Annotated in this window: 56 protein-coding genes (1 of these 56 only partly in view); 17 read left to right on the top strand and 39 right to left on the bottom strand. The window is 63.3% G+C overall.

Annotated elements, in window-relative coordinates; translation table 11 throughout:
• The first annotated feature begins 293 nt into the window (after positions 1–293).
• Complete coding sequence (locus tag C6A77_RS11550) at positions 294–1511, top strand: argininosuccinate synthase (RefSeq protein WP_062573059.1); 1218 nt, start codon at positions 294–296, stop codon at positions 1509–1511.
• Positions 1512–1589: 78 nt separating this feature from the next.
• Here the strand turns inward: C6A77_RS11550 and C6A77_RS11555 are convergent, their stop codons facing one another.
• On the bottom strand, positions 1590–2063 hold the full coding sequence (locus C6A77_RS11555) for a hypothetical protein (RefSeq protein WP_114169586.1): 474 nt from the start codon (positions 2061–2063) through the stop codon (positions 1590–1592).
• A 370-nt stretch (positions 2064–2433) separates the two neighbouring features.
• On the opposite strand from C6A77_RS11555, the gene C6A77_RS11560 reads away from it, so the two are divergent.
• A complete protein-coding gene (locus C6A77_RS11560; RefSeq protein WP_114169587.1) occupies positions 2434–3057 on the top strand; it encodes a response regulator transcription factor in 624 nt (207 codons plus the stop codon).
• 56 nt (positions 3058–3113) lie between these two features.
• On the opposite strand, the gene C6A77_RS25720 is transcribed toward C6A77_RS11560, so the two are convergent.
• The 7 genes from C6A77_RS25720 to metG form a co-directional block, all read right to left on the bottom strand.
• On the bottom strand, positions 3114–3290 hold the full coding sequence (locus C6A77_RS25720; protein WP_164497668.1) for a hypothetical protein: 177 nt from the start codon (positions 3288–3290) through the stop codon (positions 3114–3116).
• 104 nt (positions 3291–3394) lie between these two features.
• Entirely contained in the window at positions 3395–4033 is a 639-nt protein-coding gene (gene nth / locus C6A77_RS11565; RefSeq protein WP_114169588.1) for an endonuclease III, read from the bottom strand.
• Positions 4034–4037: 4 nt separating this feature from the next.
• Complete coding sequence (locus C6A77_RS11570) at positions 4038–4562, bottom strand: NADH:quinone oxidoreductase (RefSeq protein WP_114169589.1); 525 nt, start codon at positions 4560–4562, stop codon at positions 4038–4040.
• Positions 4555–5157 (bottom strand): RnfABCDGE type electron transport complex subunit G, encoded by a 603-nt coding sequence (locus C6A77_RS11575; protein WP_114169590.1) that lies wholly within the window; start codon positions 5155–5157, stop codon positions 4555–4557. Before C6A77_RS11575 ends, C6A77_RS11570 begins: the two co-directional genes overlap by 8 nt.
• The gene (locus C6A77_RS11580; RefSeq protein WP_114169591.1) at positions 5154–6128 is read right to left on the bottom strand and encodes an RnfABCDGE type electron transport complex subunit D; all 975 of its coding nucleotides are present in this window, start codon (positions 6126–6128) and stop codon (positions 5154–5156) included. Before C6A77_RS11580 ends, C6A77_RS11575 begins: the two co-directional genes overlap by 4 nt.
• Positions 6125–6673, bottom strand: coding sequence for an Rnf-Nqr domain containing protein (locus C6A77_RS11585; protein ID WP_114169592.1), 549 nt, complete (start codon positions 6671–6673; stop codon positions 6125–6127). Before C6A77_RS11585 ends, C6A77_RS11580 begins: the two co-directional genes overlap by 4 nt.
• 84 nt (positions 6674–6757) lie before the next feature.
• Entirely contained in the window at positions 6758–8797 is a 2040-nt protein-coding gene (gene metG / locus C6A77_RS11590) for a methionine--tRNA ligase (protein WP_114169593.1), read from the bottom strand.
• Between the two features lie 158 nt (positions 8798–8955).
• Between metG and apbC the strand changes: the two genes are divergently transcribed.
• Positions 8956–10050 (top strand): iron-sulfur cluster carrier protein ApbC, encoded by a 1095-nt coding sequence (gene apbC, locus C6A77_RS11595; protein WP_114169594.1) that lies wholly within the window; start codon positions 8956–8958, stop codon positions 10048–10050.
• Positions 10051–10236: 186 nt separating this feature from the next.
• Here apbC and C6A77_RS11605 read toward each other — a convergent pair whose 3' ends face one another.
• Entirely contained in the window at positions 10237–10446 is a 210-nt protein-coding gene (locus C6A77_RS11605) for a cold-shock protein (protein ID WP_003254922.1), read from the bottom strand.
• Between the two features lie 328 nt (positions 10447–10774).
• Between C6A77_RS11605 and dcd the strand changes: the two genes are divergently transcribed.
• Together dcd and C6A77_RS11615 are read left to right on the top strand one after the other, a co-directional pair.
• A complete protein-coding gene (gene dcd, locus C6A77_RS11610) occupies positions 10775–11341 on the top strand; it encodes a dCTP deaminase (protein ID WP_003254920.1) in 567 nt (188 codons plus the stop codon).
• A gap of 93 nt (positions 11342–11434) precedes the next feature.
• Complete coding sequence (locus C6A77_RS11615; RefSeq protein ID WP_114169595.1) at positions 11435–11662, top strand: hypothetical protein; 228 nt, start codon at positions 11435–11437, stop codon at positions 11660–11662.
• A gap of 6 nt (positions 11663–11668) precedes the next feature.
• Here C6A77_RS11615 and pdeM read toward each other — a convergent pair whose 3' ends face one another.
• The 7 genes from pdeM to C6A77_RS11650 form a co-directional block, all read right to left on the bottom strand.
• Positions 11669–12322 carry a ligase-associated DNA damage response endonuclease PdeM gene (gene pdeM / locus C6A77_RS11620; protein WP_114169596.1) on the bottom strand — a complete coding sequence of 218 codons (654 nt, stop codon included), beginning with the start codon at positions 12320–12322 and terminating at the stop codon, positions 11669–11671.
• On the bottom strand, positions 12319–14772 hold the full coding sequence (locus C6A77_RS11625) for a ligase-associated DNA damage response DEXH box helicase (RefSeq protein WP_114169597.1): 2454 nt from the start codon (positions 14770–14772) through the stop codon (positions 12319–12321). Before C6A77_RS11625 ends, pdeM begins: the two co-directional genes overlap by 4 nt.
• A 67-nt stretch (positions 14773–14839) precedes the next feature.
• On the bottom strand, positions 14840–15955 hold the full coding sequence (locus tag C6A77_RS11630) for a succinylglutamate desuccinylase/aspartoacylase family protein (RefSeq protein WP_114169598.1): 1116 nt from the start codon (positions 15953–15955) through the stop codon (positions 14840–14842).
• Between the two features lie 223 nt (positions 15956–16178).
• Positions 16179–17837, bottom strand: coding sequence for an ATP-dependent DNA ligase (locus tag C6A77_RS11635; protein WP_114169599.1), 1659 nt, complete (start codon positions 17835–17837; stop codon positions 16179–16181).
• The gene (locus C6A77_RS11640) at positions 17834–18850 is read right to left on the bottom strand and encodes a ligase-associated DNA damage response exonuclease (protein ID WP_114169600.1); all 1017 of its coding nucleotides are present in this window, start codon (positions 18848–18850) and stop codon (positions 17834–17836) included. The genes C6A77_RS11635 and C6A77_RS11640 overlap by 4 nt, the downstream gene beginning before the upstream one ends.
• 272 nt (positions 18851–19122) lie before the next feature.
• Positions 19123–21564: a penicillin acylase family protein gene (locus C6A77_RS11645; protein ID WP_114169601.1), complete on the bottom strand. Its 2442-nt coding sequence runs from the start codon at positions 21562–21564 to the stop codon at positions 19123–19125.
• An 84-nt stretch (positions 21565–21648) separates the two neighbouring features.
• Complete coding sequence (locus tag C6A77_RS11650) at positions 21649–23022, bottom strand: PLP-dependent aminotransferase family protein (RefSeq protein WP_114169602.1); 1374 nt, start codon at positions 23020–23022, stop codon at positions 21649–21651.
• 155 nt (positions 23023–23177) lie between these two features.
• Here C6A77_RS11650 and C6A77_RS11655 point away from each other — a divergent pair, with 155 nt between their 5' ends.
• Entirely contained in the window at positions 23178–24374 is a 1197-nt protein-coding gene (locus C6A77_RS11655; protein WP_114169603.1) for an MFS transporter, read from the top strand.
• Positions 24375–24434: 60 nt separating this feature from the next.
• On the opposite strand, the gene C6A77_RS11660 is transcribed toward C6A77_RS11655, so the two are convergent.
• The 12 genes from C6A77_RS11660 to C6A77_RS11705 form a co-directional block, all read right to left on the bottom strand.
• Entirely contained in the window at positions 24435–24644 is a 210-nt protein-coding gene (locus C6A77_RS11660; RefSeq protein ID WP_114169604.1) for an SEC-C metal-binding domain-containing protein, read from the bottom strand.
• 6 nt (positions 24645–24650) lie between these two features.
• Positions 24651–25136 (bottom strand): LEA type 2 family protein, encoded by a 486-nt coding sequence (locus C6A77_RS11665; protein WP_114169605.1) that lies wholly within the window; start codon positions 25134–25136, stop codon positions 24651–24653.
• A gap of 1 nt (position 25137) precedes the next feature.
• A complete protein-coding gene (locus C6A77_RS11670; RefSeq protein ID WP_114169606.1) occupies positions 25138–25614 on the bottom strand; it encodes a YchJ family protein in 477 nt (158 codons plus the stop codon).
• A gap of 405 nt (positions 25615–26019) precedes the next feature.
• Positions 26020–26562, bottom strand: coding sequence for a hypothetical protein (locus C6A77_RS11675; RefSeq protein WP_114169607.1), 543 nt, complete (start codon positions 26560–26562; stop codon positions 26020–26022).
• 246 nt (positions 26563–26808) lie between these two features.
• A complete protein-coding gene (locus tag C6A77_RS11680) occupies positions 26809–27810 on the bottom strand; it encodes a hypothetical protein (RefSeq protein ID WP_114169608.1) in 1002 nt (333 codons plus the stop codon).
• 51 nt (positions 27811–27861) lie between these two features.
• Entirely contained in the window at positions 27862–28263 is a 402-nt protein-coding gene (locus C6A77_RS11685; RefSeq protein WP_114169609.1) for a hypothetical protein, read from the bottom strand.
• Between the two features lie 297 nt (positions 28264–28560).
• Positions 28561–28890, bottom strand: a complete 330-nt coding sequence (locus tag C6A77_RS25305; protein WP_133295876.1) for a hypothetical protein — start codon at positions 28888–28890, stop codon at positions 28561–28563.
• Positions 28891–29059: 169 nt separating this feature from the next.
• The gene (locus C6A77_RS11690; RefSeq protein WP_114169610.1) at positions 29060–29587 is read right to left on the bottom strand and encodes a hypothetical protein; all 528 of its coding nucleotides are present in this window, start codon (positions 29585–29587) and stop codon (positions 29060–29062) included.
• A gap of 57 nt (positions 29588–29644) precedes the next feature.
• Positions 29645–30136, bottom strand: a complete 492-nt coding sequence (locus C6A77_RS11695) for a BRO family protein (protein WP_114169611.1) — start codon at positions 30134–30136, stop codon at positions 29645–29647.
• An 11-nt stretch (positions 30137–30147) separates the two neighbouring features.
• On the bottom strand, positions 30148–30684 hold the full coding sequence (locus tag C6A77_RS25310) for a hypothetical protein (RefSeq protein WP_133295877.1): 537 nt from the start codon (positions 30682–30684) through the stop codon (positions 30148–30150).
• Positions 30671–31975, bottom strand: coding sequence for a site-specific integrase (locus tag C6A77_RS11700; protein ID WP_114169612.1), 1305 nt, complete (start codon positions 31973–31975; stop codon positions 30671–30673). Before C6A77_RS11700 ends, C6A77_RS25310 begins: the two co-directional genes overlap by 14 nt.
• 227 nt (positions 31976–32202) lie before the next feature.
• Positions 32203–32697 carry a DUF6231 family protein gene (locus C6A77_RS11705; RefSeq protein ID WP_114169613.1) on the bottom strand — a complete coding sequence of 165 codons (495 nt, stop codon included), beginning with the start codon at positions 32695–32697 and terminating at the stop codon, positions 32203–32205.
• Between the two features lie 159 nt (positions 32698–32856).
• On the opposite strand from C6A77_RS11705, the gene C6A77_RS11710 reads away from it, so the two are divergent.
• The 3 genes from C6A77_RS11710 (at position 32857) to C6A77_RS11720 (ending at position 34785) form a co-directional block, all read left to right on the top strand.
• Positions 32857–33549, top strand: a complete 693-nt coding sequence (locus tag C6A77_RS11710) for an OmpA family protein (protein ID WP_114169614.1) — start codon at positions 32857–32859, stop codon at positions 33547–33549.
• Between the two features lie 209 nt (positions 33550–33758).
• Positions 33759–34034 carry a DUF1145 domain-containing protein gene (locus tag C6A77_RS11715; RefSeq protein WP_114169615.1) on the top strand — a complete coding sequence of 92 codons (276 nt, stop codon included), beginning with the start codon at positions 33759–33761 and terminating at the stop codon, positions 34032–34034.
• Entirely contained in the window at positions 34027–34785 is a 759-nt protein-coding gene (locus tag C6A77_RS11720; RefSeq protein ID WP_114169616.1) for a collagen-like protein, read from the top strand. The genes C6A77_RS11715 and C6A77_RS11720 overlap by 8 nt, the downstream gene beginning before the upstream one ends.
• Positions 34786–35070: 285 nt before the next feature.
• Here C6A77_RS11720 and C6A77_RS11725 read toward each other — a convergent pair whose 3' ends face one another.
• On the bottom strand, positions 35071–35535 hold the full coding sequence (locus tag C6A77_RS11725) for a CopD family protein (protein WP_114169617.1): 465 nt from the start codon (positions 35533–35535) through the stop codon (positions 35071–35073).
• Positions 35536–35633: 98 nt separating this feature from the next.
• Here C6A77_RS11725 and dinG point away from each other — a divergent pair, with 98 nt between their 5' ends.
• The 5 genes from dinG (at position 35634) to pdxH (ending at position 43147) form a co-directional block, all read left to right on the top strand.
• Complete coding sequence (gene dinG / locus C6A77_RS11730) at positions 35634–37778, top strand: ATP-dependent DNA helicase DinG (RefSeq protein WP_114169618.1); 2145 nt, start codon at positions 35634–35636, stop codon at positions 37776–37778.
• A 79-nt stretch (positions 37779–37857) separates the two neighbouring features.
• Positions 37858–40092, top strand: coding sequence for a beta-galactosidase (locus tag C6A77_RS11735; RefSeq protein WP_114169619.1), 2235 nt, complete (start codon positions 37858–37860; stop codon positions 40090–40092).
• A gap of 166 nt (positions 40093–40258) precedes the next feature.
• Complete coding sequence (locus tag C6A77_RS11740) at positions 40259–41404, top strand: serine hydrolase domain-containing protein (RefSeq protein WP_114169620.1); 1146 nt, start codon at positions 40259–40261, stop codon at positions 41402–41404.
• Between the two features lie 99 nt (positions 41405–41503).
• Positions 41504–42481 carry an OmpA family protein gene (locus C6A77_RS11745; protein ID WP_114169621.1) on the top strand — a complete coding sequence of 326 codons (978 nt, stop codon included), beginning with the start codon at positions 41504–41506 and terminating at the stop codon, positions 42479–42481.
• An 18-nt stretch (positions 42482–42499) separates the two neighbouring features.
• Positions 42500–43147, top strand: coding sequence for a pyridoxamine 5'-phosphate oxidase (gene pdxH / locus C6A77_RS11750; protein WP_114169622.1), 648 nt, complete (start codon positions 42500–42502; stop codon positions 43145–43147).
• A 128-nt stretch (positions 43148–43275) separates the two neighbouring features.
• On the opposite strand, the gene C6A77_RS11755 is transcribed toward pdxH, so the two are convergent.
• Entirely contained in the window at positions 43276–43509 is a 234-nt protein-coding gene (locus C6A77_RS11755; RefSeq protein ID WP_114169623.1) for a hypothetical protein, read from the bottom strand.
• 147 nt (positions 43510–43656) lie between these two features.
• On the opposite strand from C6A77_RS11755, the gene C6A77_RS11760 reads away from it, so the two are divergent.
• Positions 43657–44121, top strand: coding sequence for a glycine zipper 2TM domain-containing protein (locus C6A77_RS11760; protein WP_009684613.1), 465 nt, complete (start codon positions 43657–43659; stop codon positions 44119–44121).
• Between the two features lie 69 nt (positions 44122–44190).
• On the opposite strand, the gene nhaA is transcribed toward C6A77_RS11760, so the two are convergent.
• The 8 genes from nhaA to C6A77_RS11800 all read right to left on the bottom strand — a co-directional run bounded on the left by nhaA (position 44191) and on the right by C6A77_RS11800 (position 53236).
• On the bottom strand, positions 44191–45366 hold the full coding sequence (gene nhaA / locus C6A77_RS11765) for a Na+/H+ antiporter NhaA (protein ID WP_114169624.1): 1176 nt from the start codon (positions 45364–45366) through the stop codon (positions 44191–44193).
• A 300-nt stretch (positions 45367–45666) separates the two neighbouring features.
• Positions 45667–47274 (bottom strand): NAD(P)/FAD-dependent oxidoreductase, encoded by a 1608-nt coding sequence (locus C6A77_RS11770; RefSeq protein WP_114169625.1) that lies wholly within the window; start codon positions 47272–47274, stop codon positions 45667–45669.
• Between the two features lie 103 nt (positions 47275–47377).
• Positions 47378–48052, bottom strand: a complete 675-nt coding sequence (locus tag C6A77_RS11775; RefSeq protein WP_114169626.1) for a hypothetical protein — start codon at positions 48050–48052, stop codon at positions 47378–47380.
• Between the two features lie 239 nt (positions 48053–48291).
• Positions 48292–48993: an ATP-binding cassette domain-containing protein gene (locus tag C6A77_RS11780; protein WP_013973921.1), complete on the bottom strand. Its 702-nt coding sequence runs from the start codon at positions 48991–48993 to the stop codon at positions 48292–48294.
• On the bottom strand, positions 48994–49761 hold the full coding sequence (gene livG / locus C6A77_RS11785) for a high-affinity branched-chain amino acid ABC transporter ATP-binding protein LivG (RefSeq protein ID WP_114169627.1): 768 nt from the start codon (positions 49759–49761) through the stop codon (positions 48994–48996).
• The gene (locus C6A77_RS11790) at positions 49758–51014 is read right to left on the bottom strand and encodes a high-affinity branched-chain amino acid ABC transporter permease LivM (RefSeq protein ID WP_114169628.1); all 1257 of its coding nucleotides are present in this window, start codon (positions 51012–51014) and stop codon (positions 49758–49760) included. Before C6A77_RS11790 ends, livG begins: the two co-directional genes overlap by 4 nt.
• On the bottom strand, positions 51011–51934 hold the full coding sequence (gene livH / locus C6A77_RS11795) for a high-affinity branched-chain amino acid ABC transporter permease LivH (protein ID WP_025340356.1): 924 nt from the start codon (positions 51932–51934) through the stop codon (positions 51011–51013). The genes C6A77_RS11790 and livH overlap by 4 nt, the downstream gene beginning before the upstream one ends.
• Positions 51935–52120: 186 nt before the next feature.
• A complete protein-coding gene (locus tag C6A77_RS11800) occupies positions 52121–53236 on the bottom strand; it encodes a branched-chain amino acid ABC transporter substrate-binding protein (protein WP_114169629.1) in 1116 nt (371 codons plus the stop codon).
• Between the two features lie 358 nt (positions 53237–53594).
• On the opposite strand from C6A77_RS11800, the gene C6A77_RS11810 reads away from it, so the two are divergent.
• Together C6A77_RS11810 and C6A77_RS11815 are read left to right on the top strand one after the other, a co-directional pair.
• A complete protein-coding gene (locus C6A77_RS11810; RefSeq protein WP_114169631.1) occupies positions 53595–53906 on the top strand; it encodes a DUF2288 domain-containing protein in 312 nt (103 codons plus the stop codon).
• A gap of 310 nt (positions 53907–54216) precedes the next feature.
• The gene (locus C6A77_RS11815) at positions 54217–55104 is read left to right on the top strand and encodes an NAD(P)-dependent oxidoreductase (protein ID WP_114169632.1); all 888 of its coding nucleotides are present in this window, start codon (positions 54217–54219) and stop codon (positions 55102–55104) included.
• Here C6A77_RS11815 and C6A77_RS11820 read toward each other — a convergent pair.
• Positions 55004–55140 carry the final stretch of an EAL domain-containing protein gene (locus C6A77_RS11820; RefSeq protein WP_114169633.1) on the bottom strand. 2128 nt of this gene lie beyond the right edge of the window, so only the last 137 of its 2265 coding nucleotides appear in the window; its start codon lies beyond the right edge, outside the window; its stop codon occupies positions 55004–55006. The genes C6A77_RS11815 and C6A77_RS11820 overlap by 101 nt on opposite strands.

Consider the following 55140-nt stretch of genomic DNA (forward strand, 5'->3'; position numbering starts at 1 on the left):
GCCTCGCCCGCTCCCTCCCGCCCCCCCGCCCCCCCCCCCCCCCTTCCCCGCCCCCGCCCCCCCCCCCCCCGCGCGGGCGGCGCTCGATCTTACAGGCGCTGAACTGCTGAAGGCATGCACCTTGTGGCCCTGATGCAACTTCAAGGCATGCACCCCACATCATCTAACCAACCGCCCGTCGCCTTGGCGAAAGTTCCTGTCGCTTTGTCGTCAGAAGCTGTCGCCCCACTGTAATTTTATCCGCAACGCCGTTAGAATCGACGCCTTTCCGTACAACCCCGTGGAGTGATGGCATGGCGGACGTAAAAAAGGTCGTACTGGCGTATTCCGGCGGCCTTGATACTTCGGTGATTCTCAAGTGGCTGCAGGATACCTACAACTGCGAAGTGGTGACCTTCACCGCTGACCTGGGTCAGGGCGAAGAGGTCGAGCCGGCCCGTGCCAAGGCCCAGGCGATGGGCGTCAAAGAGATCTACATCGACGACCTGCGCGAAGAGTTCGTGCGCGATTTCGTGTTCCCGATGTTCCGCGCCAACACCGTCTACGAAGGTGAGTACCTGCTGGGTACTTCCATCGCTCGTCCGCTGATTGCCAAGCGCCTGATCGAAATCGCCAACGAAACCGGTGCAGACGCCATTTCCCATGGCGCCACCGGCAAAGGCAACGACCAGGTGCGTTTCGAACTGGGCGCCTACGCCCTGAAGCCAGGCGTCAAGGTCATTGCGCCGTGGCGTGAGTGGGACCTGCTGTCCCGCGAGAAGCTGATGGACTACGCCGAGAAGCATGGCATCCCGATCGAGCGCCACGGCAAAAAGAAATCGCCGTACTCGATGGACGCCAACCTGCTGCACATCTCCTACGAAGGCGGTGTCCTGGAAGATACCTGGACCGAGCACGAGGAAGACATGTGGCGCTGGAGCGTCTCGCCCGAGAACGCCCCGGACCAGGCTACCTACCTCGAGCTGACCTACCGCAATGGTGACATCGTTGCCATCGACGGCGTCGAGAAGACCCCGGCCACCGTGCTCGCCGAGCTGAACCGTATCGGTGGTGCCAACGGCATCGGCCGCCTGGACATCGTCGAGAACCGTTACGTCGGCATGAAGTCGCGTGGCTGCTACGAGACCCCTGGCGGCACCATCATGCTCAAGGCCCACCGTGCCATCGAGTCGATCACCCTGGACCGCGAAGTCGCTCACCTGAAGGATGAGCTGATGCCGAAGTACGCCAGCCTGATCTACACCGGCTACTGGTGGAGCCCGGAGCGTCTGATGCTGCAGCAGATGATCGACGCTTCGCAGGTCAACGTGAACGGCGTCGTGCGCCTGAAACTGTACAAGGGTAACGTCACCGTGGTTGGCCGCAAGTCGGACGACTCGCTGTTCGATGCCAACATCGCCACCTTCGAGGAAGATGGTGGTGCCTACAACCAGGCAGACGCTGCCGGCTTCATCAAGCTCAATGCCCTGCGTATGCGCATTGCTGCCAACAAGGGCCGCTCGCTGCTCTGATTGCAGGCCAGGGCCATGCAAACCCCGGCTCAGGCCGGGGTTTTTTTTACCTGTTGAAAACGTGGGCGTTCAACTGCATCAGTTCGTGACATCTTCCTCCAGCGGGCTCAGCGACAGCTGTGCGCATTGGCGTTTATCCAGGTTGCAAAAGCGCCATGTTCTCGGCGTCTGCGGCGGTTGTGCAAGTGCGAGCAGAAGTTGTCGTTCCATCAGGCGATAGGCATCGGGCCCGGAGAACATGATCGTTACAGGCTCGGCATGTAGGGTCTCGCTGGATCCATGGGGCATGGCCGGTGTCGTCAAGGTACTTGGTAGGGAAGGGGTGTCGTCTACTGCTTCCTTCAAAAATGGGCTGTAGAACGACTTGTAATTGAAGTTCAGTGTCAGGAAGAACAGTGCTGTCAGAAAGAACGGAAAACCCACCAGGAACCAGGTATAGAGTTTCTGACTGGATTCGCTGAGAAATGGCAAGGTCGCAAGTGCCGAGGCTTCGATAATCCCCGCGAAGATCGCAACGATCGTCAGTGGGGCCACAGGTTGTGTTTGGCTCATGAGGGCTTTCTCCTGCGTTTTCGCCTATTTTCCCCTACCGTGGCACTCAACTTAAGACTGGAATTTTTCCCGGGCTAGGAATTATCGTGATCGGGCGTGGTTGCGATGTTTTTTCGACCTTGTCGAATTGAAGTATTCTTTGGCAGTTGACTGATTTTCAACTCGTGCGAGCTGCGCAGTAAGTGTTAACTTTTTTGCCGTTAAATAGGAAGTTTGTTGTTACAAGTGCAGTAGTTGTTTGTAGGAAATTTCCGTAAGTGTCGTAGGTTTATTCTGTTCATGTATTTCGTGGCCAAAACGTCGCGCCAGCACACGTTCTGTCGGTTATCTTGGCGTGCCAAAGCCAAAACAATGAATGAATGGATATCGCATGAATAAAGTGCTTATCGTGGATGATCATCCGGTCATACGCCTGGCCGTACGCATGCTGATGGAGCGGCATGGGTATGACGTCGTGGCGGAAACCGATAATGGGGTGGCTGCGCTGCAGCTGACCCGGCAACACCTGCCGGATATCGTGGTACTCGATATCGGTATTCCGAAACTGGATGGCCTGGAGGTGATCGCTCGCATGACCACCTTCAGCCCGGCCAGTAAGGTGCTGGTGCTGACATCGCAGGCGCCTGGCAACTTCTCGATGCGCTGCATGCAGGCGGGGGCGGCGGGGTATGTGTGCAAGCAGCAAGAGCTCACCGAACTGCTCAGTGCCATCAAGGCCGTGCTGTCGGGCTACAGCTACTTCCCCAACCAGGCCCTGCATGCATCACGCGGCCGGTCAGGCGGGAGCGAGACGGAAATGGTCAACCGCCTCTCTGCGCGCGAGATGACAGTGTTGCAGCAGCTGGCGCGAGGGCGCTCGAACAAGGAGATTGCCGACAGCATGTTCCTCAGCAACAAGACCGTCAGTACCTACAAGTCGCGCCTGTTGCTCAAGCTCAATGCCCGGTCGCTGGTCGACCTGATCGAGCTGGCGCAACGCCAAGGGCTGAACTGAACGCCAGGCCGTAAAGCCTCCGACCAGGAGGCTTTGCCGGGGCTGCGATTTTCGGGCTACAGGTCGTAGTCGAAGTCGGCCAGCTGCTTCTGCAGGCGCCTTTCTTCCAGCATGTTGTCGATGGTGCGGCGTTTGCTCAGGTTGGTCTTTGCGGTTTCTACCTGGGGTTCCGCTTCCTCTTCTACGGCAACAAAATCATCTTCGATCGACAGGTCGTCTTTATCGCTACTCATGAGTCGCTCCAAGCCAAGGGGCCATTGGCCGTCCTTATAACCAGAAAGCAGACGCTGGTAAAAAAGATTTTTTCAATCGCAGCGGGCGGTTTTTGTCTATCGGCTCAATCGTCGCAGGTCTTGTGCTTGTACTCGCACAAGTCTTCGATCCGGCAGCTGCCGCAGCGGGGCTTGCGTGCCTGGCACACATAGCGCCCGTGCAGGATCAGCCAGTGGTGGGCGTCGAGCAGGTAATCTTTTGGTACGAACTTGACCAGCTTTTTCTCCACTTCCAGCACCGTCTTGCCTGGCGCAATGCCGGTGCGGTTGCTTACCCGGAAAATGTGCGTATCCACGGCCATGGTCGGCTGGCGGAACGCCGTGTTCAGCACCACGTTGGCGGTCTTGCGGCCCACGCCGGGCAAGGCCTCCAGGGCTTCGCGGGTTTGCGGGACCTGGCTGCCATGTTGTTCGATCAGCAACCGGCAGGTCTCGATGACGTTCTTGGCCTTGCTGTTGTACAGGCCGATAGTCTTGATGTACTCGCTCAGCCCTTCGACGCCCAAGGCATAAATCGCCTCGGGGGTGTTTGCGACCGGGAACAGGCGGGCGGTGGCCTTGTTGACGCCGACATCGGTGGATTGCGCAGACAATGTAACGGCGACCAGCAGTTCGAACGGGGTGGTGTAGGCCAGCTCGGTCTTTGGCTCGGGGTTGTCTTCGTGCAGCCTGCGAAAGATCTCCAGGCGTTTGGCGGCATTCATGAAATCAGCGCTTTCCTTGACGACGTGGTTGGGCGGGGCCCGGACGCAGGCGATTGTACAAGGCCAACAGCAGTCCGAGCAGTAGCAATGCGCCGGGCGCCAGGCTGGCCAGATGCAGGCCGGCGCTTTCAGCCAGCCATTGGCGGCTGGCACCGAGCAGCAGGCAGCTGGCAAGCAGCGCGCAAAGGTGCCCGACGAGCCGGCGCCAACGCCCGTGCTCGGGCAGCAACTGGTCAGTGATCAGGCATGGCAGGCACAGCAATAGCGGGTAGTGACCCAGGGCGAGTGCCAGTGGCAGCCACCAGGCACGCAGGGCCAGCTGCAGGCAACTGGCCAGGGCTGCCAGCAGCAGCAGGCTGGCCAGCACGTAGCTGCAACCGGCCAGCCGCTGGCGAAGGGGGGCCATCAACAATTGGTGAAGGCTACCCATCAAAACCGCGCACACGCCGATGGTGGCACCTTCGCTCAGTGTCCGAGTGGCGCCCAGCAAAGACACGAGGTTTGCGCCCAGCAGATACAACCTATTCATGCGCGGCGTCCTCCAGCAGCACGTTGCGCTGCTCGTCGAAGTAGCTCAGCGCTTCCTGTAGGGCGGCAATCACCGCTCGCGAGGTCACGGTCGCCCCGGCCAACTGGTCAAAATCGCCGTGGTCACGCTTCAGTGCCCAGTGATCGCCCAGTTGGCGGTTGGCAAATTGCTCCAGCCAGTTAACCTTCCTGTCACCCAGGCGTGCGCCCAGGCCGGGGCTTTCCCGTTGCTCGACCACCTGGCTACCGATCAGCCGGCCGTCTGCGGCAATCGCCACGCTCAACACGATCGGCCCGGTATAGCCCTGGGTCTGGGTGAGCAGGATGACGGCGGTCGGCCTGCCCGCCAGCGTGGCCCGATAAGCCGCCAGAATGCGGCTGTTTGGCCGCTGTGCGGCAGGCTTGGGCAGCGGGCTGTCGAGTGGCTGGTTGTCGTAAGTGCCTTCAGGCAGCATCGCCAGTCGCTGGCGGCTTTGCAGTTGCCTTTCGGCATCGTTGATGGCGGTGCTGGTCCAGTGTCGCCAGCCCAGCGTGGCAGACAGCCCGAGTGCCGCGATCAGCAGCACCAGGCCCGCATCGCGCACCAGGCGCCTCATCTGGCCACCTGCTGGCGCTGCACGGCCAGGCGTTCGAGGCTCGGCGTCATCAGGTTCATCAGCAGGATGGCGAACGCCGTGCCGTCCGGGTAGCTGCCCCAGGTGCGGATCAGGTAGATCAGCAGGCCAGCCCCCAGGCCGAAACCCAGCTTCGCCCATTGCTGCCTCGGGCCGGATACCGGTTCGGTGGCAATGAAAAACGCGGCCATCATGGTCGAGCCGGAAAACAGGTGCAGCAAGGGCGAACCGTTGGAATCCGAACCCGAACCGTTCCAGGCCAACAGGCTGCACAGCAACAGCCCTGCCAGCAAACCCGCCGGTGCATGCCAGCTGATCACCTTGCGCTGCAACAGGAACAGGCCACCGAGCAGGAATGCCAGGTTGCTCCATTCGCTGCCTCGCCCGCCGACAGTGCCGAAGCCGGGGTGGCTGGCGAACAGTTCATCGATGGTCAGGCTGCGGTTGTGGCGCAGGCCGTCGAGCAGTGTCGGGCTGGCCCAGGCATCGATTTGCTCACCGCCGGCGAACACCTGTTGCAGGCTGTCGAGCAGGCCGGGTGTATGCCCCGGCCAATGGTTCATCTGCAACGGGAAGCTCAGCAGCACGAAGGCGTAGCCGACCATGGCCGGGTTGAACAGGTTGCGCCCTACGCCGCCAAAGGCCTGCTTGCCGATACCGATGGCGACGCAGGCGGCGACCACCGGCAACCACCAAGGGGCCTGGGTGGGCAGGGCGGCAGCCAGCAGCACGGCGGTCACCAGCGCGCTGCCGTCGTTCAGCGCCATGCTCACCGGCTGTGCTCGCAAGTGAAGCAACAGTGCTTCGCACAGCAGGGCAGCGCAGGTGCACAGCAACAGGTTCAGCAGCAAACCCCAGCCGTGCAGCCAGAACAGCGTCAGCAGGCCCGGCACGCAGGCCAGCAACACCAGGCCCATGCTGGTGCGTAGCCGCGGATCGGGCTTGCTGCTCATTGGCTGAACAGCCCGTTGAAGCCGGAAAACGCCATGGCCATCACCCCGGCACCGAGCAGTTCGATCGGCAGGCCGTGCAGCGCGGCGGGGATGTCAGCATGGGTACTGCGCTGGCGCAGGTCGGCGAACAGGACCAGCGCCAGCCAGAAGCCGCAGCCGGCCAACAGGGCTTGCAGCAGCGTGGTAAGCCAGGTGCTGTCGTCGCTTGCCTGTTGCAAGGCCAGCCCCAGTACGGTCGCGTTGCCCAACAGCAGCGCTGGCAACTCCGCCTCGGGCCAGGTCGGGCGCCACTGGGTCAGCAGCCAGGGCAGGCCCCGGGCGAGCAGGGCCAGCCACGGCAGCAACAGGAACAGTTTCAGGTCTTCAAGCTGCAACGGGGCAAGCACCCCGCGCATCAGCAGCGCGGTGCCGAGCACGCCCAAGGCGATGCACAGGGCGCAGGCGAAGCCGTGCACATGCAGCTGCAGCCGGGAGGGTGGCTGCCGTCGCAGGCACAGGTGGTTGACCAGCGCGGCGCTGATCAGAACCAGAAGGTAATCGCTCATGAAATGACGATAGCCGGGAATCGGGGCGATTGTCCGGTAAAGGGGGTGCACGCCGGGGCCGCCAAGCAGCCCCGGCAGGTCCGGTTACTTGATGCGCTGGCCAGGCTTGGCGCCGCTGTCCGGGCTCAGCAGGTAGATTTCCTCGCCGCCAGGGCCGGCTGCCATGACCATGCCTTCGGACACGCCAAAGCGCATCTTGCGAGGCTTGAGGTTGGCCACCATCATGGTCAGGCGGCCTTCCAGCTGGGACGGGTCGGGGTAGGCCGACTTGATGCCGGAGAACACGTTGCGGCGCTCGTCACCGATGTCCAGGGTCAGTTGCAGCAGCTTGTCGGCACCCGGCACGGCTTCGGCCTTGACGATCAGCGCCACGCGCAGGTCGACGGCAGCGAAGGTGTCGAACTCGATTTCCGCCGACAGCGGGTCCTTGGCCAGCTCGCCATTACCGGCCGGGGCCTTGGCTTCGGCGGCCAGCAGGTCTTCCTTGCTGGCGGCGACCATGGCTTCGACCTTGGCCGGCTCGATGCGGCTCATCAGTGCCTTGAACGGGTTCAGCGTGTGGTTTTCCAGGCGCGACAGGTGGTCGTTCCAGGTCAGCGGCGCCACGTTGAGGAAGGCTTCGGCATCGGCGGCCAGCACCGGCAGCACCGGCTTGAGGAAGATCACCAGCTGGCGGAACAGGTTGATGCCCTGGGCGCAGATGGCCTGCACTTCTTCCTGCTTGCCTTCCTGCTTGGCCAGCGACCATGGGGCCTTGTCGGCGATCCACGCGTTGGCGCGGTCGGCCAGGGCCATGATTTCGCGCATGGCGCGGCCGAAGTCGCGCCCTTCATAGGCGTCGGCGATCGACGGGGCTGCCGCCAGGAACGCTTCGGTCAGCTCCGGTGCGGCGTCGCCAGCGACCATCACGCCTTCGTTGCCCTTGTGGATGAAACCGGCGCAGCGGCTGGCGATGTTGACCACCTTGCCGACCAGGTCGGAATTGACCTTCTGCACGAAGTCTTCCAGGTTCAGGTCCAGGTCATCGACGCCACGGCCCAGCTTGGCCGCGTAGTAGTAACGCAGGTACTCCGGCTGCAGGTGGTCGAGGTAGGTGCGCGCCTTGATGAAGGTGCCGCGCGACTTCGACATCTTCGCGCCGTTCACCGTCAGGTAGCCGTGCACGTTGACCGCGGTCGGCTTGCGGAAGCCGGCGCCTTCGAGCATGGCTGGCCAGAACAGGGCGTGGAAATTGACGATGTCCTTGCCGATGAAGTGGTACAGCTCGGCCTTCGAGCCTTCGTTCCAGAACGCGTCGAAGTCCAGCTCGGGGCGGCGGGCGCAGAGGTTCTTGAAGCTGGCCATGTAGCCGATCGGCGCGTCCAGCCACACGTAGAAGTACTTGCCTGGCTCGCCCGGGATCTCGAAGCCGAAGTACGGCGCATCGCGGGAGATGTCCCATTCCTGCAGGCCCGAATCCAGCCACTCGGCCAGCTTGTTGGCTACTGCATCCTGCAACGTGCCGCTGCGGGTCCACTGCTGCAGCATGGCCTGGAAGTCCGGCAGTTTGAAGAAGAAGTGCTGGGAATCACGCAGCACCGGTGTGGCACCGGAGATGGCCGACTTGGGGTTCTTCAGCTCGGTGGGCGCGTAAGTGGCGCCGCATTTTTCGCAGTTGTCGCCGTACTGGTCTTCGGCCGCGCACTTGGGGCAGGTGCCCTTGATGAAGCGGTCGGCAAGGAACATGCCTTTTTCCGGGTCGAAGTACTGGGTCACCGAACGGGTGGCGATGTGCCCGGCTTCACGCAGGCGGCCGTAGATCAGGCTCGACAGCTCGCGGTTTTCTTCGCTGTGGGTGGAGTGGAAGTTGTCGAAGTCCACCAGGAAGTCGGCGAAGTCGCTGCTGTGCTCGGCCTGGACGTTGGCGATCAGCTGTTCCGGGGTGATGCCTTCCTTCTCGGCGCGCAGCATGATGGCCGAACCGTGGGCGTCGTCGGCGCAGACGTAGATGCACTGGTTGCCGCGCAGCTTCTGGAAGCGGACCCACATGTCTGTCTGGATGTACTCGAGCATATGGCCAAGGTGAATCGAACCGTTGGCATAGGGCAAGGCGCTGGTGACGAGAATCTGACGTGGCTCGGACATGGTGGCTCGGCTACTTATCTGGCGACGGGGTAAAAATGAGGTTGATCGGCCACTATAAAGGGCTGGCGAAGATATTTCACCCCGCATGCGCATCTGCTGACGATTGACGGGTTAGGATAGGCGCCTGTTCTACATTCAGTTTGCCAATGGGAGTGTCCATGAGTGCCGTCACCCGTGCCGCCGTCGAAGGCGTGCTTCGCCAGTACACCGACCCTTACCTGAACCAGGACCCGGTCAGCGCCGGTTGCGTGCGCGCCATCGATATCCAGGGCGGGCAGGTCAGCGTGCAGTTGCAGCTGGGTTATGCCGCAGGGTTGTTCAAGCACGGCTGGGCGCAGGTGCTGCAGACCGCCATTGGCAACCTTGAAGGCGTCAGCGGTGCCCAGGTGTCGATCGACTGCGTGGTGGCCGCGCACAAGGCCCAGGCGCAGGTGCCGGCCATGGCCAATGTGAAGAACATCATCGCCGTGGCCTCGGGCAAGGGTGGCGTGGGCAAATCGACCACTGCGGCCAACCTGGCCCTGGCCCTGGCGCGCGAAGGCGCGCGGGTAGGTATCCTCGATGCCGACATCTACGGCCCCAGCCAGGGCGTGATGTTCGGCATCGCCGAAGGCACCCGCCCGCAGATTCGCGAGCAGAAGTGGTTCGTGCCGATCAAGGCCCACGGTGTGGAAGTCATGTCCATGGCTTTCCTCACCGATGACAACACGCCCATGGTCTGGCGCGGCCCGATGGTATCGGGTGCACTGCTGCAACTGGTGACCCAGACCGCCTGGGACGATCTGGACTACCTGGTGATCGACATGCCGCCAGGCACTGGGGACATTCAGCTGACCCTGGCGCAGAAGGTGCCGGTAGCCGGTTCGGTGATCGTTACCACGCCGCAGGACCTGGCCCTGCTGGATGCCCGCAAGGGTGTGGAGATGTTCCGCAAGGTCAACATTCCGGTGCTGGGTGTGGTCGAGAACATGGCCGTGCACATCTGCTCGAACTGCGGCCATGCCGAGCACCTGTTCGGTGAAGGTGGTGGTGAGAAGCTGGCCAGCCAGTATGGCGTCGACCTGCTGGCATCGCTGCCGTTGTCGATGCTGATTCGCGAGCAGGCCGACAATGGCAAGCCGACCGCCATCGCCGAACCGGAAAGCCAGATTGCCATGGTCTATCAGGAACTGGCCCGCCAGGTAGGGGCGCGGATCGTGCTGCAGGAAGCGGCGGCGCCGGCGATGCCGAGCATTACCATCAGCGAGGATTGACTTGGCAGACCGCGTCGCTCTTTTCGCGGGCTTGCCCGCTCCCACAGGTCGGGCGCAGCACTTGAAGCTCGTGCCATCCCTGTGGGAGCGGGCAAGCCCGCGAAGCAGGCGACTCGGTCTTTCTCTCAGGCATAAAAAAACCCGCCAGAAGGCGGGTTTTTTTGAAAGCTAAAAAGCTCGATCGACTTAGGCGATCTGAACTTCTTCAGCCTGCATGCCTTTCTGGCCGCGGGTAGCGACGAAAGTAACAGCCTGGCCTTCTTTCAGGGTTTTGAAGCCGTCAGCTTGGATGGCTTTGAAGTGCACGAACAGGTCGTCGCCCGACTGAGGGGTGATGAAGCCGTAGCCTTTCTCATCGTTGAACCACTTAACAACACCGGATTGACGGTTGGACATTTTTCTGTCTCCTTGGACAATTTGATAACGGTCAGGAAAAACCCTGGCCGGGACTGAGCGCAAAGAGAGCAGAAAATTCAGCGATGGGCCGATCAGGATCGTGCATCAAACTAGATATTCTCGGTGTCACGTGCAGCACAGTGGCAACACCTTACCCCACTTTCCGCAACCTGCCAATGGTCAGAAGCCGCTTTATGCAAATTCGGATCGACGGCGGCTGCAGCCCCCGCCCGGCGCGGGATGTGGCATGGAACTTTAACCTGGGCGCCGGGACCGGTAAGATGCGCCTCACGATTTTCACCTCGCAACTCTCTCAGGACACCCCGCCATGAGCATCAAATCGGACAAGTGGATTCGCCGCATGGCGCAGGAACACGGCATGATCGAACCGTTCGTCGAGCGCCAGGTGCGCGGCGAGCAGGACAACCGGGTCATCTCCTTCGGCGTCTCCAGCTACGGCTACGATGTGCGCTGCGCCGACGAATTCAAGGTGTTCACCAACATCAACTCGGCCACTGTCGACCCGAAGAACTTCGATGCCGGCAGCTTCGTCGACATCAAGAGCGACGTGTGCATCATCCCGCCGAACTCCTTCGCCCTGGCGCGCACCGTCGAATACTTCCGCATTCCGCGCGATGTGCTGACCATCTGCCTGGGCAAGAGCACCTATGCCCGTTGCGGCATCATCGTCAACGTCACCCCGCTCGAGCCCGAGTGGGAAGGCCACGTGACGCTGGAATTCTCCAACACCACCACGCTGCCGGCGAAAATCTACGCCAACGAGGGTGTGGCGCAGATGCTGTTCCTGCAGTCCGACGAAGAATGCGAAGTGTCCTACAAGGACCGTGGCGGCAAGTATCAGGGCCAGCGCGGCGTCACCCTGCCACGTACCTGATCCGACAAGCGCGGGGAATTCCCCGCGGCTTTGGCACTCCATAGGATTAACGCCGGTGCGCATGATGCGCAGCGGCCTTGTCAGGAGCAGCCAATGAAACTCCATCCCGCAATCAGTGCCAAGCTGGCAGTCCTGCAGCCCAACCACGTCGGGTTGCTGCCATGGTCACTGCTGGCGCACCCGCTGCCGATGCAGGCGGGGGGCGTGCCCCACCAGCCTGACCCCGATACGCCGCAACCGGCGGAGCCGGGCGAAACACCCCCCATGGAACCGGGCGAGCCGACCTTGCCGGACGAGCCGCCGCCAGCGCCTGTGGCCTGAGCGCCGCTAAAGCGGCCAGACGCGTCCTGCCCCGGCCAGGTACACCCGGCCGGCAGCGCTGGGCGCGATTTCCCAACCCCCGGTGAATTCACCGAACGCCGGCAGCAGGCTGACCTGGCCATCGATCAGAAAGCAGGGCAGTCGCAGGCGCTGACGCGCCTTGCCGCGCAGGACGAACACCGGGTGTACATGGCCTGCCAGTACCGGATGAGTTGGGTGAGGGGTGGGTTCGTGCTGCAGTGCGAACGGCGCCAGCAGCCAAGGTTCCTCCACCACTTCGATACCAAGCGATAGCGGCGGATCGCCGGCGTTGTGATCGTGATTGCCGCGAATCAGCACGATTTTCAGGTTTTCGTGGTGTTCCCGCCACGCCTGCAGCCTGGCCAGCGTTGCCGGCGCCCGCGCGGTGCGTGCATGCAGAAAGTCGCCCAGAACGATCAGTTGCTCGCAATCATGCGCCGCCAACAAGGCATCCAGCCGGGCGAGTGTCGCTTCGGTGGTGCCGCGTGGTACCGGTTGGTGCAGGGCACGGTAGCTGGCCGCCTTGCCGATGTGCACATCGGCGACCAGCAGGGCGCGGCGTGATGGCCAATAGAGCGCCTTGTCCGCAAGCAGCCAGAGCACCTGGCCACAGTGTTCGATGGCTAAAGGCTCGGTCATGCGCCACCGCCCGCCGCGCTTTCCAGTTCCGCAACCATCCGCGCAATCCGGTCCGCCAGTTTCTCGGTGCTCAAGGTTTCGCGCATGCCTTCCACCAGCAAGGCGAACGCCAACGGCCCGGGCCGCTGCAGCGGTCGCAGCTCCAGGCGTAACCGCGCCATTTTCAGCAGTTGCCGACGCAGCCGCTCGATTTCCAGCTCTTCGTTCAACACTTCGTCTCGCGCCTGGCCCAGCAGCAGGTTGTCAGCGTCATGCTTGCGGAATACCTCGTAGAACAACCCGCTGGAGGCCTGGATCTGCCGCAGGCTTTTTTGCGCCGCCGGATACCCGCCAAACACCAGGCCGGCAATCTGGGCGATTTCGCGAAAGCGCCGCAGCGCCATTTCCCCCGCATTGAGGCTGGCCAGCACATCGTCCAGCAGATGTTCGCTGGTAAGCGCCTGCGGCAGATGCGTCGCCCAATCGACGTTGCCGGGGCTGAGCAATTCGAACCCATAGTCGTTGACGGCAATCGACACCGACAGCGGCTGTACCCGGCTCACCCGCCAGGCAATCAGGTTGGCCAGGCCAAGGTTGGCCATGCGCCCGGCGAACGGATAAAGGAACAGGTGCCAGCCCTGGCGCGACTTGAAGGTCTCTGCCAGCAGCGTGTTCGGCGCGGGCAGCGCCGACCATTGCGCCTGCAAGGCCAGCAGAGGCCGCACTGCGCGCATTTCCGGGCCGTCGAAACGCCCTTGCGCTGCTGCGCCAAGCTGTTCGACCAGGGCATCGGCCAGTTCGCTGGAGAGCGGCATGCGGCCACCATTCCAGCGTGCTACTGCTGCCTTGCGCGCGCTGCTGCGGCGCACGTAGGCGGTCATGTTTTCCACACGTACCAGTTCCAGCACGCGCCCGGCGAAGACCAGGGTATCGCCTGGGCGCAAACGGGCGATGAACGCCTCCTCGACGCTGCCCAGCACTTTGCCGCCACCGCCCTTGCTCCAGTATTTGAGTTGCAGGCTGGCGTCGCTGACGATGGTGCCGATGCTCATGCGGTGGCGGCGCGCCAGGCGTTCGCTGGCAACCCGGTAAACGCCGTCGGCGTGGCGCTCGACCCGCTGGTAGTCCGGGTAGGCGCTGAGCGAGCTGCCCCCATGGCAGACGAAATCCAGCGCCCATTGCCACTGGCTGTCGCGCAACTCACGGAAGGCCCAAGTGCTGCGCACCTCTTCGAGCAACGATTCGGCGCGAAAGCCGCTGCCCAAGGCCATGCTGACCAAGTGCTGCACCAGCACATCCATGCACAGGCGCGGCGACTGCCGGGCCTCGATATGCCCGGCCGCCAGGGCCTGCCTGGCGGCGGCGGCTTCCACCAGTTCCAGGCTGTGGGTGGGTACCAGGGTAATCCGCGAGCGTCGCCCCGGCGCGTGGCCCGAGCGCCCGGCGCGCTGCATGAGGCGGGCGATGCCTTTGGCAGAACCGATCTGCAGTACGCGCTCCACGGGCAGAAAGTCCACGCCCAGGTCCAGGCTGGAGGTACAGACCACCGCTTTCAGGCTGCCCTGCTTGAGGGCGCGCTCGACCCAGCCGCGGGTTTCCCGGGCCAGGGAGGCGTGATGCAAGGCAAGCAGTCCGGCCCAGTCGGGGCGTGCCTCGAGCAGGGCCTGATACCATAGCTCGGCCTGCGCGCGGGTGTTGGTGAACACCAGGCAACTGCTGCTGGCGTCGATCTCCCGGCTGACCTGGTCGAGCATCTTCAGGCCCATATGCCCGGCCCAGGGGAAGCGCTCGATGGCCACCGGCAGCAGCGTGTCGACCAGCAGCGGCTTGTCTTGCCTGCCCTGCACCAGCAAGCCGCCCTGTGGCAGCAGCACATCCAGCGCATGTTCGAGGTTACCGAGGGTGGCAGACAGGCCCCAGGTGGGCAGGCCCGGGTGCCAGCGGCGCAGGCGCGCCAGGGCCAGTTGCAGTTGCACCCCGCGCTTGTTGCCCAACAGTTCGTGCCATTCGTCCACCACCACCAGGCGCAGCGTGGCGAAATCTTCGCTGGCCTGTGCCCGGGTCAGCAACAGCGTCAGGCTTTCCGGCGTCGTCACCAGCACGCTGGGCAGGCGCCGTGCCTGCCGGGCGCGTTCGGCACTGCCGGTATCGCCGCTGCGTACGCCCACGTTCCACGGCAGGCCAAGCTCGTCCAGTGGCGCCTGCAGGGCGCGGGCGGTGTCGGTTGCCAAGGCCCGCATGGGCGTGACCCACAGCACCTGCAACGGCGCAGCCTGGCGCCCCTGGCCTTGTGCTTTGAACGCGCGCAGTGCGGCGAGCCATACCGCATAGGTCTTGCCGGCGCCGGTACTGGCATGCAGCAGGCCGGACTCGCCCCGTGCCACGGCGGCCCAGACACGGCGCTGGAACGCGAAAGGCTTCCAGCCACGCATGGCTAACCAGGCCTTGGCGAGGTCGGGGGCAGCGGGCATGAGGCATGAGGTCCTTTGGAGGCTGTGTGTCTACAGACCACCAGCCAGGTGCAATGGTTTTACCGGATCAGTTGGCCAGCAGGTAGCCGCTGCGGCACACCTGCTCGCCGGCGACATGGGCAACGACCATGCCTGCGGTGGCCATGCGCCGTACGTTGCGCGCATACAGCAGGCCGGGCTGGCTGTTGCGGATGGCGGTGACCCGGTCGCTGAGCGGGTCGATGACTTCAGCGATCAGCTGGCCCGCCTCCAGCTGCTGGCCCGGCCTGGCGTGGTACACCAGCAACCCGCCCAGCGGCGCCACCAGCGGTTCGACGGCTGCCAGCGGGGTTGCCGCGCCGCGCAAGGCGGGCAAGGCCGGGCTTGCACCTGCGATGACCCCGGCATGGGTCAGGAAGTCGAGAATCGCCTGGCAGTCCTTGCCGGCCAGGTCATGGCTGACATCCGCCTGGCCGCGCAGTTCGACGGTCACCGAGCAGCAGCCCAGCGGGATCGGAAAGCGCTTGCCGAAGCGTTGCTGCAACTGCCACCAGACCAGGCTGAAACACTCGTCGAACGACTGCCCGCCCGAGTCCGTGGCCAGCAGGCTGGCCTGGGCCCCCAGGTAGCGGGCCAGCGGTTCGATCTGCGGCCAGGCGTCTGGCGTGGTGTACAGGTGTTCGACCGCCTCGAAGTCGCAATGCAGGTCCAGCACCATGTCGGCATCGCAGGCCAGGCGCTGCAGGATCAGGCGCTGCGCCTGCAGCGGCGTGCGCACGGGGTGTGCGTCCAGCCCCCGGCGCAGGTATTCACGGATCAGCGCCAGGTTGTGCGCCGGGTCCTCGCTCAGGTGAGGTTCGATCTGGTCGCCGATGCTGTCCGACAGGTCGACGAAGTTACGGTTGAAGTTCTCCCCGCTTTGCAGTTCGAAACGCCCCAGCGGCGCGTCCAGCAGCACCTGCTCCAGGCCAACCGGGTTGGCCACCGGAACCAGGATGATCTCGCGCTGCAGGCGGCCCTGCTGTTCCAGTTCGCCCAGGCGACGCTTGAGGTGCCAGGCCACCAGCATGCCCGGCAGTTCGTCGGCATGCAGCGAGGCCTGGATATAGACTTTGCCGCCACCGCGGGGGCCGAAGTGGAAGCTGTGCAGTTGGCGGCTGATGCCTGGCACGGGGGAGAGCAGGTCGTGGGTGGAATGGTGCATGGTGGTCCTGGGTGCGTGGCGAAAACGGTCTGCGACACGGGTCGGCACAAAGATAGAAGCACAGTTTGCGGCCTTGCGCCTGCATCGGCGCCCTTCTGACCGCCGCGCTGGCCTCTTCGCGGGTAAACCCGCTCCCACAGGTCATGCACAAAAGCCGGGTTTTGTACGATCCCTGTGGCAGCGGGTTTACCCGCGAAGCAGCCAGCACGGTCCAGAAATTGTTTCAGGCCAGCAGCGCCTGCAGGGTAGCCAGGTCATCCGCTTCCTCCACCGGCTTGTCCAGCCGCCAGCGCAGCATGCGCGGAAAGCGCACGGCAATGCCGCTCTTGTGCCTTTTCGACAGGGCGATACCTTCGAAGCCCAGCTCGAATACCAGCGTCGGCGTCACGCTGCGCACCGGCCCGAAGGTTTCAACCGTGGTCTTGCGGATGATCGCATCGACCTTGCGCATCTCTTCGTCACTGAGCCCCGAATACGCCTTGGCAAACGGTACCAGTGAGCGCTCCGGGGTACCGGCTGGCGCATCCCACACGGCAAAGGTGTAGTCGCTGTACAGGCTGGCCCGCCGGCCGTGGCCGCGCTGGGCATAGATCAACACGGCATCGACGCTGAACGGGTCGATCTTCCATTTCCACCAGGTGCCCATGTCCTTGGTGCGACCCACGCCATACAAGGCCTCGCGCTGCTTCAGCATCAAGCCTTCCACACCCAGGCTGCGCGACTGTTCGCGCTGGCGGGCAAGCTCGGCCCAGTCCGCGCCTTCGAGCAGCGGCGAGAGCAACACTGGCGCCAATGGGTGCGCTTCAAGCAGCTGTTCCAGCTGGCGGCGGCGGGCATGCTGTGGCCGGCTGCGCCAGTCCTCGCCTTGCCACTCCAGCAGGTCGTAGGCTTGCAGCACGACCGGCGCCTCGCTCAGCAGCTTCTTGCCGAGGGTCTTGCGGCCCAGGCGCTGCTGCAACAGGGCGAAGGGCTGGACCGCCAGTTCAGCCGGTGAGGCGCCAGGCTTCCATACCAGGATTTCGCCATCCAGAACCACGCCGTCGGGAAGCGTCTGCGCCAGGCTGTGCAGTTCGGGGAAGCGCTCGGTAACCAGTTCCTCACCGCGCGACCACACCCAAAGCTGGCCGTCGCGCTTGACCACCTGGGCGCGAATGCCGTCCCACTTCCACTCGATCTGCCAGTCGCTCGGCGGCCCGAGCTGCGCATCGAACTGTTCGGCGGCCACTTGCAGGGGGTGGGCCAGAAAGAACGGGTAAGGCTGGCCGCCTCGCTGGCTATGTTCAGCGTCTGATTCTGCGGCGATCAAGCGTTGGTAGCTGGCGGCCGTGGGGCGGTGGCTGATGTCGGTGTAACCCACCAGGCGCTGGGCGACACGCTTGGCATCCAGCCCGGCCAGTTGCGCCAGGGCGCGGGTGACCAGCAGCTTCGATACGCCCACGCGAAAGCTGCCGGTGATGAGTTTCAGGCACAGCATCAGGCTGGGCCGGTCCAGCCGGGCCCACAGCGGCGGCAGGCGTTGCTGGATGTCCTCGACCGGCAGCCCGCGCAACGGCAACAGGTGGGCTTCGACCCAGTGGGCGAGGCCTTCGTCGCTCGGCTGATGGCTTTCCGGTACCAGCAGGGAAATGGTTTCGGCCAGGTCGCCAACGGCCTGATAGCTTTCCTCGAACAGCCAGTCAGGCAGCCCCGCCAGGCGCCCGGCCAGCTCCCGCAGCACACGCGTAGGCACCAGTTGCCGAGGACGCCCACCGGCCAGGAAGTACACTGCCCAGGCGGCATCCGCCGCCGGTGCGCTGGCGAAGTAGTCGCGCAGGGCCTGTAACTTGGCGGTGCTCGAGGTGGTCGCATCCAGCCGCAGGTACAGCTCGGCGAACGCTTTCATGCGCCTGGCTCCGTGGCGACAACGTCATCCTCCTCGCCGTACTCGGTGACGAAGGCGCGGGCGTCGAGGCCCTGTTCATTGAGATAGCGCACCAGCACATTGACCGAGCCATGGGTGACCATCACGCGTTCGGCGCCGGTCTGGCCGATGGCCCAGAGCAATCCCGGCCAGTCGGCATGGTCCGAGAGCACGAAGCCGCGGTCCACCCCGCGCCGCCGGCGCGTGCCGCGCAACAGCATCCAGCCACTGGCGAAGGCATCGCTGTAGTCGCCGAAACGGCGCATCCAGCTGCTGCCCCCGGCCGATGGCGGGGCCAGAATCAGCGCCTGGCGCAGCAGTGGGTCGTTGCGCGGGATATCACCGGCGTAGCGGGTTTCTGGCAAATAGACGCCAGCTTCCCGATATACCCGGTTCAGCGGCTCGACTGCGCCATGCACGAGAATCGGGCCAATGCTGGCGTCCAGCCCGTGGAGGATCCGCTGGGCCTTGCCGAACGCGTAGCAGAACAGCACGCTGGCTTTGCCCTGTTCGCAGTTGGCGCGCCACCAGGCATTGATCCCGGCGAAAATCTCGCCTTGGCTGGGCCAGCGGTAGATGGGCAGGCCGAAGGTCGATTCGGTGATGAACGTGTGGCAGGGCACCGGTTCGAACGGTGTGCAGGTGCCGTCGGGCTCGACCTTGTAGTCACCGGATGCGACCCAGACCTCGCCCTGATACTCCAGGCGCACCTGCGCCGAACCCAGTACATGCCCGGCCGGGTGCAGGCTCAAGGTAACGCCATGGTGCAGCAGGCGTTCGCCGTAGGGCAGGGTCTGCAAATTGATGTCCTGGCCGAGGCGGCTGCGCAGGATGCCGGCGCCAGGGCTGGCGGTCAGGTAGTGGCCATTGCCGATGCGCGCATGGTCGCCGTGGCCATGGGTGATCACAGCTCGGTCCACGGGCCGCCACGGGTCGATATAGAAATCACCGGGCGGGCAGTACAGGCCTTCGGGGCGGGCGATGACGAGGTCCATGGCAAGGGCGCTGGTTTGGAGTTACCAGTTAGGAACCATGGTAGGGGAAGGAAGTTCGACCGAGAGATGGTTGGGCTGCCCCGCGCTGTGCTCAAAACCTGCGCAATCCCTGTGGGAGCGGGCAAGCCCGCGAAACAGGCGGCGCAGTGGATGGCACGGGCTTCGCCCGTGTTCGCGGGCAAGCCCGCTCCCACAGGGATTGCGCATGGCTTGAGGTTGGCGCGGTCAAGGTGGTGGCTTGCTGGCGACGGCCCCAACACTGACGAAGCTGTTCACCTGCCTGGCACCAGGGTCAACCGCTGGCTGCCATACGCCCGCCCGAAGTTCTGCTGCTGCAGCGGCAGGCTCATGAAACGCCCTTTGAACCAGGCGTCCAGCCCGTCGCTGTAATGCGCGCTGGCCGGGTTCCCGGATTGCCCGCTGCTGGTCAGCACCTGCAACGGCTCGGCCTGGCCGAAGTCGACGATCATCCGCGCCGAGGCCGGCAGCCGGGTGTCGAAGTCGTTGCCCCAGGCATAGGGCGTCAGGGCCAAGGTCGTGAAATCGCCGCCGGCGGCCAGCGGCGAACGGCTGGTGGCATCGCCCAGGCCGTAATAGGCCGCTGCCGGCCAGCGGTACTGGTGCAGCTTGCCCCACTGCCAGGCGCGGCGGTCGGCGCCCAGTTGCGCGGTACCGGCGTCCACGGCAGCCGCCAGGCTGCGGGCGAGAATGGCTGGCTTGTCTTCTGTCTGCGCGGTGTTGCGGTCATCCCAGAACGGGCTGTCGTCACGGCCCAGCAGGTGATCCGCCTGGGCCGAGAACGACAACCGTGCGTTGCTGACGAACGCCTGCCAGGCTGGGCTGGTTTCCGGCCCCAGGTCGTCGAGGAAGGTTTGCCGCGCCACTTCCTGAAGGAACAGCTGGTACAGGGCAGCATCCGCCGACACCGGGCTCAGGCGCCCGTCGAACGCCTTGAGCCGGGCCAGCGCGTCGCGCGCCTTGTCCCGCTGCGCGGCAGGCAGGGCGTCGATGGCCTGCTTGAGCGGCTGGGCCATGCCGGGGGCATCGAACATCAGCTTGAGCTTGTCTGCCAGCAGGGTCACCTGGTCGTTCTGCATGGCCATCAGGCTGCGGCTGTCATGGCGGCCATTGCCGGCCAGCTGGCCCAGGCGCTCGGCGCGCTCGGGGTAGTACCAGCTGCTGGACAGCTGCATGCCATAGCCGCGCGGCAGGCTGCGCTGGTTGGCGTGGCCGATCCAGCCGGCCGGTGGGTCCTGGTCGTAGGGGTGCAGCATCGGGTCGGCATAGCCGTCCCAGTCGTAGCGCCCGTCCCAGCCGGGCGAGGGCAGCAGGCCCTGGCCTTCGCGGCGGTTGGGGTAGCGGCCACTGACTTGCCAGCCGATATGCTCGGGCTCGGCGAAGACGAAGTTGAGGGCGGCGGCGGTCACTTCGCGGGTGCTGTCGAAGGCACGTTCCACGTTCTGGGCGCGGGTCAGGTCGAACAGCGCATCCAGGCTGCGGTCGCCCTTGAACTGCGGCAGGTTCAGCGCCAGGCCCAGGCTGGCCTTGCCTGGCTGGGCCAGCAGGGTGCCGTGGCGGGTGTCGTACATCACCTCGCGCAGCGGGCGCTGGCCGCGAACGAAGAAGGTTTCGCTGCGGGCGCGGGCGGGCAACCATTTGCCGTCGGCCAGGTAGGTGATCTGGTTGCCCTGGTGACGCAGTTGCTCCAGGTACAGGTCCTGGTTGTCGGCCATGACCGCGCTGGCGCTCCAGGCCAGCTTGCCGTTGTAGCCGGCCAGCACGATCGGCAGGCCTGGCAACGACAGGCCGGCGACCTGGTACTTGCCGGTGTGGATCTGCATCGGGCTCAGGGCCCAGGCGGCGCGGCTGTCGCTGGCCAGCAAGCTTTTGCCGCTGCGGCTGCGCTGCGGCGCCAGGGCCAGGTTGGCCGAGCCCGGGCTGCCCAGCAGGTCGAGGTCGGCGAGTTTCTGGCTGGCGGCGGCCAGGGCCGACAGCCCCGGCAACTGGCTGGCCAGGTTCAGGCCCTTGAGCTTGTCCACCTCTGCTTCGGCCAACGGTTCGTCCGGGGCGGCGGGCAACAGCCAGGCCAGCTTGTCGCTGCCGGCTTTCTGCGCCAGCACCAGGGCGCTCAGTTCTTCCTGCAGGTTCACTGACTGGCTGAAGGCGTACAAGCTGAAGATCAGCGCCGAATCCTCGGGCTTCCAGTATTCCGGGCGATAGCCACTGCTGGCCAGGCCGGCGGGCAGCTTGTCGCGATAGCGGAACAGGTAGGCGTTGACCCCGCGCGCATACACCTCGAAAAAGCGCTTGAGCCGTGGCGATGCCTCGGCGTACTGCTGGGCCGCGCTCTGCTTGAGGTTGGCCGCACGCATCAGGCGGTCGATATCCAGCGCATCGCTGCCGGCCAGTTCGGCAAGGCGACCTTGAGCCAGCAGGCGCATGGCGACCATCTGCTCGATGCGGTCGCTGGCGTGTACATAACCCAGGCTGAACAGGGCGTCATGGAAGCTGCTGCTCTCGATCAGCGGCGCGCCCATGGCGTTGCGCCGTACCGAGACGTTCTGCGCCAGGCCCTTGAGCGGCTGCACGCCGCTGGACGGTGGCACGCTGCTCTGGGAGCCGCCCGTCTGGCAGCCGGCCAGCCCGAGCATGCCGAGTAGCGTGGCAGCGGTAGCGAACCGCAGGCGGAAGGGAGGAAAGGCGGGGGCGGCCATGACAAGGCTCCTGCAAGGCGTGGCGGGTTTGCAAAGGCGCTAAGGTAGTGAGCGCGCAGGCGCCATGCAAGGTCCCCGGGCGCTTTATTTGCCGGCGCCGGTTGAAACCTGGAAGTGCTCGGCCACGGCGTCGGAAAAGTGCGTGCAATTGATGCGCGCATGGCGCTGGTAGTCACGGCCGACCGCGAACGCCGAGCCTGGCATCAACAGCACCTTGTGCTGCTCCAGCCTGTGCATGAACGGCCGCAGGTCGGCCAGGTCGGGGTGGTAGACCCACAGGAACATGCCGCCTTGCGGGGTTATGTCGAACTGCCAGCCGCGCGCCAGCAGCAACCGCTGGGTCTGCACCTGCTGGCGGATCAGGCGTTGTTGCAGGTCTTTCATGTGCCGGGCATAGGTGCCATCGGACAGGATGGTGTTGACGAAGCGTTCGCAAAACGCCGGGACCGCAACGCAGGTCAGCAGCTTCAGGCGCGTCAGCGGCTCGATCAGTTCTGTCGAGCAGGCGATGTAGCCCACGCGCAAAGAGGCGGACAGGCACTTGGAGAAGCTGCCGATGTAAATGACCCGGTCCAGGTTGTCCAGTTCGGCGAAGGTCTGGCGCACGCCGGGGCTGAAGTCGCCATAGACATCGTCCTCGACCACGAAGAAGTCGTGCTCCACCGCCAGGCGCAGCACGCTGAAGGCATTGTGCGGGGTGATATTGCCGCCGGTCGGGTTGTGCAAGGTACTGTTGCAGAAGAATGCCTTGACCTTGTGCCTGGCCAGGTGGTTTTTCATGTCCTCCACATCCGGCCCGTCCTGGGTGCGGCGCACGCCGACCACATGGCCGCCGGCCAGCTGGATCAGCTTGATCAGGTTGCCGTTGCCGGGCTCGTCGACGAACACGTGGTCGCCAGGCTTGATCAACAACCGCGCCACCAGGTCGAGTGCCTGCGTGGCGCCCAGCGTGGTCAGCAACTGGCCTGGCCGGGCATCGACCCGGGTCAGGCGTTTCAAGTGCACGCACAACTGTTTGCGCATGGGCAGGTAGCCCTGGATGTCGCCATATTCCGCCAGCGAACTCTGTTCCAGGCGCGCGGTGCGTCGAATCGCCTTGGCCAGCAGCTCGGTATCGCGCCAGGCGGGTGGCAGCCAGCCGCTGCCCAGCTTGGTGTAGTGCTGGCCACCTTGCAGCAGCTTGAACAGCGGGTCGCCGGCCATGCCTGCGGGCGCATCCAGGGCGTCGCTATCCACCACGCCGGTTGGCCGGGCATGGCTGGCGACGAAATAGCCGCGGCCGGGAATGGCGGTCAATACGCCTTCGCTGACCAGCCGGGCATAGCTGGAGACGACATCGTGATAACTGCAGTCGGCCGCTGCTGTCAGCTTGCGGATCGACGGCATACGCTGGCCAGGAAGCCATTCACCCGCTTCGAGGCGTTGTTTCAACTGTTCGTGAAGGCTGTGCGGGCGCATGGCAGGTCCAGCAGCTGTTAGAAAAAACACCCTAACAGTTAACGGGAAAGCGCGTCGACTGTTCGTTTTTCGCGGCGCAGCAGATGCGACCATGGGTTTGTCGGCACTTTTCACCGTGCTGAAAACTGACCCTCGTCTACCGTGAGCACACGCCCATGACCCGTACCCTTCCGCGGCGCACGTATCTGTATTTCACCGCGCAATCGATCAACCTGACGACTGCGGTCATGTCCGTGACCATGGCCGCCATCGTCGGTGCGGCGCTGGCACCCGCCAGCACCTGGTCCACGGTGCCCTACGGTTTCCAGTTTCTGTGCCTGATGCTGGCCACCTATCCGGTGTCCAGGCTGATGAGCCGTATCGGCCGCAAACGCGCCTTCATGCTTGGCTCGATCCCGCTGGCGGTGTCTGGCATCAGCGGTTACCTGGCCGTGCGCTACCAGCACTTTCCTGCCCTGGTGTTCAGCCATTCGGCGTTGGGCATCTACATTGCGTTCGCCAATTTCAACCGCTTCGCGGCTACCGACAACCTTGAGCAAAGCCTGAAGCCCAAAGCGCTGTCACTGGTCGTCGCGGGCGGGGTCATCGCTGCCGTGGTCGGCCCGGCGCTTACCGAGTGGCTGCGAGATGTGGGCGGCTACCCACTGTTTTCGCTGTGCTACGCCGCTTTTGTCGGCCTGGCGGCGATGTCGCTGCTGATCGCGGCCTGCCTGCCCGGCGATGGCGCACAGGCAAGCCAGCCGCGCGCCGCGCAATCGGCCGGTGCCGCCTCGCAGCCGCTTGGCCCGGTGCTGGCCGTGGCCATGGCGGTTGCTGCGTTGGGCTACGGCATCATGAATTTGCTGATGATCCAGGCCTCGATGCACATGAAGCACATGCATGAGGACTTTTCCGACGTTCGCCTGGCGATCCAGTGGCACGTGATCGCCATGTTCGCCCCGTCGTTCTTCACCGGCGCCATCATTCACAAGCTGGGGATCAGGGCCACCATCTGCGTCGGCCTGGGGCTGCTGATCGGCTGCACGGCGATGAACCTGTGGTCGCACAGCTACGCGATGATGAGCGTGTCGCTGATAGCCCTCGGCCTGGGCTGGAACCTGACCTACGTGGGCGGCGGCGCGCTGCTGGCGCAAACGCTGCAGAACAGCCCGCTGGCGATGCAGATACAGGGCAAGAACGACCTGGCGATTGCGCTGTTGGCGACGGTTGGTGCATTCAGCCCGTCGCTGTTGCTGGGCACGGTCGGCTGGGCCGGCACCAATGCCATCTGCATGACCTTGTGCATCGTGCTGCTGCTGGCCAGCGCCGGGTTACTGCAAAGCAAGGTCTCAGAACCGGTTCGGGCCAGCTAGGCGCCGAGGCCCGCCCAGCCACAGCGCGCCCCGCAGCCGGGACGCGCGGCGCTGCTCACGTCAGGCGCCGTGGCACTTCTTGAATTTCTTTTGGCTACCGCATGGGCACGGGTCGTTACGGCCAACGTCCTTCAAGGCGTTGCGTACCGGCTCCTGGTGGCCATGGTTGCAGTGTGGGCCGTGGACATGGCCATGATCGTGGTGGTGATCGTGGTCGTGGTCGTGGTCGTGGTTGCAATCAGGGCCATGAACGTGGGGTTGCTGGGACATGCAGGGTTACTCCGGGTTGTAATCGCCGGGGATTATCTCACCACTGCGCGACAAGTGCAGGTCCCGATGGATGAGTAACCCGGTCGCCAGCTCGCCCTGCAGGTGGTAATGCAGCGGCTGCCCGCTTTTCAGCAGCTTGGCCAAGGGTTTCAGGTGCTGCCACAGGTTGGTCCGGGCAGTGATCTTGAAGGTCCGCCGGGCATGCCCGCCGACACTGCGCCAGACGCTGGTTTCATCCTGCACCAGCAGCAGGTCATTGAGGCGGATGGCATAGGACAGGTTGCGGATGAACAGGCGGCTGTCATTGGGGTTGTCGACCCGCAGGTGCAACACGAACTCCTGCTCCATCAACCTGGCCTTGACGGTTTCCACCTCGACCAGGTGCACCTCGGGTTGGCGCCAATCGTCACCGCCCCAGCTGGCGCAGCCCGCCAGCAGTGCCAGGCAGGTCAGCAACGTGCCGAACAGTAGCGGGCGGGCGCGGGCGCTCATGTCAGCTAGCCACGTAACTGGCGCAGCATTTCTTGAACTTCTGGCCGCTGGCGCAGGGGCAGGGGTCGTTGCGCCCGGCCTTGAGCCCGACCGTGGGGTCGATGAAGTACCAGCGCCCGGCATGCTGGACGAACGCCGAGCGTTCGCGATGCTGATGGTCACCGTCCTGGTCGTGCCAGCGCGCGGTGAAGGTGACAAAACCGTGCTCCGGCTGGCCGCCCAGCACCTCTGCACTTTCCACCTCCAGGCCCAGCCAGGTGCTCTGGGCGCTCCAGGCCGCCATGGCGGCACGGTCCAGGCCGGCTTGCTGGGCTGGCAGGGTGGTGGCCACCAGATAGTCGACCAGGCCAAGCACATAGGCACTGTAACGTGAGCGCATCAGCGCCTGGGCATCCGGTGCCGGGGTACCGGCGTGATAATGCCCACAGCAGGCGTCGAGCAGGTTGCCACTGCCACACGGGCAGACCGAGACACTCATCATCACCACCAGTACTTGCCGAAGTTTTCGGGGTTGGCCCAGAACTGAGAGGGGCATGGTGGCAGGCCAAGCGTAGCGGGCTTCATAGAGGACCTCAAGGAGTTTGGTGACAAAGCTGGTGACAGTGTTGGTGACAGACGGCGAGACCGCAAGGGCGAATTGGTAGGGGTCCTTATCGCGCCCACAGGCACCCAAGCGAGGGCATACGGGGGAACCTGCGCGGGATGTCTTGTAATGGTGACCTTTCAGATTTTTCTGTCAGATTCTCGAAGGGCCTGCTGTGAGCTGACGAGCAGCGAACTACCGGCGACCAAGCGACCACAACCAGAGGGCCACACGGACAACCAGACAGGCCCAGCAGATGGCCTGTAAGTAGTCCATGGGGGGTTCTCCTTGGGATGATGGTTAGATGGTCTTCAGGCCCAGCTCAGCGGCTCTCTGTGGTGTCAGGTTGCCCTTCGCTACAGCAGCACGTAGACCCTTCTGAGTGTTCTTGTGGGGACCCTTCAGGGCCTTCCAGTCGCACTTGTCGTTGAAGGTCATGCGCTTGAGGATGTCTGCGCCATGATCATTGCCCAGCGAGGCCATCTTGTCGGCTACCAGTGAGGCCACCTCGGGCATCTCAAGGATCGCCTCGAAGGCGTCATAGACCATTGCCTCGAACTCATCCGAGACCCACCCGGCATACGCCAGCGCGGCCCGCTTGGTGGCCAGAGTTACGGAGCCTGCTCGCCCCTTGTTTATCGAACCGATATTTCCGGTTTGTTCCAGTGCCTTGGCCTTCTTGGTGTCTACCCACTTACCCGGCTGCTTGCTCTTGGGCAGCTTCAGGGTTCGCCAGATGTCAGTCAGGTCCCATTGGCCCCGGTCGTTTGCCTTGAAGGCGTGACCTTCAATGATGATTACGTGGCCGGAATGCTTGTGTTTGATGTCGATATTCATGTTCATTGGTCTTTTCCTCTTGTTTGCTCCCTCAAGTTCGCTCCCACGGGCAGCCGAAAGACCCGACCAAGGGTTCTGCCGGTGGCATGAAGGAACAAACAGGAAGACTTTCGATTAGGAGTGCCCAGCGACGGGCAGTGTTGGGTGAAGCGGTGCTCCCAGATTTGGGGAGGTGGAGAGATTCAATTTCTGCATCTCTGCCGTACCCCTGCCGGTCCCTCTTTAGGTCCGGCCTTAAGGGGTTCTTTACGATCAGCTCAGGGCAATGCGAGTGACCAGCGGAAACGGCACTTGGACGGTCTGAAGACCATCGGTAGTCAGTTTCACCTTGACCATGCCGTTGGCGATGATGTCCACCTCAGCCATGATCTCAAGGTCCCAGCCTTGGGCGTTCGGGTTGCGGGTCGCTTCGATGCGCCAGATGTTGCCGTCCCGGCGCACACGGTAGCTCAGCGAGGTGAACAGCTTGGGCAACATGAAGATGCCATGGTCGGTGCCGGTATACGGCTGAACGCCTGCGCCAATGAGGTCCTCAATGGAGTTCTGACCAGCACGTTGAGCAGCACGCTCAAGGACAGCCACCAGCGACACTGGGAGCAGGATCACGAAGTCGCTCAGCGAGGTCCCTACAGTCTGGTTAACGTGGGTCGTGAGGATGTCGATGAGGTCCTCAGCGATCTCGGCAGGCTTACCTGTTGGCTTGGCCTCAGAGACGCTCTCGGTGCTTGGTGCAGTCGCCAAGATGGCAGCGACCTTACCGGCTGCGCTGTATTCGATGTCTCGCATCATCTTCTCAGCGGTCTGCTCCATGGACTGGACAGTGAAGCCAGCTTGAATGTTGTGGTCGAGAATGGTGGCACGATGGCTGATGATCAATGCCGTGTCGGTGGCCTCGGTGAAGATCACAGAACCAGCCAGGACTTCGCCCTTCTCGACGGTCTGGTTATCCCAGTTCTTGCGAGGGTCAAAGGTGACGGAGCGGTCGGCCATGGTGATGATCTGTTGCCCAGTGGCCTCAGAGCCAGCCGGACGGAACTCGCACGGGGTTGCCTCCATGGCAGCCTCTCGCCACCCATCGCCGTTCAGGTGCTCATCAAAGGCCTCCACAAGGGCCTCCACATAGACGGACACATCGGTGGCCGCTTGGGTCTCTGGGCGAACATCGGCGGTGTTGAATCGAATCGACCCAGTGTGCTCATCGGTGATGGCGGTGGTGTAGGTCGATGGCTTGGCGTACTGGAATGGTTGTTTCATGGGAATGGGTCTCCTGAGTAATTGAATGAAGTGGTGTCGGGACTGGCGTGATTACCAGCCACCGCTATTGGCACGAGAGGCGGCTCGGATACGTTCACCCTGCTCACGAATGGCAGCGGCTCGGGCTTCCCGATCAGCTTTCGCTTGGGCGATCTCACGTGGCGTATGCTCACGGCACCGCTCAGCATGGGCATTGGCCTCTGCCTGCAAGCGAGCACGCTCCTGAGCCTTCTGGTACAGGTCTTGGCGGTACTCTCGGGCGACATCGGGAATCGCTTGGAGCGACAGACCGGCCTCATCGAACGCCTTAACGATCTCGAATTGCTGGCCCTTCACGGTCCCGCACTGGGCGACCAGCATGGGCAGCATGATGTTCTCGACGTACTCACGGGTCTGGGTTTGGCCGTAGATGGTGACTTCGTTCTTCAGGACTTTGGTGATGGTGATTTTCATGGGATGGATCTCCTGTGGGGTGACCCATTCGTTCAGCCCTGGTGCCATAGACGCGCACGACAAGACGGCAAGGAGAGAGCCGCGTGGGCACCTTCCAAGGCTGACGGATGAGTTCTTGATTTGAGGTTGAGGGTGATGCTGGTCGATCAGGACATGGCGAGCCTGAACGGCATCGGTATTGCGAAGGGTTCAACCGTGGCAACGGCTGAGCAGCAATGACAGGGAGAAATTATTTTGTTGCTGGCCTTCCTGTCTTGGCCATAGTGAGGGTTTTTAACGACAGCTTGACGGACGCCTTCAGGTTGTGAGTGAGATATCTTCGGAGCCACTCAATGGAATCCTCAAGTGAGTCGAGGCGATAGCTTGAAGGCATAGCCCTTGTTCAAGTAGCTGGTTCAAACGGTCGAGCGTCTTGGCAGGGCACTTAGCGAGGACCCGTTGGGCTAAAGCATCCATGTTGAAAGTGACCTGTCCTTTCTTATAGGTTCTGAAGTTTGAACGGTGGTCGCCGAGGACTCGACGTAACTCGATGAGCTGTATTCGAGCAGGTCGAGGGAAGGTCATGGACAAGGTGGTCAATTGTTCAGTGGTGAGGCGTGAGTTAGCTGGACAGACAATGCTGGTCATGTTGGAAGTTCTCCTTTACGGTGTTCTTTAAGATGCCCTTTCGATGAATGAAAGATGAGGGGTGATTTTCATCACTACCCCTCTCCCTCTTGGGTCTACTCGATGAGCTGGTCGATTCCGTTGGCCGCTTGGGTCTCGTTGAGTTTTCTTTTAAGTATGCGGCATTTATTCAGGCAGCCTCAGCACCCAGCGTTCTCAGGTCGTGGTGCAGCTTGGCGAGGACTACAGGACTTGGCGGTTCGCCTGGATCTTCCCACTCGTTGACACGGCTGGTTTTCAGGAAGCCATAGCGCATCTCATGGGCCAGCTCATCGGGGCGACTCTTGAGCAGGTACGGCATTGCCAGTTCAATTGCCTTCACATACCGCTGCGCTTGTCGGAGACCCAGCCGGTACTGAGCCATAACGTTGGCCGCTGAGACGACTTCGAGTTCTGCAAGGATGGCAACAAGGCGCTTCACGGACAGCGGTTTGGACGAGCCACCCGAGCCGATTGGGCGGTCATGCCAGTCAAGCCTTGCGATGCCCTCAAGGATGTCCATTGCGAAGTGGGGATATTGACCGTAGTCAGTGGTCGGCCCAATGAAGCCATAGAACAAGTTATCGATGATCTTGGTGGGTCGGCCTCTGCCGCGCTTGGGAGTGGAGAGTGCAGCGTGAGTGATTGCCTCGTGCTGGGCTGGGTCGTAACTGGTCATTAACGTGATCCTCCTTTGGCCGCTGCGGGAGTGCAGCCATAGTGAGGGTTTTAAACGTCAATCGACCCGGCCCCAGTAAACACGGGTGTTCACCACCGGGAGACCCAGAGCCTTAACGATCTCCTTCAGCTCCACCAGTTCACCACGGAGCGGCTTCAGCTCATCCATGATGCCCACGGCAATCGGGTCGGAGGACTCGGAGGCATCATAGCGACCGGTCTTGCGGATGGTCGGAAGGACTTCCTCGGTGACCCACTTGCGGAATGGCTCAGTCTGGGGTGAGTGGCCACGCATGAGGATCTCGTAGACCTCGGACTCACTGAATACCACGGTGTTGACCTTCATGGTCCGGCCAGCGGGATCAAGCGGGTATTTGGTGGAGGAATTATCCACCAGACTCCCAAGGTGCCGACCAAAGCCGTGGTGCTGGCGGGAGTTGCGGATGGTTGCCTTTGGGTCTTTGAACCCAGTAGCACGGGCCACCTGAGTCGCCACGAACAGCAGGTCATGCTCAGGGTGGCCCACGAGGACATCCAACTCGATGCCCATGAAATTACTCTTTAAGGGCGTCCAAGATCCCCTCCGGGTAAGCCTCTACAATGGGAACGAAGTTTGTCTATTTCCGTGATGACACAAGGAGTCTCTATGCTCCAAGCTTCAGGGCAAATCCAATCATAAAAAGCGAGAGCTAAGCTGTTGTCTGGGCCTGTAATGGTTTTCAACAACTCTTCGCCTTTCTCCAGTGATATAGGTTGGTGCGTGTCCTTGTCGAAGATGTGGGCGGCGTATTTGTTTCTGAACTTGCATATGTTTCGATGCTCGATCTCTGCGGCTATTTTAAAAAATCCTTTGGTCTGCTCGCTTGAGAGTTTGTTGAGAAAGGAACCGTATTTTATTCTTATCTCGTGGAGTTTGAAAAGTGATAGTACTGTGCTGTGGTTGCAGACCCTTAGGCGTCCTGCTGTTTTAATTAGGTTTTGAGGGTCAACACTGTATGATTTTATGATTTCTCTACCCATGCTTACCGCTGAGCTTAAATCCAGAATAAGATCGTTCAGTAACCACTTTATATAGTTGGCATCATTAGTTGCTTTCATGGATATCTCCATTCAGATTAGGACTCTTTGGATTGAATGCCTTCACGAGCGCTTCATGGAGTGTCCCCACTGGAACCCTCTGAGATCCCGCGTAGAGGTCGTAAGTGATGTTCCCTGAGCTGTGCCCGGTGATGCTCTGAGCAATGACCTCAGGGGTCGCAGCGGCCTTCAGGAGACCCGACAGGGAATGCCTCAGCGAGTGGAATGACTGGTCACTGCCTGCCTTCAATCCGAGCGGCTCACGTAGGGCCTCATTGAGCGGCTTGTTGAAGTAGTGAGCCTTCGCCTTGAACAGCTTGCCCGGTTCCGATGCGACCCACTCAAGGAAGATCTTGAGGGAGAATCCATAGGCCCCATCGACCAGAGGCACCTGTCGAACCGAGAAGTCATTTTTCAGGGTCTTCCCTTGCTCATCTTTGTTGATGTCGATGACAGTGATGCCATTCACTTGCCTCACATCGTCTTGAGTCAATTGGTACAGCTCGCCAATTCGGGCACCTGTGAGGACTCCCAGAGACAGCGCCCAGCGCTTCCAGTCAGTTGCAGGCAAGGCGTTGGCATGGTCCATGATGGTCGCTACCTCATCACGAGAGAAGGGCCTACGCTCACTGTCAGCCCCTTTCTCGATCTTCAGACCCTTGTCATAGGAACGCTCAAGGAAGCCATTGTTTACGGCCCAGTCCATGACAGTGGATAGCTGGGTCAGCAACTTGTTGACTGTCAGGACCTTGCGACCATCCATGACACGCTCCTTGAGCGCCACCATGTCAGCCCGCGTATGAACCTTGATGTTGAGGTCTCCGAGAAGCCCCGAGAGCGTCCTACAGTTCGATTGGATGGCCTTTAGGGTTGAGCCTTCCACGTTGCCCTGGCGTTCCTTAATGAACAGTTCAGAGAGGCCCTCGAAGGTAATCGGGTCTGTCGAAGACACATTTACAGATAGGGACACGGAAGGGGCTACAGACGTGCTACAAGACAGCTCCCCAATTATCTCTGTGAGTTCCTGAGGGCGACCCTCAAGACGCTCCTGAGCAGCCCTGAGAACTCGCTGGCCTGTGCCAATGGCTCGCTGCTGGCTCCCAGTGAACCGACCAAGCGAGGCAGCCTCAGCGAGGTGGTTGCTCATCTGGTCATAGATTTCCATGTAGAGGCCCCGTGAGTCCTCGCTATGGCCCTGTAGGGCGTCCTCAGCGATCTCCTTGAGGCGCTCCTTGAGGTCCTCCCACGAAGCCTCAGGGCGGTCGAGGTGGAAGACAGCCAGTGTCTTGAGGATGTCCTTGGAGAACTGCATAGCGGTTGGCCTATCGGTAGAACGGAGAGAGATGGCGAGACTACGGGTGGAGCATCCCCGAGGGCGAACCCTCAGGTAATAGATTCCTGACCGTCTGTAATGCCAGACCGAAAGAGCCTGAGCTGGTCGTTGGTGACAAGGCTGGTTACAGGCTGGTGACAGTTGGCCCTGCTCGGGCATAGCTTCGATAGCGTTCATGGTGAGGTAAGCCCTTGATATTCATGGGTTTACCACCAGTACTTGCCAAACATTTCCGGGTTGGCCCAGAACCTGGCGTTCAGCCAGTCCGGCACCTGTTTGTAGTCGTGTAGATCATAGGTGAACAGGCTCAATACCTGTTGGTCACGGCGGAATTTCTCGCTGGCCGACAGCGCCAGGGCAAAGAAATCGGTGTCCTGCCAGCCACAGGCGGCCAGGTCGGCGAGCACCGCGACCCGGTTGGCATTGAGGTTGCGAATGCCACCGAGCAATTCCAGGCCGGTGCGTTTGGGCAGGTGCTCCAGGCAGTCCACCAGCACCGCCAGGTCAAAGCGCTGGGCGGCCAGTTCAGCCGGCAGCGGGCCAGGGGCTGCGCTGGCGATGGTGACCTGCGGATGCGCCTGGGCGAAGGCGTCCAACGCCGGAAAGCGCGTGCCCACCAGCAGCAGGCGTTGCGGGGTGAAGCGCTCGAGCAGGGCGGCCAGGGCCTGTTGTGGCGTGCGCTGGGAAAAACCTTCGGTCATTGGCAATCCTCGTTGAAGTCGTCCAAGACTAGCGGGCCGCGGCGTGCGGGCAAAGAGGCATGTGACAGTGTCGTGGCTTATTGCTGGCAGGGTGCGGATGCGCGGTCTTTACTCCCAGACATCGGCCTTATGCCGATTCCCCCTAGGAGAAGCAATGAAATGAGCATAGTACGCACAGCGATACCCCTGGTACTGCTCACCAGTGTGTTGACTGGTTGTGCAGGTTTGCAAAAGACCGACTGGCCGAAATGTGCTGCCGTCGGGGGTGTAAGCGGCGCCGCCCTGGGCGCCATCGAGAGTTCCAGCTGGGCTGGCTGGGGCGCGTTGCTGGGCGGTGGCCTGGCGGCGGGCTATTGCTGGTCTCACGGCGATGGTGACGAGGATGGCGACGGCGTGCCGGACAGCCGTGACAAGTGCCCTGGCACCCCGCGCGGTGTGCAGGTGGATGCCAACGGTTGCCCGCCTGAGCCGGTCGCGGTGGTCGAGGAAGTGGTGGTGCAGAAGGAAGAGGTCATCGTCATCCGCGATGTGCACTTCGAATTCGATTCTGCGCGCCTGACCGCCAGCGACAAGGAACGCCTCAATACCATTGCCACGCGCCTGAAACAGGAAGCGCCGTCCGCCCGCCTGAGCGTCAGCGGCCATACCGACAGCGTTGGCTCCGACAGCTACAACCAGAAACTGTCCGAGCGCCGTGCCCACTCGGTGACCGATTACCTGGTCGACAACGGTGTGCCGCGCAGCAGCTTCGTGTCGGTGGTCGGTGCCGGTGAAACCCAGCCAGTGGCAGATAACGCCACGGCCGAAGGGCGTGCCATGAACCGCCGTACCGAGATCAAGATCCAGCGGTAGCGCGGTGTGCGCCCGTGCCTTGAGCAGTGGCACGGGCGCCGCCTTCATGGCACTCGGTCGTTCCCGGCGTGCCGCACCCGCAGCCGACGGATGGCGCTGCAGCTGCAGCGGGCGACGCTGGCGCCTGCCTTGGCATTGCAGTTAATGTGGGGCGCACGGGCCGCTCGATCGGGCCGTCTCGACATAACAACAATCCATGGGGGCGGGCTATGAAGTTCATCCTGGGCCTGGGCAAGGTCCTGACCATCGCTTTCTGGGGTGTGGTGTTGTTCAACCAATTGATGCCACAGCCGTTGCCTTTCAATCTGCTGATCAATGCCGCTGGCATCACCTTGCTGGGCCTGCACCTGCTCGAAGTGCTGTTTTTCAATGGCAGCCTGCGCGGGCGCAGCCACCGCTGGTTTGATCGCTTGCAGATCCTGTTGACGGGGATTTTCCACGTCATGTCCATTCCCCGTGCGCAGGAGGCGCCACGAAATGCGTAATCTGATGTTGCTGGCCGTGCTGGTCGCGCCCCTGGCCCAGGCCGAAAGCCTGGAAGTCGCCGCCAATTCCATGCTGCGCCTGCCCGACAAGTCGGCCAGCGTGCACCTTGCCCACCTGCGGGTTGCTGACGCCGCAACCCTGCTGCTGCCCGCCACCCTCGCCGAACTGAAGGTCGACCAGCTGGAGCTGGGGCGTGATGCGCGTATCGCCATTGCACCGTCCGACAGCCCGTTGCTGATCGAGGCGCGCAACGCGCGGCTGGGCGAGGGCAGCGAGTTCAGTGCGCCGGGGGCGGCCGGCAGTTACCAGCGGGGCGCCCGCTCGGGCCGTAGCCTGGACCTGATACTGACTGAAGTGGATGCCGAACGGCTGGCCATCGATGCCCGTGGCGGTGCCGGTGCGCCGGGTTATGTGGGGCTCGATGGGGCCAACGGCCAGGCGGGTGGCTGCACCTGGGGCCAGGCTAGCCGCGGCGCCAACGGCGATGATGGCGGCAATGGCCATGACGGCGCACCGGGCGGGCGAATTCGCCTGAGCCTGCCGCAGGGCTTCCCGCAGGAACGCATCGTCGTGCGCCTGGACGGCGGCGCGCCGGGCAAACCGGGGGCTGCTGGCAAAGCGGGTAAAGGCGGGGCGAGCAAGGGCTGCCTGGTGTACAGCACCGATGCCGGCGCCAATGGCCGGCCGGGGCAGCCTGGCCAGCCTGGGTTGGCGGGGGCTACGGGCGAACTGATCCTGCAGCGCTTGTGAAAACCTGTACTGGCCCTATCGCCGGCAAGCCAGCTTCCCACAGGTTTCAGCGCAAGCCCGAGGCATACGCAGCCCATGTGGGAGCGGGCAAGCCCGCGAAGCAGACGATGTGGTGGATGGCACCGGCTGCGCCGGTGTTCGCGGCCACGGCCGCTCCCACAGGGATCGCGCCAGTTTTTGGAAATTGATCAAGACAGTTGCTCCCACTGGGACCGCATCGGCTGCAAGCCATGTGCAGTGCCTGTGGGAGCTGGCTTGCCGGCGATAGGGCCGGTGCAGGCAGTATCAGATCACCAGCCGCGAGCTGGCCACTGCGACCACGGCCAGGCCAAGCAGCAGGTTGACCCCCACCATCCGCCGAATCCGCCCCAGCACCGCCGCACCTGTCGGCCAGTCCTCCGCCTGCACCGCTGCCTTCAGTTCCGGCAACAGCAACGCCTGGATGCGCATGAACAGGGCGAACATGGCAATGCCGCCGCCGATCATTACGTGCACGTACTTCGGCGCAGTCTCGAAGCCGCTGAAGCGCATGTGCAACATGCCGATACCACTTATCGCCAAAATCGCCACGGCGACCCAGACCCAGACGAAGAAGCGTCGGAAAACTTCCACCCACAAGCGCAGCCGGGCAGGCCCCTCCAGGGCTGCAACCGTTGCCGGGCGCAGCACCAGCCAGGCGAAGAACATGCCGCCGACCCATACCAGGGCGGCCAGGACATGCAGTGTGTAGGGCAGGGCAAAGGCAAGCATGCGGATCTCCATGCGGCATAAAGGGCAATAGCGGGGTATGATAGCCGCCCCATGCGAAACACTGAAAATATATCCAGCCCTCCGGGCGCCTGCAGACCATGATCAGCAACGAACTCAAAGCCACCATCCAGGGCGCCTATACGCGTTTTCTCGAAGCCAAGAGCCTCAAGCCGCGCTATGGCCAGCGTCTGATGATCGCCGAAGTGGCCAAGGTGCTCGGCGACATCGCCTGCGACGACGAAGGCCGCCGCGCCGGCGAGCCTGCCGTGGTGGCGGTGGAGGCCGGCACCGGTACCGGCAAGACGGTCGCCTACAGCCTGGCTGCCATCCCCGCTGCCAAGGCCGCCGGCAAGCGCCTGGTGATCGCCACCGCTACCGTGGCGCTGCAGGAGCAGATCGTCTTCAAGGACCTGCCCGACCTGATGCGCAGCAGCGGGCTCAACTTCAGTTTCGCCCTGGCCAAGGGCCGCGGCCGCTACCTGTGCCTGTCCAAGCTCGACATCCTGCTGCAGGAAGGCCATGCGCAATCGGCCACGGCGCAGCTGTTCGAGGAAGAAGGCTTCCGCATCGAAGTCGACGAGCGCAGCCAGAAGCTGTTCAACAGCATGATCGAGAAGCTCGCCGGCAACCGCTGGGACGGGGATCGCGACAGCTGGCCCGAAGCCCTCGAAGACCAGGACTGGGCCCGCCTGACCACCGACCACAGCCAGTGCACTGGCCGGCATTGCCCGAACTTCCAGCAGTGCGTGTTCTACAAGGCGCGTGAAGGCATGGGCAAGGTCGATGTCATCGTCACCAACCACGACATGGTCCTGGCCGACCTGGCGCTGGGCGGCGGCGCGGTATTGCCCGACCCGCGCGACACCATGTACGTGTTCGACGAAGGCCACCACCTGCCGGACAAGGCCATCGGCCATTTCGCCCACTATTCGCGCCTGCGCTCCACTGCCGACTGGCTGGAGCAGACCGCCAAGAACCTGACCAAGCTGCTGGCCCAGCACCCGCTGCCCGGTGACCTGGGCAAGTACATCGAGCAAGTGCCCGAGCTGGCCCGTGAAGTGCGCACCCAGCAGCAGTTCATGTTCACCCTGTGCGAGCAGGTCGCCGATTTCCGCCCCAGCGAGGACACCGAGGGCCGTGAGCGCCCGCGCTACCGTTTCGAAGGGGGCGTGGTGCCGGAACAGATCCGCGAAGTGGGCATCGAGCTGAAAAAGGGCTTTGCCCGCCTCAACGACCTGTTCACCCGCCTCGCCGACCTGCTCAAGGAGGGCATGGATGGCGAGGTCAGCATCGGCATCGCCAGCCATCAGGCCGAGGAGTGGTACCCGCTGTTCGGCAGCCTGGTCACCCGTGCTCAGGGCAACTGGGAGCTGTGGACGGCGTTTACCGCCGAAGACCCGGAAGACAGCCCGCCCATGGCCCGCTGGCTGACCTTGGCCGAAAGCGGTGCGCTGTTCGACATCGAGGTCAACGCCAGCCCCATCCTCGCCGCCGACATGCTGCGCCGCAGCCTGTGGAACGTGGCCCATGGCGCGCTGGTGACCTCGGCGACGCTGACCGCACTGGGCAAGTTCGACCGCTTCCGCATGCGCTCGGGTTTGCCGCGGGACGCGGTCACCTGTGTGGTCCCCAGCCCGTTCGTGCATGGCGATGCCGGGTTGCTGCGGGTTCCCGACCTCAACGCCGACCCGCGCGATGCGGCGGCGCATACCGCAGCGATCATCCGCGAGTTGCCGAACATCGTCGAAGATGCCCGCGGTGCGCTGGTGCTGTTCTCTTCACGCAAGCAGATGCAGGATGTGTTCGATGGCCTGGACCGTGACTGGCGCAAGCTGGTGCTGATCCAGGGCAACCTGTCCAAACAGGAAACCCTGAACAAGCACAAAGCGCGGGTCGACGATGGTCAACACAGCGTACTGTTCGGTCTGGCCAGCTTCGCCGAGGGGGTCGACCTGCCGGGTGCCTACTGTGAGCATGTGGTGATCGCCAAGATTCCCTTCGCCGTGCCCGACGACCCGGTCGAAGCGGCGCTGGCGGAATGGATCGAGGCGCGCGGCGGCAACCCGTTCATGGAAATCGCCGTGCCTGATGCCTCGTTGAAGCTGATCCAGGCCTGCGGCCGCCTGCTGCGCACCGAGCAGGATCGCGGGGTCATCACCTTGCTTGACCGGCGCCTGGTTACCCAGCGCTACGGCAAGGCTATTCTCAATGCGCTGCCGCCGTTCCGGCGGGAGATTTCCTGACCGCCGGAGCACCTGCTCCGGCGCGTTGTCGTTTACTCAGTCGTGGGCCATGAGGGCCCTGAAGGAGAGCCACAGCCTTATGGTCCGCCGCGCCCTGCCTGCCGTTTTCGCCCTGTTGTTCAGCTCACCCTTGCTGGCTGGTCAGCAGACGCTGTTCAGCTTCGTGCGCCCGGCCTCGGTGGTCAATGTGCTGACCGAGGATGCCGGCATGCCGCAGTACAACGCGGAACAGACAGCCGAAGGCGAAGTGTTGCGGCGTGTGGTGTTCAACCCGGCCCAGCGGCCAACCCTGCGGCTGAGCCCGCAAGCCGGCGTGTGGGACTGGTCCGGCGGGCAATTCCTGACCTTGCGCCTGCAAAGCGCGATGGATTGGGCGCTGACCGTGGATGTCACGGTACAGGGCAGCGATGGCCGCACGTTGACCAGCCGCATCGACCTGCCGGCCGGCCCTGCACAAACCGTGATGGTACCGCTGACGGCCAGCTCGCCGCTGAGCCAGGGCATGCGCGCCGGCCCGCCGATGCCGTGGAATCATGCTGGCCAGCGCTTGCTGCTGGCCAGCAGTGCCGGCGCGCTCGACCTGAAGCAAGTGGCATCGCTCAGCCTCAGCATCCCCAACCCCAAGGTGGCGCAGAGCCTGCTGATCGAGCGGGTGGGCATTCAGGATGACGACCAGGCCTACCGGGCGGCCTACCACGAACTGATCGATGCCTATGGCCAATTCACCCGCGGCCATTGGCCAGAGAAGGTTGCCAATGACGAGCAACTCAAGGCAGCCGATGCGCGTGAGCAGCAACAGCTCAAGGGCTGGCTGGCGGAGCGTGGCAAGCAGCAACTGGATGCCTACGGTGGCTTGGTGGCGGGGCCGGCGTTCGTGGCCAAGGGTTTTTTCCGCACCGAAAAACGTGACGGCCGCTGGTATCTGGTCACGCCCGATGGGCACCCGTTCTATTCCCTTGGGGTGAATGCCGTGGCCGCAGATGGCGGGCGGACCTATGTGGCCGGGCGTGAAGGCATGTTCAAGGCACTGCCGGGCGAGGGCGATGCGCTGGCCGCATTCTATGGCCAAGGCAATAACAACGACGGCAATGCCTCCTCGCAAGGGCGCAACTTCAAACAAGGGCGCTGGTTCGACTTCTATGCCGCCAACCTGCAGCGTACCTATGGCAAACCGTGCCCGCCCGCAGTAGAGGGGCAGCCGGCCAACTGCCCACCGCTGGTGCTGGATGCCGCGCGCTGGCAGGCGCATGCGCTCGATCGCCTGCAGGCCTGGGGCTTCAACACGCTCGGCAACTGGAGCGAGCCCGCCCTGGGCCAGGCCCGGCGCATGCCGTATACCTTGCCGCTGTCGATCGTCGGTGATTACGCCAGCATCAGCACCGGCATGGACTGGTGGGGCCGCATGCCCGACCCGTTCGACCCGCGTTTTGCCATGGCCACCGAACGCGCCGTGGCGATTGCCGCTCGCGACCATCGTGACGACCCCTGGCTGATCGGCTACTTCGCCGACAACGAACTGGCCTGGGCCGCCCCCGGGAGCGACGCCAAGGCCCGCTACGGCCTGGCCTACGGCACCTTGCGCCTGACCACCGACGTGCCGGCCAAGCGCGCCTTCCTCAAACAGTTGCGCGACAAATACCGCAATCAGGAAGGGCTGTCCAAGGCCTGGGGCATCGAGCTGAGCGCCTGGGAACTGATGGAGGACCCAGGCTTCGAGGCACCGTTGCCCAACCCGGAACACCCGGAAATCGAGCGTGACTACCAGCATTTCCAGCAGGTGTTCGCCGAAACCTACTTCAAGACCATTGCCGACTCATTGAAATGGCATGCGCCGAACCACCTGCTGCTGGGGGGGCGCTATGCCGTCAGCACGCCGGAGGCGGTCAAGGCCTGCGCCGAGTTCTGCGATGTACTCAGCTTCAACTTCTATACCCTGCAACCGCAGGACGGCTACGACTTCGCCCGCCTGGCCGAACTGGACAAGCCGGTGTTGGTATCCGAGTTCCAGTTCGGCTCGCGTGATCGCGGGCCGTTCTGGCCGGGCCCGCTGGAAGTGGCGCGCGAAGAAGACCGTGGCCCGGCCTACGGCAACTTCCTCAAGGCGGCCCTGGCGCAGCCGATGATCGTCGGCGCGCACTGGTTCCAGTACCTCGACCAGCCGGCCAGCGGTCGCCTGCTCGATGGGGAGAACGGGCACCTGGGCCTGGTAGCGATCACCGACATGCCGTACCTAGGGTTTGTCGAGGCGGTGCGCAAGAGCAACTTGCAAACCCTGGCTCAACTGCGCACCCAGCTGGAAAAGCCCGCGCCCTAAACCAGGTCGACGCGGTCTTTTTCTAAATGGCTGGGGCTGCTTTGCAGCCCTTTCGCGACGCAAGGCCGCTCCCACAGTGACCACCCAGCCCAAGCCAGTTTGCAAAACGCCAAACTACTGAAACAATGCACACCATTTTCGGAAATGGTCGTACGGAGAACAGCGGGTGCAGATCCAGGGTCACTATGAGCTGAAGTTCGAAGCAGTGCGCGAAGCCTTCGCCGCGCTGTTCGATGATCCCCAGGAGCGTGGCGCCGCGCTGTGCATCCAGGTCGGTGGCGAAACCGTGGTCGACCTGTGGGCCGGCAGCGCCGACAAGGACGGCCAGCAGGCCTGGCACAGCGACACCATCGCCAACCTGTTCTCCTGCACCAAGACGTTTACCGCCGTCACCGCCCTGCAGCTGGTCGGCGAGGGCAAGCTGGCCCTCGACGCCCCGGTAGCCAACTATTGGCCCGAGTTCGCCCAGGCCGGCAAACAGTCGATCACCCTGCGCCAGTTGCTCAGCCACCGCGCCGGCCTGCCGGCGATCCGCGAGCTGCTGCCGGCCGAGGCGCTGTATGACTGGCAGGCCATGGTCGATGCGCTGGCTGCGGAAACGCCCTGGTGGACACCGGGTAGCGAACATGGCTATGCCGCCATCACCTACGGCTGGCTGATTGGCGAGCTGATCCGTCGCGCCGATGGGCGTGGCCCCGGCGAGTCGATCGTGGCGCGTACCGCCCGGCCGTTGGGGCTGGATTTCCATGTCGGCCTGGCCGACGAAGAGTTTTACCGCGTGGCGCATATCGCCCGTGGCAAGGGCAACGCCGGCGATGCTGCGGCGCAGCGCTTGCTGCAGGTGACCATGCGTGAGCCCGAGGCGCTGTCGACCCGGGCGTTCACCAATCCGCCGGCGATCCTGACCAGCACCAACAAGCCGGAGTGGCGCCGCATGCAACAGCCGGCGGCCAATGGCCACGGTAACGCGCGCAGCCTGGCGGGCTTCTATGCCGGCCTGCTGGACGGCAGCCTGCTCGAGTCCGAACTGCTCGACGAGCTGACCCGCGAGCACAGCCTTGGCCAGGACCGTACCTTGCTCACCCAGACCCGTTTCGGCCTGGGCTGCATGCTCGACCAGCCCGATGTCGGCAACGCCACTTTCGGCCTTGGGGCACGCGCCTTCGGCCACCCGGGTGCCGGTGGCTCGGTCGGTTTCGCCGACCCGGAACACGATGTGGCCTTCGGGTTCGTGGTCAATACCCTTGGCCCTTATGTGTTGATGGACCCACGTGCGCAGAAACTGGTACGTGTACTTGCCAATTGCCTTTGATCGGGTAATGCGGGTATTGCCCCAGCCCTTTGACTATCCTCAATGCCAGCGCCTGAAGTGTGTGGGCAAAATTTCTTTCTATTTCATGGTGTATCGCTGATGTCTTCACATAAAACCTTAGCACTCGCCCTGTGCCTGACCGCCGTTACCGGCTGTGCCAGCCACTCCCAGGACGCCTCGAAGGACAGCGGCTCGAGCTGGTGGCCCTTCGGTTCGGACAAGGTTGCCGAGCAGGAAGTGAAGCAAGCCGTCACTGAAAACGTGGCCAAGGCCGACGCCAAGTCCGAAAAGGCCAGCCGCTGGTGGTGGCCGTTCGGCGATGAAGAGAAGCAGGCCAAGGGCCCGGTGGTGCCGAAGATCGACCAGAAGGCCACCCAGGCCTGGCTGGACGAGTACGAGCCCAAGCTGCGTGAAGCGATCAAGGGCAGCAAGCTGGAGCTGGAGCGCCGGGACAACGTGCTGGCCGTCACCATCCCGGTCGACAGCTCGTACAACCCTGACCGCCCGAACATGCTGCTGCCGATGACCCTGGGCCCGATTACCCGCGTGGCCAAGACCGTCGAAGGCGATGCCAAGACCGCCGTTCTGGTGCTCGGCCATGCCGACAGCAGCGGTGTCGCTGCCGCCAACCAGAAGCTCAGCCTCGAGCGCGCCGCTTCGGTGTCGGCCATCTTCCGCCTCAGCGGCCTGCAGCGTGACCGCCTGAACCTCAAGGGCATGGGCGCGGAAATGCCGCGCGCCGCCAACGACAGCGCCGAAGGCCGTGCCCTGAACCGCCGCGTGGAAATGCTGCTGACCCCGCAGAACACCATGGTCGCGCTGCTGGCCAAGTACCAGCAAGCCGCTCCGGCGCGGGCGCCAATGGTGGCTGCGCAGGATATCAAGGCGCCTGCCGCCAAGCCTGCCGAGAGCAAGCCGGCGGCTAAGGTCGCGGCCAAGAAGCCTGTAACGAAGGCCAAGGCCAAGGCACCGGCCAAGACCACAGCGAAGAAGAAAGCCGCGCCGGCCAAGCCGGTCGCCAAGAAAGCTACTGCTGAGAAGAAGGTAGCCGCCAACAGCCCTGCGAAGACCAACTGATCGTCAAGGAACGCAGCAATGACCCAATCCCTGGCTGATATGCGCCGCGACTACACCCGTGATGGCCTGGCTGAAGCACAGGCCCCGGATGAGCCGTTCGCCTTGTTCCACCAGTGGTTCGCCGATGCGGTGAAAACCGAGCAGGCACCGGTGGAAGCCAACGCCATGACCCTGGCCACGGTGGACGGCGAAGGCCGCCCGCATTGCCGTGTGCTGCTGTTGAAGGGGCTCGATGAGCACGGTTTCACCTTCTTCACCAACTACGACAGCGCCAAGGGCCAGCAGCTGCAGGCCAACCCCTGTGCCGCCATGACCTTCTTCTGGCCGGCGCTGGAGCGCCAGGTGCGCATCGAAGGCCGGGTGGAAAAGGTCACGCCTCAGGAGTCGGACGCCTACTACCAGGTGCGGCCGCTGGGCAGTCGCCTGGGGGCCTGGGCTTCGCCACAGAGCCGGGTGATTAGCGGTCGTGAGGAGCTGGAGGGCCTGGTCAAGGCCACCGAGGCGCGTTTTTCCGATACCCAGCCGCATTGCCCGGAACACTGGGGTGGCTATCGTCTGCTGCCTGAGCGTATTGAGTTCTGGCAGGGGCGGGCGAGCCGTCTGCATGACCGGCTGAACTACCGGCTGGTGGATGGGCAATGGTTGCGGGAGCGGCTGGCGCCCTGAGATTCCGGGGGCTGCTGCGCAGCCCATCGCGACGCAAGGCCGCTCCCACAGGTACAGCGCAGACCCAATCTGTGGGAGCGGCCTTGTGTCGCGAAAGGGCCGCAAAGCGGCCCCGGCAACTTCTAAGGCTACCCCGTATACCCCGCAGACTCGCGCTGCAGCCACGCCGCCAGCTGCTTGCGCCCCACCTTCTCCACCCGCGCCTGCTCCAGCCTCTGCAGCATGTAAGCCTGCTTCCCCGGGTCAGCCCCGGCCAGCGACAACGCCAGATCACGGTCCATCCAGCGGCGCATGCGCAGGTACAGCCACCCGTGGAAATACAGGCCGGCAACGGTGGTGACCACGACGATGAAGTAATCCATGGCTATCCTTGGTCTCATTTGAACAGGCCTCGACACAGCCACGCAGGCTGTACCCCGGCTGAATGAAAACAATTTTATTACGTTTGTACCGTGACAGCCGTCAACGTGCAGCGTCTAATGAGCACCTGACTTATGGAGACCTTCCCCATGCGTAAATCCGCTTTGCTGGTGGCGACCTTTACCACCATGTCGTTGTTGCTGGGTGGCTGTGCCTCGAGCCTGACCGGTGACAGCTACTCCCGTGACGAGGCCCGCCGCGTGCAAACCGTGCGTATGGGCACCATCGAATCCCTGCGTCCAGTCAAGATCGAAGGTACCAAAACCCCGATCGGCGGTGGCGCCGGCGCCATCGTCGGTGGCGTGGCAGGCAGCGCCGTGGGCGGTGGCCGTGGCAGCATCGTCGCCGCCGTGATCGGTGCCGTGGCCGGTGGCCTGGCTGGCTCTGCGGCCGAAGAAGGCCTGACCCGTACCCAAGGGGTTGAAATCACCGTACGTGAGGACGATGGCAGCATGCGTGCCTATGTGCAGGCCGTGCAGGAGAACGAAATCTTCCGCGTTGGCGATCGCGTGCGAATCATGACCGTCGACGGCACCAGCCGCGTCTCGCACTGACCGTAGCGCAACCAGACAAAACCCCGACATGGCGCATGCCAGTCGGGGTTTTTTCATGCCTTGGCCAGGTCAGCCGTTGCGCGGCCTGGCGCTGGCCATGGCGGTTACCGCATAACCGATGACGGCAGCGAAGAACGAACCGGTGAGAATGCCCATGCGGTCCATGCCGGCATAATCGCTGCTGCCCGGGACAAAGGCGAGCGAACCGACGAACAGGCTCATGGTGAAGCCGATGCCGCAGAGTATCGCCACGCCCAGCAACTGGCCCCAACTGGCGCCGACCGGCAGAGCGGCCAGGCGCAGCTTGACCGCCACCCAGGTCAGGCCGAAGACGCCCACGGTCTTGCCCAGCAGCAGCCCTACGGCGATACCCAGCGGTACCGGGTGGGTGAAACTTTCCACGCTCATGCCAGCCAGCGAGACACCGGCATTGGCGAACGCGAACAGCGGCAGGATGGCGTAGGCGACCCACGGATGCAGGGCGTGCTCCAGGGCGAGCAACGGCGAGCGTTCGGCATGCCGGGTGCGCAGCGGGATGCACAGTGCCAGGGCCACACCGGCCAGGGTGGCATGCACGCCACTTTTAAGTACGCAGACCCACAGGATCAGGCCAATGACCATGTACGGCCCAAGCTTGACCACGCCAAGCCGGTTCATCGCCACCAGCGCCACCAGGCAGGCGCCGGCCAGCAGCAGCGACACGCTCGACAGGGTGCCCGAGTAGAACAGCGCAATGACGATGATCGCACCGAGGTCGTCGATGATCGCCAGGGTCATCAGGAACAGCTTCAGCGACACCGGAACGCGCTTGCCCAGCAGGGCCAGGACGCCGAGGGCGAAGGCGATGTCGGTGGCGGTAGGAATCGCCCAGCCAGCCACGGCTGCCGGGTTGTCACGGTTGATGAACCAGTAGATCAGTGCCGGTACTACCATGCCGCCCACGGCGGCGGTGGCAGGCAGAATCACCTGGGAGGGCTTGGACAGGTGGCCGTCGACCACCTCACGCTTGACCTCCAGGCCGATGAGCAGGAAGAACAGGGCCATCAGGCCGTCGTTGATCCACAGCAGCAAGGGCTTGGCGATTTGCAGGGCGCCGACCTGGACCGCGACGGGGACGTCGAGCAGGCCGCTGTACAGGTACGAAAGCGGCGAGTTGTTGATGACCAGGGCCAGGATGGCCGCAGCGATGAGCAGCAGGCCGCTGGCGGCTTCGAGCTGGAAGAAACGGGTGAACAGGCTACGCACGGGCTATAGGCTCTCCATGAGCAGTTGACGATGGAACGGGGATACACCCTAGCCTGTGACGATATGCTTTCAAACAAAAACTATATTCGTTTTTGTTATATGGTGTTGCTGGCTGGGCTGAGGGAAGCCTAGATGCAGATGGGGAAGGAAGGGGGAGGGAAAATCTGATTTCTGGGTTGGATAATTCTGGTTCCTGTCAGGGCCTATTCGCGGGCTTGCCCGCTCCCACAGCTACCACGCCACGCGGTACTTTGTGGGAGCGGGCGAGCCCGCGAAAGGGCCCTGAAAGGCGATCCGACATCACAGGCCGAGCATATCCCGCGCCACTGCCTCGGCAATGCGAATCCCATCGACCCCCGCCGACAGGATCCCGCCCGCATATCCGGCCCCTTCGCCCGCCGGGAACAGCCCCTTGAGGTTGAGGCTCTGGTAGTCGTCACCACGGGTAATACGCAGCGGCGACGAGGTGCGGGTCTCGATCCCGGTCAACACCGCATCATGCAGGTTGTAGCCCTTGATCTGCCGGTCGAACGCCGGCAGCGCCTCGCGGATCGCCTCGATGGCGAAATCTGGCAGGCTTGGCGCCAGGTCACCGAGCGTCACACCCGGCTTGTACGACGGCTCGACACTGCCCAGCGCGGTCGAAGGCCGGCCAGCGACGAAGTCACCCACCAGCTGCGCCGGCGCCTGGTAGTTGCTGCCACCCATCACATAGGCGTGGGCTTCCAGGCGTTCCTGCAGTTCGATGCCGGCCAGCGGGCTACCCGGGTAGTCGCGCTCGGGGTCGATACCGACGACGATGCCGGAGTTGGCATTGCGTTCGTTACGCGAGTACTGGCTCATGCCGTTGGTCACCACCCGGCCCGGCTCGCTGGTGGCGGCGACCACGGTACCCCCCGGGCACATGCAGAAGCTGTACACCGAGCGGCCATTGCTGGCGTGGTACACCAGCTTGTAGTCGGCGGCGCCCAGTTTCGGGTGGCCGGCGTACTTGCCCAAGCGTGCTTTGTCGATCAGCGTCTGGGGGTGCTCGATACGGAAACCCACCGAGAACGGTTTAGCTTCCATGTATACGCCTTTGGCGTGCAGCATGCGGAAGGTGTCGCGGGCGCTGTGGCCCAGGGCCAGTACCACATGGCGCGAGTGCAGCTGTTCGCCGCTCTCCAGCACCACGCCGGTCAGCTGGCCATCCTCGATCAGCAGGTCGGTGACCTTCTGCTGGAAGCGCACTTCGGCACCCAGGGCGATCATGTCCTGGCGCATCTGCTCGACCATGCCGGTAAGGCGGAAGGTACCGATGTGCGGCTTGTTGATGTACAGGATCTCGTCCGGCGCACCGGCCTTGACGAACTCTTCCAGCACTTTGCGGCCGTGGTGCTGCGGGTCCTTGATCTGGCTGTACAGCTTGCCGTCGGAGAAGGTCCCGGCGCCGCCTTCGCCGAACTGCACGTTGGACTCCGGGTTGAGCACGCTCTTGCGCCACAGGCCCCAGGTGTCCTTGGTGCGCTGGCGCACTTCCTTGCCGCGTTCGAGGATGATCGGCTTGAAGCCCATCTGCGCCAGCAGCAGGCCGGCAAAGATGCCGCACGGGCCGAAACCGACCACGATCGGACGCTCCTGCAGATCAGCCGGGGCCTGGCCGACGAACTTGTAGGTCACGTCTGGCGCCGGGCCGATGTTGCGATCGTCGGCGAACTTGCTGAGCAGCTCGGCTTCGTTGCTGGCTTGCAGGTCGATGGTGTAGATGAACAGCAGTTCGCTGTTCTTCTTGCGCGCATCGTAGCTGCGCTTGAACAGGTTGAAGCTGAGCAGTTGCTCGTCGCGGATGCCCAGGCGCTGGACGATGGCTTCACGCAGGGCTTCGTCGGGATGGTCCAGGGGCAGCTTCAGTTCGGTGATTCGTAGCATGGCAGGGTCCAGTATCCCGGCCATGGGCGGCCGGCGGCTTTACACAAACCGCCAAGTATAAGCTGTTCGCCGCCCTGACTGGCAGGATAAAAGCGCCCGGCGATCAGTTGTCGCGCGCGCCGCCGTAGTAACCGCAGCCTTGCAAGGTCTGGCCGTCGATGCGCAGTTCGGCGCGCAGGTGCTGGATGGCGCCCGTGGCACTGTCCACGCAGCGTTGCGGCGCGGCCCACAGCTCCACGCGCTGGCCGTTGGCTTCGCTGGTCAGGGTTAGGCCGCCACCGGGTACCTCTTCTTCCAGGAACGGCAGCGGCAGCGGGTCTTTGCCGGGGCGTTCGATGACCATGCCCTTGCCGCTGGCCTTCACCGCCCAGTCCGGCTCGTGGCCGCTGGCGCGCAGGGTCAGTTGCTTGAAGTTAGGGTCCTCGCAGGCGCGCGTCGAGGGTTGCAGGCGGTATAGACGGCGTACTTCCAGCTGGCCATCGTTGTTGGCCTGCTTGCTGCCGGTGAGCCGACCACGGACGTCGGCGAACAGCTTGTCGTTGGCGTCCTGGGCCAGATTGGCAGCCTCCTGCAGGATGCCGGTCGCGGCGACGTCGTTGATCACGAACGTACGGCTTTCGCTGCACGGCGTGAACAACAGCTGGCCACCGGCGGCACGCAACTCGCCCTGCATGCGCGTGGTGCCGATGTTCGGGTCGCTGGGGGCGTCAGCCATCAGCTGGCAACCGGCGAACAGGGGCAGCAGGGCGCTGAGCAGCAGGGTGGGGGTGAGGCGCATGACGGGGTGGACTCCAGAGATCTTTGCCGTGAAAGTTGGCCACGTTACGCAGGCTTGCGGCGGATCTCAAGTTAATGGTTGCCTGTGCTGGCCCTATCGCCGGCAAGCCAGCTCCCACAGGTACCCACAATCCTCAGGAACTGTGGGGTACCTGTGGGAGCTGGCTTGCCGGCGATAGGGCCAGTACAGGCAATACATGTTTTACAGGCAGAAAAAAGGGCCCGAAGGCCCTTTTCCAATCAGCCTCCCAGATACGCGTCGCGCACTTTCGGGTCGGTCAGCAGCGCCTCACCGGTCCCCTGCATCACCACCCGGCCGTTCTCCAGCACGTATGCCCGGTCAGCGATCTTCAGCGCCTGGTTGGCGTTCTGCTCGACCAGGAACACGGTCACGCCATCGCGGCGCAGCTGTTCGATGATGTCGAAGATCTGCTGGATGATGATCGGCGCCAGGCCCAGCGAAGGTTCGTCGAGCAGCAGCAGTTTGGGCTTGCTCATCAGCGCCCGGCCGATGGCGAGCATCTGTTGCTCGCCACCGGACATGGTGCCGCCACGCTGGATGTATCGCTCCTTCAGGCGCGGGAACAGCTGCAGCACCTTGTCCAACTGCTCCTGATAATCGCCCTTGTCGGTGAAGAAGCCACCCATTGCCAGGTTTTCCTCGACAGTCAGGCGGGAGAACACGCGGCGGCCTTCCGGCACCACCGCGATGCTTTTACGCATGATGTGCGAGGACGGCTGGCCGACCAGCTCTTCACCCAGGTACTTGATGCTGCCACTGTGCGCCTGCGGCGAGCCGCACAGGGTCATCAGCAAGGTCGACTTGCCGGCACCGTTGGCGCCGATCAGGGTGACGATCTCGCCCTGGTTGATCTCCACATTGACGCTGTGCAGCGCCTGGATCTTGCCGTAGAAGGTGGAAACGTTCTCGAACTTCAGCATTTACGCTTCCCCCAGGTAGGCTTTGATCACTTCAGGGTTGTCGCGGATCTCTTCCGGCGTGCCGTGGGCCAGGGGGGTGCCCTGGTTGATCACCACGATATGGTCGGAAATGCTCATCACCAGCTTCATGTCGTGCTCGATCAGCAGCACGGTGACGTTGTGCGACTCACGCAGGTAGGCGATCAGCGCCTTGAGGTCTTCGGTCTCCTTCGGGTTCAGGCCCGCGGCCGGTTCGTCGAGCATGATGATCCGCGGTTGGGTCATCATGCAGCGGGCGATTTCCAGGCGGCGCTGCTGGCCGTAGGCGAGGGTGCCGGCGGTACGGTTGGCGAACTCGGTCAGGTTGACCTTCTCCAGCCAGTACTGCGCGCGTTCCATGGCCTCCTTCTCGCTGCGGCGGAAGCTTGGGGTCTTGAACAGGCCGGCGAAGAAGTTGGTGTTCAGGTGGCGGTGCTGGGCGATCAGCAGGTTTTCCAGTGCGGTCATTTCCTTGAACAGGCGCACGTTCTGGAAGGTCCGCACCACGCCCTTGCGGGCGATCTGGTGGCCGGCCAGGCCCTGGATCGGCTGCCCATCGAGCAGGATGGTGCCGCCGCTGGGCTTGTAGAAGCCGGTCAGGCAGTTGAACACCGTGGTCTTGCCGGCGCCGTTCGGGCCGATCAGCGCCACCACCTGTTTTTCCTTGACGGTCAGGCCCACGCCGTTGACCGCCAACAAGCCGCCGAAGCGCATGCTCAGGCCGCTGACTTGCAGAATTTCACGGCTCATCGATGCAGCTCCATGTGTGGTCGTTGCATAGGCAGCAGGCCCTGCGGACGCCAGATCATCATCAACACCATCAGCGCACCGAACATCAACATGCGGTATTCGCTGAACTCACGCATCAGCTCGGGCAGCAGGATCATCACGATGGCCGCGAGAATCACGCCCAGTTGTGAGCCCATGCCGCCGAGCACGACGATGGCGAGGATGATCGCCGACTCGATGAAGGTAAACGATTCCGGGGTCACCAGGCCTTGGCGCGCAGCGAAGAAGCTGCCGGCGAAACCGGCGAAGCAGGCACCCAGGGTGAACGCCGAGAGCTTGATGATGGTGGGGTTCAGGCCCAGCGCACGGCAGGCGATCTCGTCTTCACGCAGCGCTTCCCAGGCACGGCCGATCGGCATGCGCAGCAGGCGGTTGATCACGAACAGCGCCAGCAGCGCCAGCAGCAGGGCGACCAGGTAGAGGAAGATGACCTTGTTGATCGAGTTGTATTGCAGCCCGAAGAACTCGTGGAAGGTCTGCATCCCCTCGGCGGCCTTGCGCTCGAAGGTCAGGCCGAAGAATTCCGGCTTGGGGATGTTGCTGATGCCGTTGGGGCCGCCGGTCCAGTCGGTGAGGTTACGCAGGAACAGGCGGATGATCTCGCCGAAGCCGAGGGTCACGATCGCCAAATAGTCACCGCGCAGGCGCAGCACCGGGAAGCCGAGCAGGAAGCCGAAGGTAGCGGCCATCAGGCCGGCGATCGGCAGGCACACCCAGAAGCTCCAGCCCAGGTAGTGCGAGAGCATGGCGTAGCTGTAGGCGCCGACGGCGTAGAAGCCGACATAACCGAGGTCGAGCAGGCCCGCCAGGCCGACCACGATGTTCAGGCCCAGGCCCAGCAACACGTAGATCAGGATCAGCGTGGCAATGTCGACCGCACCGCGTGAGCCGAAGAACGGCCACACCAGTGCTGCCACGATCAGGCCCAGGATTACGTAGCGCTGGGTTTTCGGCAGGGTCAGGTAGTTGCTGACCGCCGGCGGGATCAGCTTGCGATCCGAACGGCGGCCCATTACTGCACTCCACTGCTTGTCGAACAGCACGCGCAGGAACATCAGTACCGAACACACGGCGATGATGCTGATGGTGAACGAGCCCTGGCTGTGCACCGCCAGGCTGATGCCGTCGATGCTCAGTTTCAGGCCCAGTACCGGGAAGGCCACGGCCCAGACCAGCAAGGCGCTGAAGAACGCCTGTTTGAGATTTCTGTTCATACTTTTTCAACCTCCGGGCGGCCCAGAATGCCGGTCGGCCGGAATAGCAGGACAAGAACCAACAAGCCGAATGCCACTACGTCCTTGTACTGGTCGCCGAAGATATCGGCGCCGAACGCTTCGGCCACACCCAGCACCAGCCCGCCGAGCATGGCGCCCGGGATGCTGCCGATGCCACCCAGCACCGCCGCGGTGAAGGCCTTCAGGCCCACCAGGAAACCGGCGTTGGGGTTGATCACCCCGTACTGCATGCTCAGCAGCACGGCCGCCACCGCCGCCAGGGCGGCACCGATGACGAAGGTGAGGGCGATGATGTTGTTGGTGTTGATGCCCAGCAGGTTGGCCATCTTGATGTCCTCGGCGCAGGCGCGGCAGGCGCGGCCCAGGCGGGAACGGGAGATGAACAGGGTGAGGCAGGTCATGGCCACCAGGGTGACCACGAACACCAGGATCTGCATGTAGCTGATCAGGACTTCTTCCGCACCGCCTGGCCCGAACGAGAAGCTGCCGGGGATCAGGTTGGGGATGGATTTGTCCTTGGAGTCTTGCGACAGCAAGACGGTGTTCTGCAGGAAGATCGACATGCCGATGGCAGAGATCAGCGGGATCAGACGGTTGCTGTTGCGCAGGGGGCGGTAGGCAACCCGTTCGATGCTGTAGCCATAGGCACTGGTAACGAAGATCGTCGCGACGAAGGCGACGGTCATCAGGATCGGCAGCGAATGGATACCCATCATGGCCAGGCCCGCCAGGGCGATGAAGGCCACGTAGGAACCGATCATGTAAACCTCGCCGTGGGCGAAGTTGATCATGCCAATGATGCCGTACACCATCGTGTAGCCGATGGCGATCAAGGCATAGGTGCTGCCGATGGTCAATCCATTAACCAGTTGTTGGAAGAAATGGTAGATCTCAGGCATTACAGCGCTCCTAAAAACCTGATTTGCATTTCGCTGGCGGGGGTACGGCCAGGAAACCGCGGGTGACGGTTTTAAGATTTTCAGGTGAGCCCGCCCCCGGATCGCGGGGATCAGGCCCATGAACCTCGTAAAACAAAGCCCACTGCTCGCACAGTGGGCTTCTACGGTCAGCTATTAGTCACGCAGTTACTGAGGGGAGACTTCGGTCTTCGGCTTGCCGAAGTGCCATTCGTAGACCACGAATTTGAAGTCTTTCAGGTCGCCTTTCTCGTCGTAGGACAGGGTGCCGGTCGGGGTCTTGAAGGAACCGGCGTGGATGGCCTCGGCCACCTTGTCGGTGTCTTCGGACTTGGCCGCCTTGATACCTTGGGCGATCAGTTCGACAGCCGAGTAGGCCGGGAACACGAACGGGCCGCTCGGGTCCTTGCCGTCGGCCTTGATGGCGTCGACGATGGCCTTGTTCTCTGGGTCGGCGTCGAACGACTTCGGCAGGGTCACCAGCAGGCCTTCGGAGGCGTTCTGGGCGATCTGCGAGATGGAGTCGTTACCCACGCCTTCCGGGCCCATGAACTTGGCTTTCAGGCCTTTTTCCTGAGCCTGGCGCAGGATCAGGCCCAGCTCCGGGTGGTAGCCGCCGTAGTAGACGAAGTCGACGTTGTTCTGCTTGAGCTTCTGGATGATCGAGGAGAAGTCCTTGTCACCGGCGTTCAGGCCTTCGAACACGGCAACCTTGGTGCCTTTGCCTTCCAGGGTCTGCTTGACCGCAGTGGCGATGCCTTCACCGTACTGCTGCTTGTCGTGCAGTACCGCGACCACTTTCGGTTTGACGTGGTCGGCGATGTAGTTGCCGGCGGCCGGGCCCTGAGCGCTGTCCAGGCCGATGGTGCGGAAGATCAGTTTGTAGCCACGGGCGGTGATTTCCGGCGAGGTGGCGGCCGGGGTGATCATGATCACGCCTTCGTCTTCGTAGATGTCGGACGCAGGCTGGGTGGAGCTGGAGCACAGGTGGCCGATGACGAACTTGACGCCGTCGTTGACCACTTTGTTGGCGACTGCCACGGCCTGTTTAGGGTCGCAGGCGTCGTCGTATTCCTTGGCTTCGAGCATCTTGCCATCGACGCCGCCCTTGGCGTTGATGTCCTTGATGGCTTGCTTGGCGCCGATGAACTGCATGTCGCCGTACTGGGTCACAGGGCCGGTCTTAGGGCCCGCGATCCCGATCTTGATGGTATCGGCGGCAAACGAATGGCTGGCTACCCCGGCCAGAACCATTGCGGCGAACAGCTTGGAAATCTTGATCATAGTGCTCCACTCATTCTGTTGTAATTCTTATAGTCCTGGCGGCCAGGGCTACAGACCGGGCGGGATTTGCGGCGTGGCCATGCCATCGCGCAAGCCCACCTTCCCCCGGAACATGTCCCGGAACTGTACCGGTACAGTGTAGAGCGCTGGTCGAGCGCTTGAAAAGCGGTCGAAAAGTGCCTGTTTCCTGGGTTGTCGCTTGATCGACACAAAGATACAGAAAAGCGCCATCAAACTGCCTGCATCTGCGATCCCGCCCCACAACTTCGGGATCAATCGACCAAATTACGTATTTGAAACCGGGTTTTTCTGCAAAAATGCCGGCCTTTTTTATTGGCGATTTTTGCGGATACCACCCATGACTGATCAAACAAGCACCCTCTATGCCAAATTGCTTGGCGAGACGGCAATCATCGAGTGGAAAGCGTTGGAGCGCTTCTGGGCCAAGGGTGACCTGATTTGGGTCGACCCCAGCCTTGACCTGATTGCCGTTGCCGAGGCGATGGCCGAGAATCGCAGCGAGATCTTCGCCAAGTGGCGTAGTGATGGCACTGTCGGGCCGGTCACGGCCGAGCAGGCTTTGGACCTGCAAAGCCGCGATCCAGAGATCTGGGCGGTGGTGGTTTCGCCGTTCATCGTGATCCAGATGAAGGGCGCGGCACAGGCATGATCGTTTTTGGTGCGCGATAATGCGCAGCGGCCCCGTTTTGGTGCTTGATGGCGCTCAAGGCGGGTGGAGGTAAGTAACAATTCGGCGTGGCGGTAACAGTTTACGGGATGCGTAATGGGGGCTGCCTTGCAGCCCATCGCTGGCAAGCCAGCTCCACAGGTCAGGTGCAGCCCTGTAAAGCTGCACCGAACCCTGTGGGAGCAATTGTCTTACTCAATTTCTAAAGGCTGGCGCGAACCCTGTGGGGGCTGGCTTGCCAGCGATGGGCCGCACAGCGGCCCCCGGTTATTCGAATAGTCAGGAGTCATCGATGAGCACTGCACTACCTTCGCTTGGATTCGCCGGTATCGGCCTGATGGGCCTGCCCATGTGCCGGCGCCTGCTGGCCGCGGGCTACCCGCTGACCGTATGGAACCGCAGCCCGGACAAGTGCGCCGCACTGGTCGACGCCGGCGCGCGCCTGGCCGGCAGCCCTGCCGAGCTGTGCCGCGACAGCGACATGGTGCTGCTGTGCCTGGCTGACACGGTCGTGGTGCGCGAGGTCGTGTTCGGCGAGCAAGGCATTGCCCAGGGTGGGCGCAGCGGCCAGTTGCTGATCGACTTCTCCAGCCTGGAACCTACCGCTACCCGGGAAATGGCCGCCGAACTGGCGGCGCTGTGCGGCATGGCCTGGCTGGATGCGCCAGTGTCCGGTGGCACCCCCGGGGCCGAAGCCGGCACCCTGGCGATCATGGTCGGTGGCGAGGCCGCCGACTTGCAGCGTGCACAGCCGGTGCTGCAGGTGCTCGGCCAGCGGGTGACGCACATGGGCGCCGTCGGCGCGGGGCAGGTGACCAAGGCCTGCAACCAGATGATCGTCGCCTGCAATGCCCTGGTCATCGCCGAAGTGGTGGCGTTGGCGGAACAGTCCGGGGTAGACGCGACGCTGCTCGCCGAAGCCTTGGCGGGCGGCTTTGCCGATTCCAGGCCACTGCAGATTCTTGCGCCACAAATGGCCGAAAGCCGCTTCGAGCCGATCAAGTGGCACGTCCGCACGCTGCTCAAGGACCTGGATGGCGCGGTCAGGTTCTCCCGCGAGCAAGGTTCGGCGACCCCGCTCAGTGGCCTCGCCGCGCAATTGATGCGCCTGCATGCAAGCCAAGGGTATCTGCACAAGGATCCGGCGACCCTGGTTGAACTGTACCGTAGCAAGGGTTGAGCACAGCGCTCTGCTGCTGCAGCCGCTCCAGCAACG

It is taken from the genome of Pseudomonas sp. AFG_SD02_1510_Pfu_092, from assembly GCF_003331055.1.
GTDB lineage: Bacteria > Pseudomonadota > Gammaproteobacteria > Pseudomonadales > Pseudomonadaceae > Aquipseudomonas.

Excerpts from the sequence above, each read along its gene's own strand:
- C6A77_RS11550 (WP_062573059.1), top strand. The coding sequence starts at position 294 with ATGGCGGACGTAAAAAAGGTCGTACTGGCGTATTCCGGCGGCCTTGAT.
- C6A77_RS11555 (WP_114169586.1), bottom strand. The coding sequence starts at position 2,063 with ATGAGCCAAACACAACCTGTGGCCCCACTGACGATCGTTGCGATCTTC.
- C6A77_RS11560 (WP_114169587.1), top strand. The coding sequence starts at position 2,434 with ATGAATAAAGTGCTTATCGTGGATGATCATCCGGTCATACGCCTGGCC.
- C6A77_RS25720 (WP_164497668.1), bottom strand. The coding sequence starts at position 3,290 with ATGAGTAGCGATAAAGACGACCTGTCGATCGAAGATGATTTTGTTGCC.
- nth (WP_114169588.1), bottom strand. The coding sequence starts at position 4,033 with ATGAATGCCGCCAAACGCCTGGAGATCTTTCGCAGGCTGCACGAAGAC.
- C6A77_RS11570 (WP_114169589.1), bottom strand. The coding sequence starts at position 4,562 with ATGAATAGGTTGTATCTGCTGGGCGCAAACCTCGTGTCTTTGCTGGGC.
- C6A77_RS11575 (WP_114169590.1), bottom strand. The coding sequence starts at position 5,157 with ATGAGGCGCCTGGTGCGCGATGCGGGCCTGGTGCTGCTGATCGCGGCA.
- C6A77_RS11580 (WP_114169591.1), bottom strand. The coding sequence starts at position 6,128 with ATGAGCAGCAAGCCCGATCCGCGGCTACGCACCAGCATGGGCCTGGTG.
- C6A77_RS11585 (WP_114169592.1), bottom strand. The coding sequence starts at position 6,673 with ATGAGCGATTACCTTCTGGTTCTGATCAGCGCCGCGCTGGTCAACCAC.
- metG (WP_114169593.1), bottom strand. The coding sequence starts at position 8,797 with ATGTCCGAGCCACGTCAGATTCTCGTCACCAGCGCCTTGCCCTATGCC.
- apbC (WP_114169594.1), top strand. The coding sequence starts at position 8,956 with ATGAGTGCCGTCACCCGTGCCGCCGTCGAAGGCGTGCTTCGCCAGTAC.
- C6A77_RS11605 (WP_003254922.1), bottom strand. The coding sequence starts at position 10,446 with ATGTCCAACCGTCAATCCGGTGTTGTTAAGTGGTTCAACGATGAGAAA.
- dcd (WP_003254920.1), top strand. The coding sequence starts at position 10,775 with ATGAGCATCAAATCGGACAAGTGGATTCGCCGCATGGCGCAGGAACAC.
- C6A77_RS11615 (WP_114169595.1), top strand. The coding sequence starts at position 11,435 with ATGAAACTCCATCCCGCAATCAGTGCCAAGCTGGCAGTCCTGCAGCCC.
- pdeM (WP_114169596.1), bottom strand. The coding sequence starts at position 12,322 with ATGACCGAGCCTTTAGCCATCGAACACTGTGGCCAGGTGCTCTGGCTG.
- C6A77_RS11625 (WP_114169597.1), bottom strand. The coding sequence starts at position 14,772 with ATGCCCGCTGCCCCCGACCTCGCCAAGGCCTGGTTAGCCATGCGTGGC.
- C6A77_RS11630 (WP_114169598.1), bottom strand. The coding sequence starts at position 15,955 with ATGCACCATTCCACCCACGACCTGCTCTCCCCCGTGCCAGGCATCAGC.
- C6A77_RS11635 (WP_114169599.1), bottom strand. The coding sequence starts at position 17,837 with ATGAAAGCGTTCGCCGAGCTGTACCTGCGGCTGGATGCGACCACCTCG.
- C6A77_RS11640 (WP_114169600.1), bottom strand. The coding sequence starts at position 18,850 with ATGGACCTCGTCATCGCCCGCCCCGAAGGCCTGTACTGCCCGCCCGGT.
- C6A77_RS11645 (WP_114169601.1), bottom strand. The coding sequence starts at position 21,564 with ATGGCCGCCCCCGCCTTTCCTCCCTTCCGCCTGCGGTTCGCTACCGCT.
- C6A77_RS11650 (WP_114169602.1), bottom strand. The coding sequence starts at position 23,022 with ATGCGCCCGCACAGCCTTCACGAACAGTTGAAACAACGCCTCGAAGCG.
- C6A77_RS11655 (WP_114169603.1), top strand. The coding sequence starts at position 23,178 with ATGACCCGTACCCTTCCGCGGCGCACGTATCTGTATTTCACCGCGCAA.
- C6A77_RS11660 (WP_114169604.1), bottom strand. The coding sequence starts at position 24,644 with ATGTCCCAGCAACCCCACGTTCATGGCCCTGATTGCAACCACGACCAC.
- C6A77_RS11665 (WP_114169605.1), bottom strand. The coding sequence starts at position 25,136 with ATGAGCGCCCGCGCCCGCCCGCTACTGTTCGGCACGTTGCTGACCTGC.
- C6A77_RS11670 (WP_114169606.1), bottom strand. The coding sequence starts at position 25,614 with ATGAGTGTCTCGGTCTGCCCGTGTGGCAGTGGCAACCTGCTCGACGCC.
- C6A77_RS11675 (WP_114169607.1), bottom strand. The coding sequence starts at position 26,562 with ATGAACATGAATATCGACATCAAACACAAGCATTCCGGCCACGTAATC.
- C6A77_RS11680 (WP_114169608.1), bottom strand. The coding sequence starts at position 27,810 with ATGAAACAACCATTCCAGTACGCCAAGCCATCGACCTACACCACCGCC.
- C6A77_RS11685 (WP_114169609.1), bottom strand. The coding sequence starts at position 28,263 with ATGAAAATCACCATCACCAAAGTCCTGAAGAACGAAGTCACCATCTAC.
- C6A77_RS25305 (WP_133295876.1), bottom strand. The coding sequence starts at position 28,890 with ATGACCAGCATTGTCTGTCCAGCTAACTCACGCCTCACCACTGAACAA.
- C6A77_RS11690 (WP_114169610.1), bottom strand. The coding sequence starts at position 29,587 with ATGACCAGTTACGACCCAGCCCAGCACGAGGCAATCACTCACGCTGCA.
- C6A77_RS11695 (WP_114169611.1), bottom strand. The coding sequence starts at position 30,136 with ATGGGCATCGAGTTGGATGTCCTCGTGGGCCACCCTGAGCATGACCTG.
- C6A77_RS25310 (WP_133295877.1), bottom strand. The coding sequence starts at position 30,684 with ATGAAAGCAACTAATGATGCCAACTATATAAAGTGGTTACTGAACGAT.
- C6A77_RS11700 (WP_114169612.1), bottom strand. The coding sequence starts at position 31,975 with ATGCAGTTCTCCAAGGACATCCTCAAGACACTGGCTGTCTTCCACCTC.
- C6A77_RS11705 (WP_114169613.1), bottom strand. The coding sequence starts at position 32,697 with ATGACCGAAGGTTTTTCCCAGCGCACGCCACAACAGGCCCTGGCCGCC.
- C6A77_RS11710 (WP_114169614.1), top strand. The coding sequence starts at position 32,857 with ATGAGCATAGTACGCACAGCGATACCCCTGGTACTGCTCACCAGTGTG.
- C6A77_RS11715 (WP_114169615.1), top strand. The coding sequence starts at position 33,759 with ATGAAGTTCATCCTGGGCCTGGGCAAGGTCCTGACCATCGCTTTCTGG.
- C6A77_RS11720 (WP_114169616.1), top strand. The coding sequence starts at position 34,027 with ATGCGTAATCTGATGTTGCTGGCCGTGCTGGTCGCGCCCCTGGCCCAG.
- C6A77_RS11725 (WP_114169617.1), bottom strand. The coding sequence starts at position 35,535 with ATGCTTGCCTTTGCCCTGCCCTACACACTGCATGTCCTGGCCGCCCTG.
- dinG (WP_114169618.1), top strand. The coding sequence starts at position 35,634 with ATGATCAGCAACGAACTCAAAGCCACCATCCAGGGCGCCTATACGCGT.
- C6A77_RS11735 (WP_114169619.1), top strand. The coding sequence starts at position 37,858 with ATGGTCCGCCGCGCCCTGCCTGCCGTTTTCGCCCTGTTGTTCAGCTCA.
- C6A77_RS11745 (WP_114169621.1), top strand. The coding sequence starts at position 41,504 with ATGTCTTCACATAAAACCTTAGCACTCGCCCTGTGCCTGACCGCCGTT.
- pdxH (WP_114169622.1), top strand. The coding sequence starts at position 42,500 with ATGACCCAATCCCTGGCTGATATGCGCCGCGACTACACCCGTGATGGC.
- C6A77_RS11755 (WP_114169623.1), bottom strand. The coding sequence starts at position 43,509 with ATGGATTACTTCATCGTCGTGGTCACCACCGTTGCCGGCCTGTATTTC.
- C6A77_RS11760 (WP_009684613.1), top strand. The coding sequence starts at position 43,657 with ATGCGTAAATCCGCTTTGCTGGTGGCGACCTTTACCACCATGTCGTTG.
- C6A77_RS11770 (WP_114169625.1), bottom strand. The coding sequence starts at position 47,274 with ATGCTACGAATCACCGAACTGAAGCTGCCCCTGGACCATCCCGACGAA.
- C6A77_RS11775 (WP_114169626.1), bottom strand. The coding sequence starts at position 48,052 with ATGCGCCTCACCCCCACCCTGCTGCTCAGCGCCCTGCTGCCCCTGTTC.
- C6A77_RS11780 (WP_013973921.1), bottom strand. The coding sequence starts at position 48,993 with ATGCTGAAGTTCGAGAACGTTTCCACCTTCTACGGCAAGATCCAGGCG.
- livG (WP_114169627.1), bottom strand. The coding sequence starts at position 49,761 with ATGAGCCGTGAAATTCTGCAAGTCAGCGGCCTGAGCATGCGCTTCGGC.
- C6A77_RS11790 (WP_114169628.1), bottom strand. The coding sequence starts at position 51,014 with ATGAACAGAAATCTCAAACAGGCGTTCTTCAGCGCCTTGCTGGTCTGG.
- livH (WP_025340356.1), bottom strand. The coding sequence starts at position 51,934 with ATGCCTGAGATCTACCATTTCTTCCAACAACTGGTTAATGGATTGACC.
- C6A77_RS11800 (WP_114169629.1), bottom strand. The coding sequence starts at position 53,236 with ATGATCAAGATTTCCAAGCTGTTCGCCGCAATGGTTCTGGCCGGGGTA.
- C6A77_RS11810 (WP_114169631.1), top strand. The coding sequence starts at position 53,595 with ATGACTGATCAAACAAGCACCCTCTATGCCAAATTGCTTGGCGAGACG.
- C6A77_RS11815 (WP_114169632.1), top strand. The coding sequence starts at position 54,217 with ATGAGCACTGCACTACCTTCGCTTGGATTCGCCGGTATCGGCCTGATG.